The sequence below is a fragment of the Mesorhizobium sp. RCAM 06353 genome (assembly GCF_059683585.1).
Genome location: NZ_CM185031.1, coordinates 1,814,646 through 1,870,911, shown reverse-complemented (window position 1 = coordinate 1,870,911; position 56,266 = coordinate 1,814,646). Strand labels below are relative to the sequence as shown.

At 63.6% G+C, this 56,266-nt stretch carries 52 protein-coding genes, 1 pseudogene and 1 riboswitch (2 of these 54 only partly in view); of the genes and pseudogenes, 26 read left to right on the top strand and 27 right to left on the bottom strand.

The window, feature by feature from the left end; translation table 11 throughout:
* Positions 1–665 carry the 3' portion of a 5-(carboxyamino)imidazole ribonucleotide synthase gene (locus AC56QX_RS08740; protein ID WP_497115279.1) on the top strand. The gene continues 412 nt to the left of window position 1, outside the view, so the window shows 665 of its 1,077 coding nt (coding positions 413–1,077); its start codon lies beyond the left edge, outside the window; the stop codon is at positions 663–665.
* A 13-nt stretch (positions 666–678) separates the two neighbouring features.
* Here AC56QX_RS08740 and AC56QX_RS08735 read toward each other — a convergent pair whose 3' ends face one another.
* A complete protein-coding gene (locus tag AC56QX_RS08735) occupies positions 679–1,098 on the bottom strand; it encodes a lysozyme inhibitor LprI family protein (RefSeq protein ID WP_497115278.1) in 420 nt (139 codons plus the stop codon).
* A 230-nt stretch (positions 1,099–1,328) separates the two neighbouring features.
* On the opposite strand from AC56QX_RS08735, the gene ykgO reads away from it, so the two are divergent.
* The 4 genes from ykgO to AC56QX_RS08715 all read left to right on the top strand — a co-directional run bounded on the left by ykgO (position 1,329) and on the right by AC56QX_RS08715 (position 3,859).
* Positions 1,329–1,454, top strand: coding sequence for a type B 50S ribosomal protein L36 (ykgO, locus tag AC56QX_RS08730; protein WP_006327841.1), 126 nt, complete (start codon positions 1,329–1,331; stop codon positions 1,452–1,454).
* A gap of 109 nt (positions 1,455–1,563) precedes the next feature.
* Positions 1,564–2,172, top strand: a complete 609-nt coding sequence (locus AC56QX_RS08725; protein WP_497115276.1) for a tetratricopeptide repeat protein — start codon at positions 1,564–1,566, stop codon at positions 2,170–2,172.
* 118 nt (positions 2,173–2,290) lie between these two features.
* Positions 2,291–3,358 (top strand): alpha/beta fold hydrolase, encoded by a 1,068-nt coding sequence (locus AC56QX_RS08720; RefSeq protein WP_497115275.1) that lies wholly within the window; start codon positions 2,291–2,293, stop codon positions 3,356–3,358.
* A gap of 6 nt (positions 3,359–3,364) precedes the next feature.
* Entirely contained in the window at positions 3,365–3,859 is a 495-nt protein-coding gene (locus AC56QX_RS08715; protein ID WP_497115273.1) for a hypothetical protein, read from the top strand.
* A 41-nt stretch (positions 3,860–3,900) separates the two neighbouring features.
* Here the strand turns inward: AC56QX_RS08715 and pyk are convergent, their stop codons facing one another.
* Positions 3,901–5,337 (bottom strand): pyruvate kinase, encoded by a 1,437-nt coding sequence (gene pyk / locus AC56QX_RS08710; RefSeq protein ID WP_497115271.1) that lies wholly within the window; start codon positions 5,335–5,337, stop codon positions 3,901–3,903.
* Complete coding sequence (locus tag AC56QX_RS08705; protein WP_497115269.1) at positions 5,334–5,780, bottom strand: DUF1036 domain-containing protein; 447 nt, start codon at positions 5,778–5,780, stop codon at positions 5,334–5,336. Before AC56QX_RS08705 ends, pyk begins: the two co-directional genes overlap by 4 nt.
* A gap of 289 nt (positions 5,781–6,069) precedes the next feature.
* On the opposite strand from AC56QX_RS08705, the gene AC56QX_RS08700 reads away from it, so the two are divergent.
* The 3 genes from AC56QX_RS08700 to AC56QX_RS08690 all read left to right on the top strand — a co-directional run bounded on the left by AC56QX_RS08700 (position 6,070) and on the right by AC56QX_RS08690 (position 8,496).
* Positions 6,070–6,867, top strand: coding sequence for an N-formylglutamate amidohydrolase (locus AC56QX_RS08700; RefSeq protein ID WP_497115267.1), 798 nt, complete (start codon positions 6,070–6,072; stop codon positions 6,865–6,867).
* An 11-nt stretch (positions 6,868–6,878) separates the two neighbouring features.
* The gene (locus AC56QX_RS08695) at positions 6,879–7,187 is read left to right on the top strand and encodes a DUF1244 domain-containing protein (RefSeq protein ID WP_497115265.1); all 309 of its coding nucleotides are present in this window, start codon (positions 6,879–6,881) and stop codon (positions 7,185–7,187) included.
* A 133-nt stretch (positions 7,188–7,320) separates the two neighbouring features.
* Positions 7,321–8,496 (top strand): MFS transporter, encoded by a 1,176-nt coding sequence (locus tag AC56QX_RS08690; RefSeq protein ID WP_497115263.1) that lies wholly within the window; start codon positions 7,321–7,323, stop codon positions 8,494–8,496.
* On the opposite strand, the gene AC56QX_RS08685 is transcribed toward AC56QX_RS08690, so the two are convergent.
* Positions 8,460–9,368 (bottom strand): LysR family transcriptional regulator, encoded by a 909-nt coding sequence (locus tag AC56QX_RS08685; protein WP_497115261.1) that lies wholly within the window; start codon positions 9,366–9,368, stop codon positions 8,460–8,462. The genes AC56QX_RS08690 and AC56QX_RS08685 overlap by 37 nt on opposite strands.
* Positions 9,369–9,483: 115 nt before the next feature.
* Here AC56QX_RS08685 and AC56QX_RS08680 point away from each other — a divergent pair, with 115 nt between their 5' ends.
* Positions 9,484–10,440 (top strand): SDR family oxidoreductase, encoded by a 957-nt coding sequence (locus tag AC56QX_RS08680; protein WP_497115259.1) that lies wholly within the window; start codon positions 9,484–9,486, stop codon positions 10,438–10,440.
* A 43-nt stretch (positions 10,441–10,483) separates the two neighbouring features.
* Here the strand turns inward: AC56QX_RS08680 and AC56QX_RS08675 are convergent, their stop codons facing one another.
* From AC56QX_RS08675 to AC56QX_RS08655, 5 genes are all read right to left on the bottom strand, one after another.
* On the bottom strand, positions 10,484–10,642 hold the full coding sequence (locus AC56QX_RS08675; RefSeq protein WP_497115258.1) for a DUF3309 family protein: 159 nt from the start codon (positions 10,640–10,642) through the stop codon (positions 10,484–10,486).
* A gap of 114 nt (positions 10,643–10,756) precedes the next feature.
* A complete protein-coding gene (locus tag AC56QX_RS08670) occupies positions 10,757–13,933 on the bottom strand; it encodes an efflux RND transporter permease subunit (protein WP_497115256.1) in 3,177 nt (1,058 codons plus the stop codon).
* 73 nt (positions 13,934–14,006) lie between these two features.
* Positions 14,007–15,182 carry an efflux RND transporter periplasmic adaptor subunit gene (locus AC56QX_RS08665; RefSeq protein WP_497115254.1) on the bottom strand — a complete coding sequence of 392 codons (1,176 nt, stop codon included), beginning with the start codon at positions 15,180–15,182 and terminating at the stop codon, positions 14,007–14,009.
* Between the two features lie 890 nt (positions 15,183–16,072).
* Complete coding sequence (locus AC56QX_RS08660) at positions 16,073–17,203, bottom strand: patatin-like phospholipase family protein (RefSeq protein WP_497115252.1); 1,131 nt, start codon at positions 17,201–17,203, stop codon at positions 16,073–16,075.
* 207 nt (positions 17,204–17,410) lie between these two features.
* On the bottom strand, positions 17,411–18,499 hold the full coding sequence (locus tag AC56QX_RS08655; RefSeq protein WP_497115250.1) for a citrate synthase/methylcitrate synthase: 1,089 nt from the start codon (positions 18,497–18,499) through the stop codon (positions 17,411–17,413).
* Between the two features lie 93 nt (positions 18,500–18,592).
* Between AC56QX_RS08655 and AC56QX_RS08650 the strand changes: the two genes are divergently transcribed.
* A complete protein-coding gene (locus AC56QX_RS08650; protein ID WP_497115248.1) occupies positions 18,593–19,735 on the top strand; it encodes a citrate/2-methylcitrate synthase in 1,143 nt (380 codons plus the stop codon).
* 22 nt (positions 19,736–19,757) lie between these two features.
* Here the strand turns inward: AC56QX_RS08650 and ftrA are convergent, their stop codons facing one another.
* A complete protein-coding gene (ftrA, locus tag AC56QX_RS08645; RefSeq protein WP_497115246.1) occupies positions 19,758–20,750 on the bottom strand; it encodes a transcriptional regulator FtrA in 993 nt (330 codons plus the stop codon).
* An 86-nt stretch (positions 20,751–20,836) separates the two neighbouring features.
* On the opposite strand from ftrA, the gene AC56QX_RS08640 reads away from it, so the two are divergent.
* A complete protein-coding gene (locus AC56QX_RS08640) occupies positions 20,837–21,256 on the top strand; it encodes a rhodanese-like domain-containing protein (protein WP_497115244.1) in 420 nt (139 codons plus the stop codon).
* Positions 21,257–21,321: 65 nt separating this feature from the next.
* Positions 21,322–21,783, top strand: coding sequence for a GNAT family N-acetyltransferase (locus AC56QX_RS08635; RefSeq protein ID WP_497115243.1), 462 nt, complete (start codon positions 21,322–21,324; stop codon positions 21,781–21,783).
* A 43-nt stretch (positions 21,784–21,826) separates the two neighbouring features.
* Here AC56QX_RS08635 and phaR read toward each other — a convergent pair whose 3' ends face one another.
* Positions 21,827–22,435, bottom strand: a complete 609-nt coding sequence (gene phaR, locus AC56QX_RS08630) for a polyhydroxyalkanoate synthesis repressor PhaR (protein ID WP_497115242.1) — start codon at positions 22,433–22,435, stop codon at positions 21,827–21,829.
* 303 nt (positions 22,436–22,738) lie between these two features.
* Here phaR and AC56QX_RS08625 point away from each other — a divergent pair, with 303 nt between their 5' ends.
* The gene (locus tag AC56QX_RS08625) at positions 22,739–23,923 is read left to right on the top strand and encodes an acetyl-CoA C-acetyltransferase (protein ID WP_497115241.1); all 1,185 of its coding nucleotides are present in this window, start codon (positions 22,739–22,741) and stop codon (positions 23,921–23,923) included.
* An 88-nt stretch (positions 23,924–24,011) separates the two neighbouring features.
* A complete protein-coding gene (phbB, locus tag AC56QX_RS08620; RefSeq protein ID WP_497115239.1) occupies positions 24,012–24,737 on the top strand; it encodes an acetoacetyl-CoA reductase in 726 nt (241 codons plus the stop codon).
* Between the two features lie 48 nt (positions 24,738–24,785).
* Here the strand turns inward: phbB and AC56QX_RS08615 are convergent, their stop codons facing one another.
* Entirely contained in the window at positions 24,786–25,361 is a 576-nt protein-coding gene (locus AC56QX_RS08615) for an FAD-dependent oxidoreductase (protein ID WP_497115237.1), read from the bottom strand.
* Positions 25,354–26,037 (bottom strand): FAD-dependent oxidoreductase, encoded by a 684-nt coding sequence (locus AC56QX_RS08610; protein WP_497115235.1) that lies wholly within the window; start codon positions 26,035–26,037, stop codon positions 25,354–25,356. Before AC56QX_RS08610 ends, AC56QX_RS08615 begins: the two co-directional genes overlap by 8 nt.
* An 84-nt stretch (positions 26,038–26,121) precedes the next feature.
* Here AC56QX_RS08610 and AC56QX_RS08605 point away from each other — a divergent pair, with 84 nt between their 5' ends.
* The 5 genes and pseudogenes from AC56QX_RS08605 (at position 26,122) to AC56QX_RS08585 (ending at position 32,661) form a co-directional block, all read left to right on the top strand.
* On the top strand, positions 26,122–26,703 hold the full coding sequence (locus tag AC56QX_RS08605) for a TetR/AcrR family transcriptional regulator (RefSeq protein WP_497115233.1): 582 nt from the start codon (positions 26,122–26,124) through the stop codon (positions 26,701–26,703).
* 625 nt (positions 26,704–27,328) lie between these two features.
* Positions 27,329–30,715 carry a helicase-related protein gene (locus AC56QX_RS08600; RefSeq protein ID WP_497115231.1) on the top strand — a complete coding sequence of 1,129 codons (3,387 nt, stop codon included), beginning with the start codon at positions 27,329–27,331 and terminating at the stop codon, positions 30,713–30,715.
* A gap of 16 nt (positions 30,716–30,731) precedes the next feature.
* Positions 30,732–31,118, top strand: a complete 387-nt coding sequence (locus AC56QX_RS08595) for an RNA-binding S4 domain-containing protein (protein WP_497115229.1) — start codon at positions 30,732–30,734, stop codon at positions 31,116–31,118.
* A 250-nt stretch (positions 31,119–31,368) separates the two neighbouring features.
* Positions 31,369–31,708, top strand: a pseudogene (fdxA, locus tag AC56QX_RS08590) (ferredoxin FdxA).
* Between the two features lie 371 nt (positions 31,709–32,079).
* The gene (locus tag AC56QX_RS08585; RefSeq protein ID WP_010911999.1) at positions 32,080–32,661 is read left to right on the top strand and encodes a CarD family transcriptional regulator; all 582 of its coding nucleotides are present in this window, start codon (positions 32,080–32,082) and stop codon (positions 32,659–32,661) included.
* Between the two features lie 80 nt (positions 32,662–32,741).
* On the opposite strand, the gene AC56QX_RS08580 is transcribed toward AC56QX_RS08585, so the two are convergent.
* The 3 genes from AC56QX_RS08580 to AC56QX_RS08570 form a co-directional block, all read right to left on the bottom strand.
* Positions 32,742–33,515, bottom strand: coding sequence for an amino acid ABC transporter ATP-binding protein (locus tag AC56QX_RS08580; RefSeq protein WP_497115227.1), 774 nt, complete (start codon positions 33,513–33,515; stop codon positions 32,742–32,744).
* A complete protein-coding gene (locus tag AC56QX_RS08575; RefSeq protein WP_497115225.1) occupies positions 33,512–34,192 on the bottom strand; it encodes an amino acid ABC transporter permease in 681 nt (226 codons plus the stop codon). The genes AC56QX_RS08580 and AC56QX_RS08575 overlap by 4 nt, the downstream gene beginning before the upstream one ends.
* A 122-nt stretch (positions 34,193–34,314) precedes the next feature.
* Positions 34,315–35,088: an amino acid ABC transporter substrate-binding protein gene (locus tag AC56QX_RS08570; protein ID WP_497115224.1), complete on the bottom strand. Its 774-nt coding sequence runs from the start codon at positions 35,086–35,088 to the stop codon at positions 34,315–34,317.
* Between the two features lie 324 nt (positions 35,089–35,412).
* Here AC56QX_RS08570 and AC56QX_RS08565 point away from each other — a divergent pair, with 324 nt between their 5' ends.
* Positions 35,413–36,276, top strand: a complete 864-nt coding sequence (locus AC56QX_RS08565; RefSeq protein WP_172222882.1) for an RNA polymerase factor sigma-32 — start codon at positions 35,413–35,415, stop codon at positions 36,274–36,276.
* 17 nt (positions 36,277–36,293) lie between these two features.
* On the opposite strand, the gene AC56QX_RS08560 is transcribed toward AC56QX_RS08565, so the two are convergent.
* From AC56QX_RS08560 to thiB, 4 genes are all read right to left on the bottom strand, one after another.
* On the bottom strand, positions 36,294–37,763 hold the full coding sequence (locus AC56QX_RS08560) for a M48 family metalloprotease (RefSeq protein WP_497115222.1): 1,470 nt from the start codon (positions 37,761–37,763) through the stop codon (positions 36,294–36,296).
* 260 nt (positions 37,764–38,023) lie between these two features.
* Positions 38,024–38,800 (bottom strand): thiamine ABC transporter ATP-binding protein, encoded by a 777-nt coding sequence (gene thiQ, locus AC56QX_RS08555; RefSeq protein ID WP_497115220.1) that lies wholly within the window; start codon positions 38,798–38,800, stop codon positions 38,024–38,026.
* A complete protein-coding gene (thiP, locus tag AC56QX_RS08550; protein WP_497117713.1) occupies positions 38,793–40,418 on the bottom strand; it encodes a thiamine/thiamine pyrophosphate ABC transporter permease in 1,626 nt (541 codons plus the stop codon). The genes thiQ and thiP overlap by 8 nt, the downstream gene beginning before the upstream one ends.
* 8 nt (positions 40,419–40,426) lie before the next feature.
* Entirely contained in the window at positions 40,427–41,425 is a 999-nt protein-coding gene (gene thiB / locus AC56QX_RS08545; RefSeq protein WP_497115218.1) for a thiamine ABC transporter substrate binding subunit, read from the bottom strand.
* A 43-nt stretch (positions 41,426–41,468) separates the two neighbouring features.
* Positions 41,469–41,583, bottom strand: a riboswitch (TPP riboswitch).
* 88 nt (positions 41,584–41,671) lie between these two features.
* Between thiB and AC56QX_RS08540 the strand changes: the two genes are divergently transcribed.
* From AC56QX_RS08540 to AC56QX_RS08525, 4 genes are all read left to right on the top strand, one after another.
* Positions 41,672–42,331, top strand: coding sequence for a thiamine diphosphokinase (locus AC56QX_RS08540; protein WP_497115217.1), 660 nt, complete (start codon positions 41,672–41,674; stop codon positions 42,329–42,331).
* Position 42,332: 1 nt separating this feature from the next.
* On the top strand, positions 42,333–44,153 hold the full coding sequence (locus AC56QX_RS08535) for an ABC-F family ATP-binding cassette domain-containing protein (protein WP_497115215.1): 1,821 nt from the start codon (positions 42,333–42,335) through the stop codon (positions 44,151–44,153).
* Between the two features lie 117 nt (positions 44,154–44,270).
* Complete coding sequence (locus AC56QX_RS08530) at positions 44,271–44,453, top strand: type II toxin-antitoxin system CcdA family antitoxin (protein WP_497115213.1); 183 nt, start codon at positions 44,271–44,273, stop codon at positions 44,451–44,453.
* Positions 44,453–44,752: a CcdB family protein gene (locus AC56QX_RS08525; protein WP_497115211.1), complete on the top strand. Its 300-nt coding sequence runs from the start codon at positions 44,453–44,455 to the stop codon at positions 44,750–44,752. Before AC56QX_RS08530 ends, AC56QX_RS08525 begins: the two co-directional genes overlap by 1 nt.
* A gap of 28 nt (positions 44,753–44,780) precedes the next feature.
* Here AC56QX_RS08525 and AC56QX_RS08520 read toward each other — a convergent pair whose 3' ends face one another.
* Positions 44,781–46,478 carry a hypothetical protein gene (locus AC56QX_RS08520; RefSeq protein ID WP_497115209.1) on the bottom strand — a complete coding sequence of 566 codons (1,698 nt, stop codon included), beginning with the start codon at positions 46,476–46,478 and terminating at the stop codon, positions 44,781–44,783.
* Positions 46,479–46,554: 76 nt separating this feature from the next.
* A complete protein-coding gene (locus tag AC56QX_RS08515) occupies positions 46,555–47,853 on the bottom strand; it encodes an adenylosuccinate synthase (protein ID WP_497115207.1) in 1,299 nt (432 codons plus the stop codon).
* A gap of 213 nt (positions 47,854–48,066) precedes the next feature.
* On the opposite strand from AC56QX_RS08515, the gene AC56QX_RS08510 reads away from it, so the two are divergent.
* On the top strand, positions 48,067–48,978 hold the full coding sequence (locus AC56QX_RS08510; RefSeq protein WP_497115205.1) for a DMT family transporter: 912 nt from the start codon (positions 48,067–48,069) through the stop codon (positions 48,976–48,978).
* A gap of 55 nt (positions 48,979–49,033) precedes the next feature.
* On the opposite strand, the gene serA is transcribed toward AC56QX_RS08510, so the two are convergent.
* The 5 genes from serA to glmM all read right to left on the bottom strand — a co-directional run bounded on the left by serA (position 49,034) and on the right by glmM (position 55,539).
* Positions 49,034–50,635, bottom strand: coding sequence for a phosphoglycerate dehydrogenase (gene serA / locus AC56QX_RS08505; RefSeq protein WP_497115203.1), 1,602 nt, complete (start codon positions 50,633–50,635; stop codon positions 49,034–49,036).
* A gap of 60 nt (positions 50,636–50,695) precedes the next feature.
* Positions 50,696–51,871, bottom strand: coding sequence for a phosphoserine transaminase (locus AC56QX_RS08500; RefSeq protein ID WP_497115201.1), 1,176 nt, complete (start codon positions 51,869–51,871; stop codon positions 50,696–50,698).
* A 202-nt stretch (positions 51,872–52,073) separates the two neighbouring features.
* Complete coding sequence (locus AC56QX_RS08495; protein ID WP_497115199.1) at positions 52,074–52,856, bottom strand: outer membrane protein; 783 nt, start codon at positions 52,854–52,856, stop codon at positions 52,074–52,076.
* A gap of 240 nt (positions 52,857–53,096) precedes the next feature.
* Positions 53,097–53,933, bottom strand: coding sequence for an outer membrane protein (locus AC56QX_RS08490; RefSeq protein ID WP_497115197.1), 837 nt, complete (start codon positions 53,931–53,933; stop codon positions 53,097–53,099).
* Between the two features lie 253 nt (positions 53,934–54,186).
* Complete coding sequence (gene glmM, locus AC56QX_RS08485) at positions 54,187–55,539, bottom strand: phosphoglucosamine mutase (RefSeq protein WP_023777672.1); 1,353 nt, start codon at positions 55,537–55,539, stop codon at positions 54,187–54,189.
* 366 nt (positions 55,540–55,905) lie between these two features.
* Between glmM and AC56QX_RS08480 the strand changes: the two genes are divergently transcribed.
* Positions 55,906–56,266 carry the start of a hypothetical protein gene (locus AC56QX_RS08480; protein ID WP_497115195.1) on the top strand. The gene runs 479 nt beyond the window's last position, so 361 of the gene's 840 nt are visible here — the first part of the coding sequence; it begins with the start codon at positions 55,906–55,908; the stop codon falls past the right edge of the window.

Here is a 56,266-nt window from a genome sequence, read left to right as displayed (position 1 = left end):
TCGGCGGCAGCGGCATCCTGAAGACGCGGCGCATGGGCTATGACGGCAAGGGCCAGCGCGTCTTCCGCAACATGGAAGCGGGCGGCTTCGCCGGCACCTGCGAGGCGATGGGCAATGTGCCGCTGATCCTGGAAAGCTTCGTGCCTTTCGAGCGCGAGATCTCGGTGATTGCAGCGCGCGGCTTGGACGGCGCGGTCGCCGCCTACGACCCGGCCGAGAATGTCCACCGCCACGGCATTCTCCACACCTCGACCCTGCCGGCCAATGTCAAACCCGAGACGGCTGATGCAGCGCGTGCGGCAGCGGCAAAAATCCTGTCGGCGCTCGACTATGTCGGCGTCATCGGCGTCGAGTTCTTCGTGTTGTCCGACGGTTCGCTGTTGGCCAACGAGATCGCGCCGCGCGTGCACAATTCCGGCCACTGGACCGAAGCCGCCTGCATCGTTTCGCAGTTCGAGCAGCATATCCGCGCCGTCGCCGGCCTGCCGCTCGGCAGCCCGGACCGCCATTCCGACTGCGTGATGGAGAACCTGATCGGCGACGACGTGCTGCGCGTCCCGGCCCTGCTCGCCGAGCCTGATCTGATGCTGCACCTTTACGGCAAGGCCGAGGCGCGGCCCGGCCGCAAGATGGGCCACTTCACCCGCATCAGCCCGCGTACTTAATTCGCCTACGAGCCTATTGCACCTCGTCGCTGTCCTCGTCGGAATTGGCGCAGCTCGCATCGCCTTCCTCGCAATTGGCTGACGCGGCGAGCTGCTTGATGCGCTCATTGGTCAGCCTGGTCAGGCATTGTGAAACCTCCATCGCGTGGATGGAGCCGCCGGCGCTGGCGGCGGTGGTGTGCGCGCATTCGGCGTCACGGAAGGCGATCCAGGCACGCTGTGCCGCCTGCAGCAATCTCTTGGCATCGGCATCGTCGGAGCCGATCAGGTTCTGATAGGCCGCATTGAGCTTGGCGTCGGCGGCCTGGTAGTCCTCGCCGGCACAGATGTTCATCATCTGCTGGCTGTCGTCGGAGCGATCGCATTCCTGTGCGCGGGCAACCGAAGCTCCCGCCAACAGGACGAGGCAGGCAGACAGCAATATTCGGCGCATCGTCGTCCCCAAATCACTTGAAATACAAGGCATCATCCCAGCCGGCCCATGGCCGCGCAATGCCGCGCGGCCGACATGGCGGATATTTGATGATATGGGGTTGTGGAGCACGCTTGCGGTTGACAGGGACAAGGCTCCTCGTTTATGAGCCACCCCAGTTGAAAAGGCGCGTCTTCTGGCGCGCCTTAAAATTTCGACCCGGGACCGGGTCCACACCGACAGGCAAGACCATGAAGATCAAGAATTCGCTTAAGGCGCTGAAGGCGCGTCATCGCGACAACCAGCTGGTTCGCCGCAAGGGCCGCGTTTACATCATCAACAAGACCGCCCCGCGTTACAAGGCGCGCCAGGGCTGAGCTTTAGGCCGGAGGCTTTTTGCCTCCGCCCATTGATGTTTGTCGGCCTGCCGACCCTCTCACGCTAAAATCACTTTGCTGTTCCGCCGCCCGGGACTAGGATCGGGCGATGCGGATTCTTTTTGCATTTTTGACAGCTCTGCTTGTTTCCGGCGCCACAAGCTTGCCGGCCAGAGCCGCGGACGATCAGCCGGCAGCGCCGGCCACCCCGGACGCTCCAGCCGCGCCGATGACGAAACAGGCCCGGCTCGACAAGCTGTTCTCCGACCTCAAACGCGAACGCAACGAAAAGGCCGCCGAACGCATCGCCGGTAACATCTGGAGCGAATGGTTCCAGTCCGGCAGCGCGTCCATCGACCTGATGATGCTGTGGTCGCAAAAGGCGATGGACAACCAGAAATTCGACGTCGCGCTCGATTTCCTCGACCAGGTGGTGACCTTGCAGCCAGGCTACGCCGAGGGCTGGAACCGTCGCGCCACTGTGCATTTCATGATGAAGAACTACGGTAAGTCGATGTCCGACATCGACCGCACGCTGCAGCTCGAGCCGCGCCATTTCGGTGCGCTGTCGGGTCTGGCGCAGATCATGGCACTGACCGGCCACAAGCAGTCGGCGCTCGAGGCCTGGCAAAAGGTGCTGGCCATCTATCCGATGATGCGCAGCGCCCAGGACCAGGTCGCCACGCTGTCGGAAGAGCTTGCCGGCGAAGGAATTTGATCCCTGAAGGCAGTAAGGCAGCAGGGGTATTGAGGAACACATCTCCTACTGCCCTACTGCCCTACTGCCCTACTGCCCTCCCCCAAAACTAATCCCGTCCCACCCCGTATCTCCCCGCATGAACCTGATCTACGCCGCGCTCGCCTTCCTTTTCGCACTTGTCTTCACCCTGGTCGGCGTTACCCGCGTCGGCTCGTGGCTGATCGAGCGCCGCTATCAGCCTACCGGTGAATTCGCCGACATCGGCGGCGCGCACATCCACTATGTCCACATCCCCGCCCCGGCCAATGCGGACCTGCCGCCGATCGTCTTCATCCATGGCGCCAGCGCCAACCTCCGGGATCAGATGCTGCCGCTGCGGCCGCTGCTCGAAGGCCGCGCCGAAATGCTGTTCTTCGACCGGCCGGGCTTTGGCTGGTCCGGGCGCGGGCCTGGCAACAACGAGGACCCGTTGGCGCAGGCCAACACCATCGCCGCTCTGATGGACCGTCTCGGCATCAAGAAGGCGATCATCGTCGGCCATTCCTTCGGCGGCGTGGTGACGGCGGCGTTCGGCCGCGAGCATGCCGACAAGACGCTCGGTCTCGTCTTCCTGGCGCCGGCAACCCATCCCTGGCCGGGCGGCGCGACGTCCTGGTACTACGACCTGACCACCATTCCGGTGATCGGCCGGCTGTTTTCCGAGACACTGACCTATCCGGCCGGAACGCTGCAGATGGCCGATGCCACAACCTGCGTGTTCTCGCCCAACAAGGTGCCGGACAATTATCTCAACACGGCCGCGATCCCGCTGGTGCTGCGGCCGCCGGCCTTTCGCGCCAACGCCACCGACGTTGCCGGGCTCTATGCCTATGCGCTTGGCGCCGCATCGCACTACAACCAGATCACCGCGCCGACCGTCGTCATCTCCGGTGACCGCGACAAGGTCGTCTACGCGCATATCCATTCCGTTGGCCTGGTGCGCGACATAGCAGGCACCGAACTCGTCTGGGTGCACAATCTCGGCCACAAGCCGGACTGGATCGCCCCCGACCTCGTCGTCGGTGCCATCGAGAAGGTCGCCGGCAGGGATGTCGATCTGGAGGCGATGGCCAGGACAGTGGAAGCGCGGATCGCCGGCGACACCTATGGCGCCGGCAAATGCGCCGACCTCAAAGTCCCTGAAGCCGAACTCGCCCCGACCTGACAGGGCATGTATGTCCTGAAGCACGGCATCAAGAAAAACCCTGAAAAATTCTGGGTGCTGCCGGACCGCATCTTCTTCGGTTACGGCGCCTGTCCCATCCTCGCGGGTACCTTCCTCAAATACCCTCCCATGGACGGATTTTACGGCGAGCGGATCATTCCGGGCGGGGATTTTTCCGGAAACCATATCTTTGTGACGAACGGCGTGATCGCCTTCGACTACCACGGCTATTCCATCCGTGAGCGGCTTCTGGAACACCATCGAAGAGGATGGGCTTCGCACAGCGCCGGTTGGCACTGCACGCTGGAAAGGGTCGATTTCGATCTGCTCGATACCGCCGAACTCAATCGGAGAAAGATGCGAGGTCCGGATCAGTATCTATGGGACCCTGTCCCGCGCGCTGTTCGGTTCCTTGGGCGCATAGAGCACGCGAAAACCGCGGCAAGAGTGCTTGCAATTGCAACGGGTCCGAGCAGTTCGGCCCCTGACGCGCAGACTTGAAGCGCGACGCGCTTCAAGTCGATGTTTGGAGCAGACCGGGCTTAGTGGCCGGCCTGCGCTTCCGAGCCGATATAGGCGATGCGCAGCATGTTGGTCGAGCCGGGCGTCCTCAGCGGCACACCGGCAGTGATGATAACGCGGTCACCCGGCTTGCCGAAGCCTTCTTCCAGCGCGATGCGGCACGCGCGATTGACCATGTCGTCGAGGTCGATGGCATCGGGCGAGACGACGCAATGCGTGCCCCACAAAAGCGACAGCCGCCGCGCCGTGTTGAGGATCGGCGACAGCGCGATGATGGGCACCTGCGGCCGTTCGCGCGCGGCGCGCAGGCCGGTGGTGCCGGACGCCGTGTAGGTGATGATCGCCGCCAGCTTCAGGGTTTCGGCGATCTCGCGGGCAGCCAGTGAAATGGCGTCGGCGCCGGTCGCCTCTGGTTCGGAGCGCTGCGCGTTGATGATGCCGGCATAGGTCGGGTCGGTTTCGACCTTGGCGGCGATGCGGTTCATCATCGCCACGGCCTCGACCGGATAGGCACCGGCAGCCGATTCCGCTGACAGCATGATGGCGTCGGCGCCCTCGAAGACGGCGATCGAGACGTCGGAGACTTCAGCGCGCGTCGGCACCGGTGCGGTGATCATCGATTCCAGCATCTGCGTGGCGACCACCACCGGCTTGCCGGCGCGGCGCGCGGCGCGCGTGATCTGCTTCTGAATGCCGGGAACGGCTTCGAGCGGCATTTCGACACCGAGATCGCCGCGGGCGACCATCAGCGCATCGGACAGTTCGATGATCTCGGCCAGCCGGGCAACGGCCTGCGGCTTTTCGATCTTGGCCATGATCAGCGCCCGGCCGCGCGCGATCTTGCGCGCCTCGGCCAGATCTTCCGGCCGCTGCACGAAGGACAGCGCGACCCAGTCGACGCCCGTGGCGAGCACCGCGTCAAGGTCCTTGCGGTCCTTCTCGGTCAGCGCGCCGACTGGCAGATCGGTATCGGGCAGGCTGACGCCCTTCTTGTCGGAAATCGTGGTGCCGGCGACAACCGTGCAGACGATCGACTTGCCGTCGCTCTTGACCGCCTTCAGTTCGAGCTTGCCGTCATCGATCAAAAGACGGTGACCAGGCTCGACCGAACTCAGGATTTCCGGATGCGGCAGATAGACCCTGGCCGACGTGCCGGGCTCCGGATTGTCGTCGAGCGTAAAGGTCTGGCCTTGTGTCAGCACTTCCTTGCCATTGGCGAACTTGCCGACGCGCAGCTTGGGGCCCTGCAGGTCGGCGAGAATGCCGATAGGCCGGCCAACCTTTTCCTCGACGGCGCGGATGCGGCCGACCAGCGTGCGCATCAGTTCGTGATCGGTATGGCTCATATTGATGCGGAACACATCGGCGCCCGCTTCGAACAATTTCTTCAGCATCTCCTCGGAAGAGGAGGCCGGACCGATTGTGGCTAGAATCTTGACCTTGCGGCTGCGTCTCATTGACTGTTGGTTCCCGGGGCGGCTGGAGCGCCTCCCGTTGCGGGCTCGTCGGTCAGCTGGACCATCCAGCTTGCCTGTTCGCCCGTGTCATATTCCTGAAATCCGGCGCGCTGAAAGCCCCGGGCGACGCAGTCGTTTACGCCGGCGATCTTGAACTCTTTTTCAGCCACGCACATGTTGATCGGGCCGTCCCAGCGTCCACCGCGCTCAGCGTCTTCTGCATAAAGATAGTAAAACCTTGATGACAGCGGTCCTTCGATCAACGTCTTGCAGCTCGATCCTTCGATGTGCCACCAGCCTTCGGTGATCCAGCCGGCCTTGGCCCGATAGCCGATGCCGACGCCGACCAGGTTCTGCGTGGCGTTGCAGACGCGGAAATCGGCGCGCGCCGGCGAGGCCATGACCATCGCCGAAAGGCCGACGGTCAAGGTCAGGAACGGCATGGCAAAGGCAGAGCGCATGCGCTGCCTGCCAGCGGACCTCATCCCAAAACCCCTCAACAACCACATCAGCATCTCTCTGCGCCCCTTTTCGGAAAAGTCCGGGCGCATGTCAACGCGCCGTTTTGTCCAATTCCAATCGATTTAGGAAGGCTCCCGGGCGCACTATCCGTCGCCCTGCGCCAGATTTCCCGGGAAACCTTGGCCAAACAACGGCATTGCACACGCGTCGTCTTCGTGGAATGACGATAGCACCCTCCCCGGAAGCCAGCGAACAGGCCATTTCCCGCCAATGACCCGATCCACAGTTTTCGCGCCTTTCGACATTGTCGAGGGCGACCGCAAGCGGGGCATCGTGCTTCTGGCCGATCATGCCCGCCGCGACCTGCCCGACGACTATGGCAGCCTCGGCCTGCCCGCAGCGGAGTTCGACCGCCACATCGCCTATGATATCGGCGTCGAAGCGGTGACGCGCGAACTCGCCGCCTCTCTCGGCGTGCCGGCGCTGATCGCCAATTTTTCACGACTGTTGATCGATCCCAATCGCGGCGAGGACGATCCGACGCTCATTCGCCAGCTCTATGACGGCACCGTCGTGCCGGGAAACTATCCCATGGCGCCGGAGGAACGCGAAAGGCGGCTCGACCGCTTCTACCGGCCCTATCACGACGCCGTCGGCGCCATGATCGCTTCCGTCGCGCAGGCTTCCGGCCAGGCGCCCTTCATCTTCTCGGTGCATTCCTTCACACCGGTCATGCAGGGCAGGCAGCGCCCGTGGCATGTCGGCATTCTCTGGGATCTGGACGACCGGGTAGCGCGGCCGCTGATCGATATGCTGGCCGAGGACAAGAAACTCATCGTCGGCGACAATGAGCCCTATGACGGCGCACTGCGCGGCGACACCATGTTCAAACACGCTATCGTCAATGGCTATGCCCACGCGCTGATCGAGATCCGCCAGGATTTGATTTCGGACCAGAAGGGCGCACTCGACTGGGCCGAGCGTCTGGCGCCGATCGTTGACGCGATCGACCGCCGTCCCGATATACATGTCGTGAAGATGTTCGGCTCGCGCACCGGGCCGTTATGACGGAGGTTTCGATGACCGAACTCAGCGACGAGCAGAAGCGCGACTTCGAAGCAGCCGCCTTTCGCCGGCTCGTCGAGCATCTCAGGGAACGCAACGACGTGCAGAACATCGACCTGATGAACCTCGCCGGCTTCTGCCGCAACTGCCTGTCGAACTGGTATCGCGATGCGGCCAATGCCGAGGGCGTCGATCTCTCCAAAGACCAGTCGCGCGAGATCGTCTACGGCATGCCTTATGCTGAATGGCAGGCGCTCAACCAGACCGAGGCGTCGGATGCCAAGAAGGCGGAATTCGAGGCAAGACGGCCGAAGGACCACTAGGTCCTCCATCGGCCCACCGTCGATCGCTTCAAGCCTGTGTTTGGTCCAAGCACTTCCTCGAGCGCGGTTCTTGACTACAAATTGAATCGATCTAATTTGCCGCGCAAAGCCACTTTCGGACCGGATTCGCCTTATGAACGCGCAAAGCGCCATTCAGACTGCCATTCGCGGGCGATGGGCCGTGGCGGCCATTTTCCTCGCCAATGGCTTCCTGACCGGCAGCTGGGCGCCGCAGATTCCGGTGTTCCTGACCCGGCTCGACATTTCGAAATTCACGCTCGGCCTGTTGATCCTTTTGTTCGGCGCCGGCGCGGTCACCGCCATGACCTGGTGCGGCCACCTGATCTCGAGGCACGGCTCGCGCACCGTGCTGCGCTGGTTCGGCCTATGCGGCAGCCTCGGCCTGCTGGTCGTGGCGCTGGCGCCCAACGTGCCGCTGGCCGCCATCGCCATGTTCATCTTCGGCGGCTCGATCGGCGGCATGGATGTCGCCATGAATGCCAATGCGGTGGTGGTTGAGCGAAAATTGTCCCGCGCGATCATGTCGTCCTCGCACGGCTTCTGGAGCCTCGGCGGTTTCGCCGGCGGCGCGCTTGGCGGCTTCGCCATCCAGCACTACGGCCACCTCGCCCACGCCGCGGTGGTGACCGTGCTTGCCTTCGCCGCGATCGCGATGGCGGTCGGGTATCTTGTCGCCGAGGACAGGCCGCAGGCGGCCGAGCATCATAAATTCACGCTGCCGGCAAACCCGCTGGTCTACCTGATCGGCCTGATGGCGCTGCTGACGATGATCTCCGAAGGCGCGGTGCTCGACTGGGCGGCACTGTATCTCAGGCAGGAACTTGGCGCCGACCTTGCCGTCGCCGGTCTTGCCTACGCCGCCTTTTCCGGCGTCATGGCGATCATGCGCTTTTTCGGCGACGGCGTGCGCAACCGTTTTGGCGCGGTGACGACCCTGCGCGGCTCGGCCATTGTCGCCGCCGCCGGCATGCTGGTCGCCGGCCTGTCGCCATCACCCTGGCTCGCCATCGCGGCCTTTGCGCTTTGCGGCTTCGGCATCGCCAACATGGTGCCGATCCTGTTTTCGGCCGGGGGCAACCAGGAAGGCATGTCGTCGGGCACCGGCATGAGCGTCGTCACCACCATGGGCTATTCCGGCATTCTGGTCGCGCCGTCGGCGATCGGCTTCGTCGCTGAACATTCCAGCTTTGGGCCGATCTTCATCGCCATGTCGGTGCTGCTGATCGTCGTCTTGCTGATGGCGGGCCTCGCTCACCGCGCCGAATTCGCCGCCGCCCCCGCCGAATAGCGTTTCAGTTCCTCGTGGAGAAAATCCGCCACGCGGCGGATGCGCACGCTGCTGCGCACGTCGCGATGCATGGCCAGCCACACCGGCAGGCTTGGCAGCGGCAGGCCGGGCAGCACCTTCTCCACCAGCGGATCGCGGTCGGCCAGCGGCTCCTGGCCAAGGCCAATGCCGTTTCCCGTCCGCACCGCCTCCCACAGAACGATCTGGTTGTCGGCCCTGAAGCGGAAACTGCTTCGGGTGACCGGGAGGCCGAATTGCGTAAAACCCCGGATCATCTCGTCGCTGCGATCGAAGCCGATCAGCGGGTGATCGACGAGGTCGGCCGGCCCGAGCGGGCGGCCGCGCCGATCAAGGTAGGAAATGGCCGCGCAGGCGCAGAGCGAGATGTCGCAGACCTTGCGCGCCACCAGTTCGTTCTGTCCTGGCTTGACCATGCGGATGGCGATGTCGGCGTCCCGGCGCAGCAGGTTCTCGACCTGGTTCGAGGCAACGATCTCGACCTCGATGCCGGGTTCCTCGATGCCGAGCCGCGCCATCATGTCGGGCAGCACATAGGCCGCCACCACTTCGCTGGCAGCGATACGCACCGTACCTTCAATTGCTTCGACCGAACCCAGCGCCAGCCGTGAAAAAGCACTCGCCTGCTCGCTGACCGCCTTGCCGCGCTCAAACAGCGTGGCGCCGGCTTCGGTCAGCGCATAGCCGCTCCGCCCACGCCGGAACAGCGTGACGCCGAGCGCCTGTTCCAGCTCGCCGATGTGACGGCCAAGCGTCGGCTGGCTGGCCGACAGCTTTCGCGCCGCAGCCGACAGGCTGCCGGTTTCCGCCACCGTGACGAAGCTCTTGATCAGGTTCCAGTCGATGTCAGTCATTCAATAATGAATATCAAACCTGCATTTGTGGTCAATTTCAATTCATCGATGAGGCAATCATATTCGCCCGGCAAACACCGACACGGACTGCAACCACCAACCAGGAGAACCCAAAATGACCAAGATCGCAATTCTCGGCGCCAATGGCCGGCTCGGCCGCGTGGTTGCCAAAGCCTTCATCGACGCCGGCTTCGACGTCCGCGCCGTCACCCGCAACGGCAAGGTGCCGGCCGAACTCGAAGGCGCCACCGCGGTTGCCGGAGATGCGCTGGACCGCCAGTCCCTGATCCGCGCCACCGAAGGTGTCGACATCATCTTCAATGGCCTCAACCCGATCTACACCGACTGGGGCAAATGCCTGCCGATGGCCGAAAACGTCATGGCTGCCTGCCATGCCAATGACGCGCTGCATCTCTTCCCCGGCACCGTCTACAATTACGGCTCGCCGATGCCGGCGGTGATCACGGAGGACACGCCATTCCGCCCAACGACCGAGAAGGGCCGCATCCGCTGCGCCATGGAGGATCTGTTCCGCCGCGAGGCCGACGCGGGTCGGGTGCGCACCATTGTGCTGCGCGCCGGCGATTTCTTCGGCGGCACCGGCAGCGGCTCCTGGTTCGACCTGGTCGTCGCCGCCAAGATGAGCAAGGGCATCTACACCGCGCCTGGCCCGGCCGATCTGGTGCATGAATGGGCCTACCTGCCGGACTTCGCGGTGGGCTTCGTCGCGCTGGTCAGGAATCTCGACAAGCTCGGCTCCTATGAGGCGCTGAACTTTCCGGGTCATGCGGCCACAGACCTGCAGATCAAGGCCGCTGCCGAGAAGGCGCTCGGTCAGCCACTCAAGATGACTTCGATGCCCTGGTGGGTGCTGCGTGCCGGCAGCCCGTTCGTGGCGATGTGGCGCGAGATCGTCTCGATGTCCTATCTGCGCTTCGAGCCGCACCAACTGGCCTCGACACGGCTGGAAGGCATCATCGGCGAGATCCCGCACACGCCGCTCGATCAGGCTGTCGCCCAAGCCCTCGAGGACATCGGTATCGCCACCGTGAAGGGTAAGAAAGCTGCCTGAGTCAAGCCGGCGGGCCATGCCCGCCACGCACCGAGAAGGCGGCTCAGAGCCGCCCCACCAAAAGCAACACCACGATCCCTACCAGCACCACGCCGACAATGCCCGAAGGTCCATAACCCCACGAGCGTGAATGCGGCCAGGCCGGCACAGCACCGATGAGGACAAGGATCAGGACGACGATGACGAGAGTGCTGACCGGCATGAGACATTCCCCGCGTTTTGCCGAGACAATGCTTCGCATTGCTCGTGCAGGGACAATGCAAAAGGCCGCCCGGTTGTTCCGGACGGCCTTTGCCAGTCAGATTGGCAAGCCGGCCTACTCGGCGGCTTTTGGAAAGGCGATGGCGGGTTCCGCACCGGCATCCACCGTCGACGCATCCGATGAGATCTCGCCCTTGCCACGCCGGAACAGCCGGCTGAACAGACCGCGTCGTGCGCCGGGCTTGACCTTGGCACGGGTGAACACCATCAGCATCGACGGCGTCACCACGAGCGTCAGCACGGTGGCGAAGGACAGGCCGAAGACGATCGCCGAGGACAGCGAAATCCACCACTGCGTTGATGGCGCGTTGATCGTCGTCTCGTGATGGAAGATTTCCAGCCCCAGGCCGAAGGCGATCGGCAGCACGCCGAGAATGGCCGACACCGCCGTCAGCACCACCGGTCGCGCGCGCTCGCGGCAGGTCTGCAGCACGGCCTCCATCTTGTCCCAGCCCTCTTCGCGCAGCCGGTCATAGGTGTCGATCAGCACGATGTTGTTGTTCACCACCACACCGGCCAGCGCGATGACGCCAATGCCTGACATGACGATGCCGAACGTCTCGCCTGTTATCAGCAGCCCGAGGAACACGCCGATCGTCGCCATGACGACGCAGGACAGCACCAGCCAGACGCTGGTGAACTTGTTGAACTGCGCCAGCAGCACCAGGAAGATCAGGAAGATCGCCGCACCGAAGGCCTTGCTGAGGAAGGCGCTGGCCTCGGCGCTGTCCTCGTTCGAGCCGGCCAGCTTCCAGCGGATGCCGCTGCCGAGATTCATGTCGGTGACGGCCTGGGTGACCTCCTGCTGAACGGCGGCGACCTGGGCACCGGCAGCGACGTTGGCCTGCACCACCACGGTGCGGGCGCCGTCGATGCGGTTGAGGATGCCGACGCTCGGCTTGGCCTTGCGGACGACGAAGTTGGAGATCGGCACCGATCCTTGCGAGGTCTGCACCCTGAGCTCGTCGAGCGTCGACAGCGTGCGCCGGTCCTCCGGCAAACGCAGGCGGATGTCGACGGCCTTGTCGGCGCCGGCGGGCCGGTATTCCGAGAGTTTCAGACCGTTGGTGACGAGCTGCACCACCGTTCCAACCGAAGTCGGGCTGATGCCATATTGCGCTGCCTTGGCGCGGTCGACCTCGAGTGCCCAGTCGACGCCGGGCGGCGGCAAGCCATCGGAAATGTCGATGACGCCGGGCACCTTGGCGATGCGCGCCGCCACCGCACGCGCCTTCTCGTCCAATCCCTTGGGATCGATGGCCGAAAGCCTGATCTGGATCGGCTTGCCTGTCGGCGGACCAGCCTCCGGCACGCGGACCTCGACGTCGACGCCGGGAATCCCGGCCATGACGCCACGCAGATCGTTGAGGATATCGTTCGCCGATTTGCGCTCGCGCCAGTCGATGAACTCGTACTGGATGACGCCGACGACGTCTTCGGGCACATCCTGGCCGCCGCCGTCGGATTTGCCGACGCGGGTATAGACCGACTTCACGCCTGGCCAGCCAAGCAGCCGGTTTTCGGCAATCTTGGTCGCCGTGTCCATTTCGGCCAGCGAAAGGTTGCCGCGGGCGTGCACATAGAGCAGGCCGTAGTCGGGCTCGACACTCGGGAAGAACTCGACGCCGGCGCCATACTTCGAATAGCCAACGAAGATGCCGGCCAGCAAGACGACGGTAAGCACCATCACGGTGATGGGGAAGCGCACCGCCTGCTTGACGACCGCCATGTACCAGCCGTCGCGATTGTCATCCTCGTGATGCTCCGGCGCCTTGGCGAAGATCGCGCCCAGCGTCGGCGCGAAGACCAGCGCGTAGAGCATCGAGGCCGACAGCGTGACGATCAGCGTGATCGGCATGTACTTCATGAAGTCGCCGATGATGCCGGGCCAGAACAGCAGCGGCGAGAAGGCGGCGATGCGCGTCATCGTCGCCGCGATGACGGGACCGGCCATGCGCTTGGCGGCAAGCGCGAAGGCTTCCTGCTTCGGCATGCCCTCGCTCATCCGTCGTTCGGCGAATTCGGTGACGATGATGGCGTCGTCGACCAGCATGCCGACCGCCAGAATGAGGCTGAACAGCACGATCATGTTGATCGTGTAGCCCATCATGGCGAGCAACAGGATGCCGATCAGGAAGGACGACGGGATGGCGAGACCAATGAGCAGCGAGGCGCGGCCCGACAGCGCGTACAGAATGACGATGAACACCAGGATGACGGCGATCATAACGTGGTTCTGCAGGTCGCCGAGCAACTGGTTGACGAAGACCGACTTGTCCTGCGTGTAGGTGACGTGCATCCCTTCTGGCATCGTCTTGACGAAGGTATCGGACACCTCCCTGACCTTCGTCAGCGTGTCGATCAGATTGGCGCCGATGCGCTTCTTGACTTCGATGGCGATGGCCGGCTTGCCGTTGAGGCGCGTGATCGTCGTGGCGTCGGCGAAGGTCGAGCGGATCGTCGCGATGTCCTTGGCCTGCACCACGGCATTGGGGCCGGCGACCACGGGGAGTGCCGCCACATCTTCGGGCGTCTCGATCAGTGACGGCACCTTGACGGCGTATTTGCCTTCCGAACCCTCGATGTTGCCGGCAGCGACAAGGCTGTTGGAAGCGCCGACGGCACCGATCAGCTGGTCGAGCTGCAAGCCGTAGGACGACAGCTTCATCGGATCGATGACGACTTCGACGAGATCGTCGCGCGAGCCCTGCAGCGAGCCTTCGAGAACGCCGGGCACCTCTTCGATGCGGTCACGCAGTTCGCGTGCGGCGGCGGCCAGCACGCGTTCGGGCAATTCGCCGGACAAGGTGACGACGAGCACCGGGAATTCGGAAATATTGACCTCGGTGACGACAGGCTCTTCGGCCGCCTGCGGCAGGTCGGCCTTGCCGTCCTGCACCTTGGAGCGCGTATCCTGCAGCGCGGTGGCCAGGTTTGTCTGCGGCTGGAACTCGACCAGTACGTAGCCGCCGCCCTGGAAGGCCGCAGAGCGCATTTCCTTGAGGCCCTTCAGGCTTTTCAGCTTGCTTTCCATCGGCCGCAGCAGAAGACGCTCGGAATCCTCCGGCGAAATGCCTTGATAGATCAGGCTGACATACATCATCGGAATCGGAACGTCGGGTTCCGCTTCCTTCGGCGTCGACTGATAGGCGACCCAGCCTGCAATCAGCAGGAAGACCAGAACCGAGATGGTCAGGCGGGCATTGTTGATTGCGAGTCTGACGATATCCATGACTTGTGCCTGCTGTTGATTTCGGCGAACGGACTGACGTCGCCGGGCAAGGCCCGGCGCCGGCGCCCCTGCGCTACTGCGTGCCGGCGGTGGCTTCGCCGATCAGCTTGTTGATGGTCGCCTGGTCGGCCTCGACCGGCTTGACCTCATCGCCTTCCTTCACCAGTTCCTGGCCGGCAACGATGATGCGCGCATCGGCCGGGATGCCGCCAAGCACGAGGCCGGTCGGCGTGTCATCGACAAGATCGATCGGGAAGAACGCCACCTTGTTGTCCTTGCCGACGGCGCGGATACCGAGATCGCCCTTGTCGCCGAGCGTCACCACTGAACGCGGCAGCAGGACCGCATCGGTCGGCAGCGCGCTGAGCTGGATTTCCGCCGTCATGCCGGCCGGCACCGAGCCGTCGGCATTGGGGATGGCAACCTCGACACGGAAGGTGCGGGTCGCCGACGACGCGTCGCGGCTGATATAGCGCACGGTGCCTTGGACGGTCTGGCCGCTGACCAGCCGAACGCTGGCCTTGTCACCGATCTTGAGATAGCCGAGGTCGCGCTCGCTAATCTCGCCGCGCGCGATCACCGGATCGAGCTTGAGGATGGTCGCCACCTCGCCGCCCTGCATGACGGAGCTGCCGAGTTCCACCGGGACCCGGTCAATGACGCCGTCGAAAGGCGCCTTGACCTCATTGCGGTCGAGCTCGGCCTGCGCGGTATCCAGCTGTGACTGCGCCAGGGTCAGATTGGAGCGGGCGGTATCGAGCTGCAGCTTGGGCAAATTGCCTGATTTCATCAGCCGCAGCGACGCGTCCAGCTCGGCCTGGCGCTGCGCGACAAGCTGCTTGGCATTGTCGACCATCGAGATCTTTTCCTCGGCGGCCAGCATCAACACCAGATCGCCGGTCTTGACGTGATCGCCTTGCTTGACCGGCAGCTTATCGATGACGCCGGCGACGCGGGTTGCGAGCACGGCGCGCTTGTCGGCCTCGGTCAGCCCGGAAATGCGGATGGCGCGCGCATAGGTCTTGCGTGGCGGCGTCACCACCGCGACGGTGCGCAGCGGCGCCTTCGGTTCGGCTTCCACAGTCTTCGGCTTGCTCGCGTCCGGCGCCTTGCCTTGCTCGACTTCGGCTGCCTTGGCCTTGTTGGCCGCTACGCTGCCGACCGACGAGAATTCGCCTGTCGCCATCCACGCCCCGAAACCAATGAGCACAACAATGGCTGCAAGCTTGTGAAACCTGATTTTAGGCATCGTCGTTTTTCCACTGCGGGTTCGGCCAGCACCGCGCCTTCATGACGCGGGCGCGTCGCCGATATGGGTGCGCGCCTGACCGTGTTCAATTTGCCGTGATCGGCGTGCGCGCTTCTACATCAAAGTTGCACCGCAATATAGTCCGAAAGTTGCAGCAGCATTGCGTAGCCGGGCAAGGTGTGGCCGCCGCGAAACTCTTTTCGATTTGCTAAAATACCGGTTCAGCGGACTTACAGCCGGCTGATGATCTGCCCTCCCAAGACCAGTCCCGAAACGACCGATCCGTCATTGCTGACAGGCAGCGTGTTGCTCGTCGATCCAGCCACCATCGACCGCCGGATTGCTTACCCGGATGCGGATTTTGACCGACGGGCCAGATCATTTTCGGTCAACGAATGACATCAAGTCCCGGCGACGTGACGATTGACCAATGCATTGGGATTGCTCGGGAAATGGCAAGATGCGCCAATCAGGCGAGGATTGCCCGAGGCCGCTTTGTTGACATGGAACCCGGCGCCGGGAGCGTTGGTACCCACGGCACTGGGACGTCTGGGATCGACGTGGCCCGCCGGTTCGCGAGGTGACGCGAGCACGGTGCGGCTGCGGAAACCCAGGCCATTTTCCCTGTCAATTCGCAGGACAGGCGTCGATCGTTCCGCTCGTGATTTTCCAGCAACACCGTGCGACAGCGCTCGGCATCGCGGGAATGTTGGTGGCAGCAGGCGTCAGCATGATGAAGCATCCTCCACACGCGAAGGTTGTCACCTTGCCGGATCGCCCTATCCGCTATTCCGATTTCCGGAAGACCTCGCTGATGGTCTTGATCGATCCGAGCATAGCCGGGCAGTGCCGGACGCAAATCGGCTATCGCTCCTTCTGCACCCGACGGCTCAGGCCCGGCGGCGCTCCGCCTCCGGGTTCTTGCGTGCTGCAAGAAACTCCTTGACCCGGCGGCCGGGTGCCGGCCCTCGCACCGGCTTGAAACCGTCGTCGAGTTCACCGGAGAGATCGAGCGTCGGCCGCTTGCCGACGGCGTCGTAATTCTCTTCCAGCCAGTCGCTGGCGGCGGTGCGGCCGAGATCTTTGAGATAGGTCAGGAACGCCCATTCGGCATTGACCTTCGATGATGCCGACAGGTCCTTGAACGCCTCGTCGGCATCGATGCGGTGCATACGGATGTCGCGGTATTCGCCATGCGGCAGCCGGCCGGCGGCGATCAGTTCCTTGACGAAGGCGATCGAGCGGAATTCGCGCAGCAGCCCGGCATTGAAGGTGATCTCGTCGATGCGGTTCTGGATCTCGTTGGCGCTCCTGGGCGTGCCTTCGCGCACCACCGGATTGATCTGCACCAAAAGCACATCCTCCGTTGCCGCCGTCTTGAAGAACGGGAACAGCGCCGGATTGCCGCCATAGCCGCCATCCCAATAGGGCACGCCCTTGATCTCGACGGCGCGGAACAGTTGCGGCAGGCAGGCCGAGGCCATCACAGTGTCGAGGTCGATCTCACCATCGGAAAACACCCGCAGCTGCCCGGTCTCGACATTGGTGGCGGAAATGAACAGTTCCATCGACTTGCAGGCGCGAACATTCTTGAAATCGATCTCCTGCGCAACGACGTCGCGCAGCGGATTGAGGCCGAGCGGATTGGCGACATAGGGCGAGAACACCCGTGACATGGTGTCGAAGAAGACGTAGCCCGGCGTGTTCTCGATCGACCAGTTGCCCCAGGCGACATCCCACGGCATGCGCTGCACCGGGCTGAACCGGCCCTTCGCCGCTACCGCGCGCCAGAAATCGTCGAGCTTCTTGCGTGCGCCCTCGACGCCGCCGCGCACAAAACCATCGGCCAGCGCAACCGCGTTCATGGCGCCAGCGCTGGTGCCGGACACCGCCGATATCTCCAGCCGTCCGTCCTCCAGCAGCCGATCGAGCACGCCCCAGGAAAAGGCGCCATGCGAGCCGCCGCCCTGAAGCGCGATGTTGATCTTCTTGTTTTCCTCCGCCTTGCCGTTCTTCGTCATGGCGTTCCTGTCATCCTGATGCGCCGGCCTGCCCCAACGTCATTGGAAGAAGCAGCTATCGCCGACCTATGTTGCAGTGCAGCATATAAGGGCGGACCAAGGCAAGAACACGAACACGGTCGCGTGATCACATGAAATTTCGGTCATGCTCAAAAGCCCCTCCGGTTCAGCGGAGGGGAGCCCAGTCTTTCGAAACAGGCAGGAAGCCTAGGCGACGAGGTCCGGCACCGGGCCGACATAACGCGATTGCGGACGGATCAGCCGTCCGGTCGTCTGCTGCTCGCGCGCATGCGCGATCCAGCCGGCAACGCGCCCGGCGGCGAAGACATTGCTGAAGGCTTGCGGCGGAAAACCCGCCGCTTCCAGCACCAGCGCGGTGTAGAACTCGACATTGGTCTGCAGCGCGCGCTGCGGCTTGGCGATCCGCAGCACCTCGAGCGCCGTCTGTTCGACCTTTTCGGCGAAGGCCAGCCGGCGGCCGGTTTCGCCTTCGCTGCCGAGCTGCCGCACCACCGCCTTCAGCACATCGGCGCGCGGATCACGCACGCGGTAGATGCGATGGCCGAAGCCCATGATGCGCCTGCCCTCAGCGATCTCGTCGCGCAGCCAGGCAGCGGCATCGCCATGCGCCTGGATGGCATCCAACATCTCAATCACCGGGCCGGGTGCGCCGCCATGCAGCGGCCCCTTGAGCGCACCGAGGCCTGCCAGCACCGACGATGTCAGGCCGGACAATGTCGAAGCCACAACACGGGTGGCGAAAGTCGAGGCGTTGAGGCCGTGGTCACAGACCGTCACCAGATAGGTGTCGAGCGCCTTTGCCAGTGCCGGCGACGGAACGGAACCCTTGAGCATCCGCAACATGTCGGCGGCATGACCCGCCTTGCCGTCCGGCGCGATCGGCTGCTCGCCACGCTGCAGGCGCAGCAAGGCGGGCGTCAGCACCGCCGGCGCCGCGATCAGCCGCAAGGCGTCCGTCAGCGTCTCGCCGTCCGGCAACAGGGCCATGCCGGCGCGCATGGCGCTGTAGATTTCGAGCGGCGCCAGCAAGGACAGCGAAGGCTGGAGCCGCTCGAACACCTCGACGCGCGCCTCACCCAGTTTCGCCGCCAGTTTGGCATCGCCAGGCAAATCCTCGAAGAAGCCATCCAGCAACAGGCGAACCACTTGCGGATAACTCCACAGTCCGGCCAACTCGGGCAGCGAATGACCGCGGATCGTCAGGCGGCCTCCCAGACCATCCACGTCGGACAGCACGGTTTCAGCCGCCACAACATCATCGAGCCCATTCGCCATAGTCTTGTCTCCTTGAAGCTTTTCCGGATCGGAGATAAGGCTGGGCGACACAAGCATCAATCTTGATCAATAGAATCAATATCAGAGCCAAAAATGTCCGAATGGCTGTCACGGGAAGAAGCGCTGGAGAGGCTCAAGGTCAGGCCGCAGACGCTCTACGCGTATGTCAGCCGCGGACGCATCGGCATGCGCCCGGACCGGGCCGATCCGCGCCGCAGCGAATATCGCGCCGACGATATCGCAGCACTCGCAACCCGCCGGGCGCGCGGACGCAGCCCCTCGGCGATCGCCGAAAGCGCCATTGCCTGGGGCGAGCCGTCGATCGTCACGGCGGTTTCGACCGTCTGGCACGGTCACCTCATCTATCGAGGTCGGGACGCCGCTGCGCTGTCCGACCATGCCACGCTGGAAGAAACCGCCGCTCTGCTTTGGGCCTTGTCTGAACCGGTGCGTTTCGAAGCGCCGCAGCCGGATGCGCCGCGCCAGACCGGCCGTGCCCCGGCCTTTGCGCAGCTTGCTTTGCTGGCCGGCCAGGGCCGGCCTTCGCTCGGCCGCAACGCCGCCTCGCTGTGCGCCGACGCCGCATGCGCGATCGGTGTGCTGGCCAGTGCCCTCGGTGCCGAGGCGGGGCCGGATCCGGTGCATCGGCGATTGGCGCGGGGCTGGTCGGTCGAAGATGGCGGCGCGGACGCGATCCGGCGTGCGCTTGTGCTGCTCGCCGATCACGAGCTCAACGCATCGACCTTCGCGGCCCGCGTCGCGGCCTCGACTGGAGCCTCACCCGCCGCTTGCCTGCTGGCGGGCCTGGCGACACTGTCCGGCCCACGCCATGGCGGCGCCGGCGAAGCCGTGATGCAGCTCGCCGAGGACGCGGCGCGGCACGGCGCCGATGCCGCGATCCGGCGCTGGCTCGGCCACGACCGGCCTTTGCCGGGCTTCGGCCACCAGCTCTATCCCGAGGGCGATCCCCGCGCCACGGCGCTTCTCGCAGCCATCGGCAACCCCGACGAAACCTTGCGGTCGCTGGAAACTGCAGCCATTGCCGCGACCGGCGCCCAGCCGAACATCGATTTTGCCCTGGCCGTGCTGACGCGCAGTCTTGGCTTGCCGCGCGATGCACCGTTCCATCTGTTCGCACTTGGACGCAGCGTCGGCTGGGCCGCGCATATGGTCGAACAGATCGTGAGCGGCAGCATCATCCGGCCGCGCGGCCGCTATGAGGGACTGTTGCCCTGACAGCGTATGAAGTCGCCAGCCATCAGGCGGGGTTGGTCCCGAACCGCGCCCGGTACGCGGCGGGCGTCGTGGCGAACTGCTGGCGGAAGTGATGCCGCAACGTCGCCGCCGCGCCAAATCCGGCGGTCTCGGCAATCCGCTCGATCGGCATATCAGTGTCTTCCAGAAGCGTGCGCGCCCGCGAAAGCCGTTCCGACAGCAGCCAGCGTGCCGGTGTGACGCCGGTTGCGGCCGCGAACCGGCGCAGAAATGTCCGCTCGCTCATCCCGGCCAGGCCGGCCAGGATGGCAACGGGATAGTCGGCGGAAATATCCGCGCGCATTCTGTCGATCAACGGCCCGAGCCGGCTGCGTTCGTGTGGCTCGGGAACGGAACTCTCGACATACTGCGCCTGGCCGCCGTCGCGATGCGGCGGCACGACCAGGCGGCGCGCCACCAAATTGGCCGCCTTGGTGCCGAAGTCGCGCCGCACCAGGTGCAGGCAAAGATCGATGCCCGCCGCGCTGCCGGCCGATGTCAGGACGTTTCCCTCATCGATGTACAAGACATCCGGGACCACCGTGATGTCGGGATACAGCTCCCTCAATCTCTCACTGTAGCGCCAATGCGTGGTTGCCTTTTTGCCTGAGAGCAGGCCGGCCGCGGCAAGCACGAAAACGCCCGAGCAGATGGACAGAATGCGTGCGCCCCGCGCGTTGGCCTTCCGAAGCGCCTCGATCAGCAAAGGCGGCACCGGAGCCTCTGCTCCGCGCCATCCAGGTACGATCACCGTGTCAGCCTGGCCGATCAGGTCCGTCCCGCCGTCGGCAATGATACGAACACCTCCCAAGGCGCGCATTTCACCGGCATCGATCCCGGCAACTGCAAAACGGTACCAATCTTCACCCATTTCCGGTCTGGGCAAGGCAAAGACTTCAACCACCACGCCAAACTCGAAGGTGCATAAGCCGTCATAGGCAATTGCAACGACAAGCGGATTGGCAGTGCGTGGATTGGCGGGCAACACATTTGGCATGATCTTGACGATATATGGCAAAGCTGCCAGCTGCAATCACCCTGCTTCGTGCTTTATCTCCGTCGCATCAGCATGGAGATACGAGAATGAGCTACGTGACAGACACTCCGGTGGCATCACCGGAAATCGCTCAGGACCACTTTTTGCGCCGGCTTTCCGTCGAGACCGACTGTTCCGACGTTGCCGCGACACTGCGCAGCGGCGAGTCGGATTTTGTCCTTCTGCATGTGGTCGGTTCGCCGGAAGCCTATGAACGCCGCCATGTACCCGGCGCGCTGCATCTGCCGCACCGCGAGATATCAGCGGAGCGGATGGCACAATGGCCGGCAGGGACGCTGTTCGTCGCCTATTGCGCCGGGCCGCATTGCAATGGCGCGGATCGGGCGGCTTTGAAACTGGCCAGCCTCGGCCTGCCGGTGAAGATCATGATCGGCGGCATAACCGGTTGGCAGGACGAAGAGCTTCCTTTCGCCTCGGGCAAGGAGCCTGGTGTTTTGCACGCCTGATCGTTGGCTGGCGCGCAAGCGTTTACGCGATATGGTCGACATTGAAGACACGGGAAAGCATGCAGATGGCGGCGATCACGGTTCGGCAGTTCGAGCAGCAAGATGTCGCCGCGGTGCTCGCGCTTATGCGGGCGCTGGCCGTCTTCGAGGGCTATGATGACAAGTTCCACCTCACCGAGGCAGACCTCATCACGCATGGGTTGGGACCATCGCCCCGGTTCGGCGTGTTCGTTGCGGAGCTGGAGGGCGTGGTCGTCGGCATCGCCGTCCACTACCTCATCCCGTGGACCTACGACCTGAAGCCGGTTGTGTGGCTGAAGGAACTCTACGTGGCCGAGACGGCGCGCGGCATGTCGGTCGGCCATGCCCTTGTGAAACGGCTCCGCGACCATGCCATCGGCATCGGCGCATCCGCCATCAAGTGGACGGTGCTGCACTCCAACATGCCGGCCAAGGCTTTCTATCGCTCGCTTGGCGGGCGGGCTGACGAAATCTGGGAATTGTGGCAGATGCCGATCGACGGATAAGGCACGGCCGGGTTGGCCTGAGCACGCCTGACCGCTGCCCAGCTTACGACATCGTGTCGAGCTTGCGCTGCATGGCCGCGATCTGGCTCTTCAGCTCCTGAAGGTCGTCGGATTTTTCCGGCGTTTCCTTCTTGGCTGGCTCAGCCGGAGCCGCGGCCGGCGCGGAGCCAGCTGGCGGGAACGGCGTGAACAGCCGCATCGCGTTCTGGAACATTTCCATGTTTCGGCGCGTCTGTTCTTCCAGCGCCTTGATCGGCGTCGCGATCTTCATCACGTCCAGCGGCGACTTGCCGATGGCGCCCTTCATCTGCTCGCGGAAGCGCTCCTGCTCCTTGGAGAAGGCGATCATCGACTGTTCGAGGAAGCTCGGCACGATCATTTGCATCTGGTCGCCGTAGAAAGCGATCAGCTGGCGCAGGAACGGGATCGGCAGCATGTTCTGCCCATCCTTGTTCTCCAGTTCGAAAATGATCTGGGTCAGCACCGGATGCGTGATGTCGTCGCCGGTCTTGGCGTCCTGGACAGTGAACTCCTCGCCCTTCTTGACCATCTCGGCCAGATCCTCGAGCGTCACATAGGTGCTCGTCCCCGTATTATAGAGGCGGCGATTGGCGTATTTCTTGATAATGATCGGATCGTCTTTTGCGGCCATCTGCATCCTCCCCGGACACCGGCACGCCTGAGTAAGCAGCCGGTAACGATTGCGCCCTTTTTTGAGGATATGCGCAAAAGCCTCATAATTCCAAGCAGTTTGTGCAGTGCGGGATCACATAATGCTGCATAGCAGGCAAAATATGCTGCGCAGCAGCGGCCAGTCCGCGGGCGCAGCAATGCGCGACCTGCTTGCGGCGCATGGGCGCCATGCCGATTTCCGGTTTGACTTGGATCATGGAAAGGGCAAGAAAAGTCGCCAACAATGCCCAAAAACACGACAGCTCGAAGTCTGGAGAAGAAAATGTCCTCTGCCAATTCCATCGTTGTCGCCAGTGCCGCGCGCACGGCCGTCGGCTCCTTCAACGGTGCTTTCGCGGCCACCCCGGCGCATGAACTCGGCGCCGTCGTCATCAGGGAGCTTTTGTCGCGCGCCGGTGTCGAGGCCGCCGAGGTCGACGAGGTCATCCTCGGTCAGGTGCTGACCGCCGCTCAAGGGCAGAACCCGGCCCGCCAGGCCTCGATCATCGCCGGACTGCCCAAGGAAACCACCGCCTGGGGCCTCAACCAGGTTTGCGGCTCGGGCCTGCGCGCCATCGCGCTCGGCATGCAGCAGATCGCCACCGGTGACGCCAAGGTAATCATCGCCGGCGGCCAGGAATCGATGTCGCTGTCGCCGCACGCCGAGCATCTGCGCGCCGGGGTCAAGATGGGCGACTACAAGATGATCGACACCATGATCAAGGACGGGCTGTGGGATGCCTTCAACGGCTATCACATGGGCAACACAGCTGAAAATGTCGCCCGCCAGTTCCAGATCACCCGTGACGACCAGGACCAGTTCGCGCTTGCCTCGCAAAACAAGGCCGAGGCCGCGCAGAAAGCCGGCAAGTTCAAGGACGAGATCGTTGCCTTCACCATCAAGGGCAAGAAGGGCGACACCATTGTCGACCAGGACGAGTACATCCGCCACGGCGCCACCATCGATGCCATGACCAAGCTGAGGCCGGCCTTCGACAAGGACGGCACGGTGACCGCCGCCAACGCATCCGGCATCAATGATGGCGCCGCCGGTGCGCTGCTGATGAGCGAAGCGGAAGCCGCAAGGCGCGGCATCACCCCGCTGGCGCGCATCGCGTCCTGGGCAACCGCCGGCGTCGATCCGGCGATCATGGGCACCGGACCCATTCCCGCCTCGCGCAAGGCGTTGGAAAAGGCCGGCTGGTCGGTCGGAGATCTCGACCTGGTCGAAGCCAACGAGGCTTTCGCGGCGCAGGCCTGCGCCGTCAACAAGGACATGGGCTGGGATCCGTCGATCGTCAACGTCAATGGCGGCGCCATCGCCATCGGCCACCCGATCGGCGCCTCGGGCGCCCGCATCTTCAACACGCTGGTCTACGAGATGCGCCGTCGCGGCGCCAAGAAGGGCCTCGCCACCCTGTGCATCGGCGGCGGCATGGGCGTCGCCCTGTGCATCGAAGCACTCTGAAAAACATGAAGATGGGCGGCGCGAGCCGCCCGTTTCCTATCCAGTGCCTGCCAAGCCCGACAACAGGGTGATATCAAAGGGGAAATGCATGACCAAGGTTGCAATCGTCACGGGTGGATCGCGTGGCATCGGTGCGGCGATCTCGATCGCTTTGAAGAACGCCGGCTATTCGGTTGCCGCGAACTATGCCGGCAATGACGAGGCGGCGGCGAAGTTCAAGGCCGAAACCGGCATTCCGGTCTACAAATGGTCGGTTGCCGACTATGACGCTTGCGCCGCCGGCATCAAACAGGTCGAAGCCGACCTCGGCCCGGTCTCGGTTCTGGTCAACAATGCCGGCATCACCCGTGATGCCATGTTCCACAAGATCACCCGCGAGCAGTGGAAAGAGGTCATCGACACCAATTTGTCCGGTGTTTTCAACATGACGCACCCGCTGTGGAACGGCCTGCGCGAGCGCAAGTTCGGCCGCGTCATCACCATCTCCTCGATCAACGGCCAGAAGGGCCAGGCCGGCCAGGTCAACTACTCCGCCGCCAAGGCCGGCGACATCGGCTTCAGCAAAGCTCTCGCGCAAGAGGGGGCTCGCGTGGGCATCACCGTCAACGTTATCTGCCCCGGCTACATCGCCACCGAAATGGTCAAGGCGATCGACGAGAAGGTACTCAACGAGCGCATCATCCCGCAGATCCCGGTTGGCCGCCTTGGCGAACCGGAAGAGATCGCGCGCTGCGTCGTCTTCCTCGCTTCGGAGGATGCCGGCTTCATCACCGGCTCGACCATCACGGCCAATGGTGGCCAGTACTTCGCCTGAGGCTTCGCGACGCTCGGCAACCGCCTGGCCGCCTGACAATCGCGATTGTCAGGCGGCCAGTTTCAGCTGGGGTCCGGCTTCAGACTTGCTGGGCGCGACTGATCCCGGCCTGCCCGAAGGCGCCGGAAGCCGGGCCAGCGACGCCCGGCTTAGTCCTGACAGTTTCAGCGCGATGCGACGCTTCAGGAGCGGGCTGAGGTTCACCACGGACAGAGCCAGATTGCGCAGGAACCGCTTCACCGGATTGCGAGCAAGCGCCATGTCGGTCATCCTGCCCGCGAGGTCGAGGACCTCCTGAGCAGCCGGGCGGCGCAGCGTTTCATAAAGGTCGAGTTCCGACTCGGAACGAACGCCGTTCACCACATCGCCAAGCAATTGGCCAAGCACGACCGCATCGATGATGCCTGTGTTCATGCCTTGCCCACCCGCCGGGCTGTGGACATGGGCGGCATCGCCCATCAGGAACAGCCGGTCCTTGCGATAGGACCGGACCAGGCGATGATGAACGCGGAATCGCGAACTCCAGGTGATGCCAAGCACCCGGGCTCTCTTTGTTGTCGGTCCACGGCTGTCGAGCAGCGCCTGGATGTCGGCGACATCAGGTTTCTCCGGCGCCTCATCCATTGTCGCGACGACACGATAAGATCCGTCCGGAAGTGGCGCCACAACCACCAGTCCGGCCGGGGCAAAGAACAGCGACACCTTCTGTCGGCCCCACCGGCCAGTCGAGACGGACGTCTGCCAGCACAAACGAGCCGTCATAGGCCTCGCCGTCGAACTCGATGCCTGTCGACTTGCGTACCAAGCTCTGCATGCCGTCGGCACCGACGACGTAGCGGGCCGATATGATTTTCTCTTGGCCGTTTTCGACCACTGTCACCCGCGCGCCGTCACTGTCTTGAGCAAACGCCACAGCCTCGACTTCGCGATGAATGGTGCCGCCAAGTGCGGAGATCCGTTCGGCGAACACCTGCTCGGTCAGATTCTGCGGCAGCATCATCAAGTAAGGATATCTTGATGGGAGCTTGCCGAAATCGAGCTTGAGCAGCGCCCTGTTTCGGTCGCGTATGGCAAAATCTTTCAGCTTCACCGAAAGCTCGCTCAGCCGCTGCGTGACGCCGAGCGGTTCGAGCGATTCCAGTGTTTGCGCATGGATGACACCGGCGCGCGACGTCTGCAGGCCCTGCGCAAGCTTCTCGATGAGCACGTGATCGACACCGGCCTGGTGCAGTGCAATGGACAGCGCCATGCCGGTCGGACCAGCACCGATGATCAGGACTTCAGTTTTTTCGGGCAGCATTTTCCCACCTCCATTTATCAACAATCGTTGACTTTTTAGCGAACCGCATTGCATTTGTCAACAGGTGTTGGCATATGCATTTTCATGACCGAGAATCAGCCGAAAAAAATAACCAAGTCAGACCGTACACGGGCTCAAATCCTCGAAGCCGCGCGCCGACTTTTCGCCGAGCGCGGCTATGACGGCGCCTCCATCCGAGACGTTGCAGCACAGGCCTCGATCGATCCGGCGATGGTGATCCGTTATTTCCACAGCAAGGACGAGTTGTTCGCCAGGGCGGCAGTCGTGAACCTGCAACTGCCCGATCAGCGGATCGATCCAGCCGCTATCGGCGAAACGCTGATCAGGCGCTTTCTCGTGAACTGGGAAGGTCCGGCCAACGGGCCCGGCATGATAATCCTGCTGCGCTCGGCGGCTTCGAACGAGCACGCAGCCGACAAGGTCCGCGATGTCTTCGCCAACCAGGTGAGGCCCATGGTCGCTTCGATCGGTGACCCGGCGGATGCCGGCCGACGCGCCGGGCTGGTTGCCAGCCAGTTGCTGGGTCTCGCCACGTGCCGATACCTGCTACGGCTTGAGCCGGTGGTCGCGCTATCCCATGAAGACATCATCCGAAACATCGGCCCCGTATTGCAACGCTACGCTATGGGTCACGACGCGCATTGACTTTGGGGATGTGCCCCAATCCGGCACGCAAAGGTTAATGGCGGCAGCGCCGCCTGTGTGAACCATGTGGGCAAGCCTGTGAATTCTCGGTGGATAAGCTGTTCACAACACCAGATATTGGCGGAACAAAACGGGAAAATACCGCCGGCGCTGTTTTGTCTCCTATTCGTTCTGGCTTTGAGCGGAAGTTAACGCTAATGGCCCGGAATCGCCTGTAATCCTTTAACGCCCGGTTCAGAAAGATTAACAATTTCATTATCTTGGGCGACCAGCATCGCGCCGTCTCCCTCGTTTCCCGGCAAAGGTTAAGGGCTAAGCTCGCCCTGCATAAAACGGGCCAGTTCAGGGATTCAGCATCTGGTGAGACTCAGGGTCACGAAATCCACATCTAGCCGTGAACAAAAGCTGAATCTGTCGGAGTCACTGATTCGTCGCCGATTCGTTCCAGACTCGTTCCAACTCTTAATCAGCAGCCGCTTAAGGGCTTGGCACAGAGGCCTTCGAGCCGACGGCGGAACATTCCGCTTTCGCTTCGCGCCCGAAATCCCTATGTGTCGCCTGTCATACGCGCCAGTTGAGGTGCGCTCCCGACAACCAGAGGCCAGAAAGCCTTATTTCCAGGTCGATGAACATCCAGCCGAAACACACAGAGCCGCTGATCCTGTCGGGCCGTGACGTGACCGCGGTGCTTGGCCCGACCAACACCGGCAAGACCCACCTCGCCATCGAGCGCATGGTGGCGCACGAAACCGGTGTCATCGGCCTGCCGCTCCGGCTGCTGGCCAGGGAGGTCTACAGCCGCGTCTGCGAAAAGGTCGGCGCCCACAAGGTCGCGCTGATCACCGGCGAGGAGAAGATCCAGCCGCCGGGCGCGAAATATTCGGTCTGCACCGTCGAGGCCATGCCGCGCGAGACCGACGCCGCCTTCGTCGCCATCGACGAGGTGCAGCTGGCCGGCGACCTCGAACGCGGCCACATCTTCACAGACCGCATCCTGCATCTGCGTGGCCGCCAGGAAACGCTGCTGCTTGGCGCGGCCACCATGCACGGTATCCTCCAGCGCCTGCTGAAAGGCGTCTCGGTGGTGACGCGGCCAAGGCTGTCGCATCTGGCCTATGCCGGTTCGAAGAAACTGACCCGCCTGCCACGCCGCACGGCGATCGTCGCCTTCTCCGCTGACGAGGTCTACGCCATCGCCGAGCTGATCCGCCGCCAGCAGGGTGGAGCGGCCGTCGTGCTCGGGGCGCTCTCGCCCCGCACCCGCAACGCCCAGGTGGCCTTGTTCCAGTCGGGCGATGTCGACTATCTCATCGCCACCGACGCCATCGGCATGGGCCTCAACCTCGATCTCGACCATGTCGCCTTCGCCCAGAACCGCAAATTCGACGGCTACCAGTACCGCAATCTGACGGCGGCCGAGCTCGGCCAGATCGCCGGCCGTGCCGGCCGGCATCTGCGCGACGGCACCTTTGGCGTTACCGGCCAGGTCGACCCGCTCGACGAAGACCTGGTCAAGAAGATCGAAGGCCATGATTTCGAGCCGGTGAAGGTGCTGCAGTGGCGCACCGCCCATTTCGACTTCGCCAGTCTGGATGCATTGAAACGCTCGATCGAGACCAACGCGCCGGTCGAGGGCCTGACGCGGGCGCTGCCGGCGGTGGACGCGCAGGCGCTCGAATACCTCTCCCGCGACGAGGACATCCGTGCGCTCGCCACCGATGCCAAGCGCGTGGCGCTGCTGTGGGAAGCCTGCGCGCTGCCCGACTACCGCAAGATCGCGCCCGCCCAGCATGCCGACCTCATCGCCTCGATCTATATGGACCTTGCCCGCCATGGCCATGTCGACGAAAACTACATGGCCGAGCAGGTGCGCCGCGCCGACACCACCGAGGGCGACATCGACACACTGTCGCACCGCATTGCCCAGATCCGCACCTGGACATTCGTGTCGAACCGGCCCGGCTGGCTGGCCGATCAGGCACACTGGCAGGAAAAGACGCGCGAAATCGAAGACAGATTGTCGGATGCGTTGCATGAGCGGTTGACGAAACGCTTCGTAGACCGCAGGACTTCCGTCCTCATGCGGCGCCTTAGAGAAAATACCATGCCTGAAGCCGAAATTAGTCCTACCGGAACCGTTCTTGTCGAAGGCCACCATGTCGGCGAGTTGCAAGGGTTCCGCTTCACCGCCGACCAGACCGCCGGCGGCGAAGACGCCAAGGCCGTGCGCACGGCCGCGCAAAAAGCGCTGGCCGCCGAATTCGAGGCGCGCGCCGAACGTTTTGGCGCCTGCGCCAATGGCGACCTCGCACTTGGCTCGGACGGCACACTGCGCTGGATCGGTGCACCGATCGGGACGCTGGTTTCCGGCGAAGACGCGCTGAAGCCGCGCCTGGTTCTGCTGGCCGACGAACAGTTGACCGGCCCGGCGCGCGACAAGGTCGCCGCGCGCGCCGAACGTTTCGTCAATTTCCAGATTGAAAGTCTATTGAAGCCGCTGGTCGACCTGAAGAACGCCGACCAGATTTCCGGCATCGGTCGTGGCATCGCCTTCCAGCTGGTCGAGAATTTCGGCCTCATCAACCGCCGCGATATCGCCGAGGAGATGAAGTCGCTCGATCAGGAGGGTCGTGCAGCGCTACGCCGGCTTGGCGTACGCTTCGGCGCTTATCATGTCTTCGTGCCGGCGCTGATCAAGCCGGCGCCCGCCGGACTGGTGACCTTGCTGTGGGCGCTGACGAATGACGGCAAGGACAAGCCTGGTTTCGGCGACGTGGTCCACGCGCTGGCGTCCGGCCGCACGTCCGTGGTCATCGATCCGACCTTCGACAAGGCCTTCTACAAGCTTGCCGGCTACCGCAACCTCGGCCGCCGGGCCGTGCGCATCGACATATTGGAACGGCTGGCGGATCTCATCCGTCCGGCGACCAACTGGAAACCCGGCCTCGGCCAGCGTCCGGACGGCGCCTATGATGGCCAGTCCTTCATGGTGACGCCGCCGATGATGTCGATCCTCGGCGCCACAGCCGACGACATGGAAGAGATCCTGAAAGGCCTGGGCTACCGCGCCGAGCCGAAGCCGCCGGCAGAAGTCAAGGCGCGGCTCGAGGCGCAGGACACTGCCGCACGCGAAGCCGTGGCTGCGAAACGCGCCGCGGAAGAGGCTGCGCGCGCCGAGCAGGCCAGAGCTGCGGAGGCTGCCGCAACAGATGCGGCCGCGGAGACAGCAGTCGAGGGTTCGGAACCAGTTGCCGCCGAGGCCTCCCTCGAAGCGCCGGCCGAGGTCATCGCCGAAACGGCAGCACAGCCCGTCGCTGTCGCTGAAGAGCCAACCGAAGCTCCTGCCGAAGTCACGGAAGAGCCCGCAACAGAGGCTGTCGCCGAAGCGGCTGCTGAACCTGCTGCCGAGCCAGAAGCGGAAGCCGAAACTGTCGAGGCCGAAGCAGCGGAGCCAGTTTTCGAAGCCGCGCCGGCGACGGAAGCGGTTTCGGGCGAACCCGCCGTGGTGGCTGAGGCGGCCGCCGGCGCGCCTGCCGAAGCCGAAGCGCCCAAGCCGATCCTGTTGTGGCGCCAGGGCCGTTTCGAACAGCGCCCGCGCCATCACGAAGGCCGAAACAACCGCCAGCGCAACGGACAAGCGCGCGGCCGAAACAATGCGCCGGCCGATGCCGCCGGTGCACCTGCTGCGGCCACGCCGGGCGAACGCCCGGCCCATGAAGGGCGGCGCGACGGCGCCGGCAAGCCGCGCTTCGACCGCTCGAAATTCAAGCCCAAGCCGCAGGCCGAAGGCGAACAGCGCCGCGATGGTCGCCCGCAAGGCGAGCGTCCCGAGCGCCGTGACGGCCGTCCCGACTGGAAGGGCGGCAGGCCCGAAGGCAAGGGCGGTCGCCCCGACCAGGGCGGCGCAAAGCAGGCCTTCCAGCCGAAGCCGCGCGAGGAACGTCCGGTGCGCTTCGATCCGGACTCGCCCTTCGCCAAGCTCGCCGCCTTGCGCGACCAGTTGAAGAAGTAGGCTCGGCTCGGGTTCGATGGTTGCTGAAGGCCGCCAGCGTATCGACAAATGGCTGTTCTTCTCGCGCGCGGTGAAATCGCGCTCGCTGGCGGCGAAGCTGGTCGTCGCCGGACGGGTGCGCATCAATCGCGACAAAGCAGCGCAGGCCTCCGATCTGGTCAAGCCGGGCGACGTCCTGACCATCACGCTCGACCGGCGCATCTTCGTCTGGAAGGTGCTCGCCGCCGGTGTCCGGCGCGGCCCGGCGGAAGAAGCCCGCACCCTCTATGAGGACATGTCGCCGCCGCCCGCACCCAAGGGCGAGGCGCTTCCCGATGCTATTCCGGCGCTGCGCGAGGCCGGCAGCGGCCGCCCGACCAAAAGAGAGCGCCGCCAGACCGACCGCTTGCATGGCGAAGATTGAGGCTTGCCGACCGGAACAGGGGCCGCGATCTCCAGGCCAACGGCGGACGCCCGACGGAACCGAACCCGGCAAACAAGACGCTCAACGCGACATCGCACGCCCCTGGCGCGCTTGCTGCCTGGAATTCCATTCCGGAAACGCCGAAGCCGTCGGGCATGGCAACCCTTGCAAGCGACGGGCAAAGGCGTTACCTCACGGAAAAAGCCCAAGAAAACTGGCCCATTAAGCTGGGACGTCCCGGAGCCGATCGATGACCTATGTCGTGACCGACAATTGCATCAAATGCAAATATATGGACTGCATTGAGGTCTGTCCGGTCGACTGTTTCTATGAAGGCGAGAACATGCTCGTCATCCATCCCGACGAGTGCATCGACTGCGGCGTCTGCGAGCCCGAATGCCCCGCCGACGCGATCAAGCCCGACACCGAGCCCGGCCTCGACAAATGGCTACAGATCAACACCGAATATGCCGACAAATGGCCCAACATCACCGCCAAGAAGGAGCCGCCGGCGAGACGCTAAGACCTTCGACGGCGAGGCCGGCAAGTTCGAGAAATACTTCTCCGCCGAGCCCGGCGAAGGCGATTGACAACAAGGCGGCAAAAGCCGGTATTACGCTAGGTAAGAGCCTTGCCGCATCAACCGCCTTGACAGGCGGCGCGGACCTGTGGCCTTCGCGAATGCAGCAAAACCTTGATTCTTCCGACTTTTTGTGTTACATCAGCGAAACATGCCGGTGACACAACGTCGATTTATGGCGCAGACGCCCCAAATCACTGAAAGGTGAAAATCCCACTCCGGACCAGAGCGATCTGGGCCAGGCGGTCGCAGTTCGTGCGGTTTGCCGGTCCCGGCCTTTCCGGTGGGGTTCATCTGTTGTGCGGCTAACGATCGGTTTCCCCGGTCGCACGAGTTCGGGCCGGCAGGACGCCGGTACCACAACAAGGAGTTCAGGGCGTAATGGCAACGATCACCCCCCAGAAGAAGTCCACTGGTGCGCGTCATGGTTTCAAGACCGGCGAGTACATCGTCTACCCGGCGCACGGCGTTGGCCAGATCGTGTCGATCGACGAGCAGGAAGTGGCTGGCCACAAGCTTGAACTGTTCGTCATTGACTTCCAGAAGGACAAGATGCGCCTGAAGGTTCCGGTCGCCAAGGCGACCTCCATCGGCATGCGCAAGCTGTCGGAAGAGGATTATGTCGAGCGCGCGCTGAAGGTCGTGCAGGGCCGTGCCCGCGTCAAGCGCACCATGTGGTCGCGCCGCGCCCAGGAATATGATGCCAAGATCAATTCGGGCGACCTGATCTCGATCTCGGAAGTCGTGCGTGACCTCTATCGCGCCGACAACCAGCCGGAGCAGTCCTATTCCGAGCGCCAGCTCTATGAGGCGGCACTCGACCGCATGGCCCGCGAAATCGCGGCCGTCAACCGCATGTCGGAAACCGAAGCCGTGCGCCTGATCGAGGTCAACCTCAACAAGGGCCCTAAGCGCGGCGCCAAGGCCGACAATGAGGAAGCCGAGCAGGAAGAAGCTGCCTGATCTCTTTCGCCTCTGGATTTGAAAAACCCGGCCTCGCGCCGGGTTTTTTGTTTTTCGGACAGGCGAAGCAAGGGCCGCGCCTACGCCTGGCTGCCGCCCTCCTTCTCCGCCTCCTGCTTCAGCGTCGCGATGAAGCGTTTCGTCCGTTGCTGCTCCGGATTGCCGAACAGCACGGCGGACGGCCCCTTCTCGACGATGACGCCGGCATCGAGGAACACCGCTTCCTGCGCGATCTTGGAGGCGAGGCGCAGATCATGCGTCGCCATCACCATGGTCGTGCCCTCGCTGGCGAGCTTGCCAAGCACGTCGACCACTTCTTGTGCCAGTTCCGGGTCTAGCGCCGAAGTCGGCTCGTCGCAGAGCAGCACTTTTGGCGACGGCGCCAGCGCCCGGGCGATCGCGACGCGCTGCTGCTGGCCGCCTGACAGCGTCGCCGGCCAGGCATCGGCCTTGTGCGCCATGCCGACCTTTTCCAGCAGGGCGAGCGCCCGCTCGCGCGCCTTCTCAGGCGACCATTTCAGCACCGTCACCAGCCCTTCCATGACATTCTCGATCGCCGTGCGATGCGGGAACAGCTGGAAGTTCTGGAACACCATGCCGGTCTGCAGGCGCAGGCGCTGGATGTCGCGGGCCGAGACCTTGCCGCCTGGGCGGAACTCGAGCGTCTCGTCGCCAATGCGCACGGTTCCTGAGGTGGGTATCTCCAGCAGGTTGATGCAGCGCAGAAGCGTACTCTTGCCGCCGCCCGAGGGGCCGACGAGGGCCGTGACACTGCCTTCGGCGATGGTAACGGTGACACCCTTCAGCACGAGATTGTCGCCGAAGCGCTTTTCGATGTTGCTGAGGCCGATCACGAGCGTGCCTCCAGGAAGCCGCCATAGCGATTGAGCCGGGTTTCCAGCCGCGTCTGCAGGGCCGACAGCACCGAGCTCAGCGCCAGATAGAGGATCGCCGCCTCGACATAGAGGATCAGCGGCTCATAGGTGGTGGCGACGATGCGCTGCGCCGCCTGGAACATCTCCGGCACGGTGACGGCGGCGGCCAGCGACGTGTCCTTGACCAGCGAGATGAAGGTGTTGGAGAGCGGCGGCACCGCGACGCGGCCGGCTTGCGGCAGGATGGTGCGCCGCATCGCCTGGCTCCAGGTCATGCCGATCGAATAGGCGGCTTCCCACTGGCCTTTCGGCACCGAGCCGATCGCCGCGCGGATGATTTCCGACGTGTAGGCACCGATGTTCAGCGTGAAGCCGATCAATGCCGCCGTGAAGGCGTCGAGCAGGATGCCGACCGACGGCAGGCCATAGAAGATCAGGAACAGCTGCACCAAAAGCGGCGTGCCGCGGAAGATCCAGACATAGAAGCGCACCAGCGCGACCAGCGGCTTCGGTCCGAACAGCCGGCCGAGTGCTGCCCCCAGGCCAACCGTCAAGCCGAGGACAAAGGACAGCAGCGTCAACGGGACGGTGAAGATCAGAGCGGCCCAGAGCAGCGAAGGCAGCGACTCCAGCATCAGTTGCAGCCAGTGCGGCACGAAAGGCCTCCAGAATGAATGGTCGGATGCGGGCGCCATATCACGACAAACGCGGCGAGCCGTCAAAGACGCTCGCCGCTGGATACGCGGTAGGGCCGGCAACCGGCCCACCTCAAGAAAAATTACTTCGAAACGTCCTGGCCGAAATAGGTGTCGGCGATCTTCTTGTAGGTGCCGTCGGCCTTGATGTCGGCCAGCGCCTTGTTGATGGCGGCAACCAGTTCCGGATCGCCCTTGCGCACGATGACGCCGGAATAGTCGGCGTTTTCCTCTTGCGCCGCGATCTTCACATTGGCGTCGGGCTTGTGCTTCTTGAAGTCGAGGAACGATAGGCTGTCATTGATCGTAGCGTCGGCGCGGCCGGTCAAAAGCAGCTGGATCGACTGGTCGAAGCCATCGGTGCCGACCAGTTCGGCGCCGTTCGTCTCAGCCAGCTTACCAAAGTTCGAGGTCAACGACTGCGCCGACTTCTTGCCCTTGAGATCGGCGAAGGTCTTGATGTCGGTGTTGTCGCCGCGCACGATCAGCACAGCCTTTGAGGCGATGTAGGGATCGGAGAAATCATACTTGGCCTTGCGGGCATCGGTGATGCCGACTTCGTTGATGACGGCGTCATAACGGCTGACATCGAGACCGGCGATCAGCCCGTCCCACTTGCCTTCGAGGAACTCGACCTTGACGCCGAGCTTGTCGCCGATTGCCTTGGCGATCTCGACATCGAAGCCGACCAGCGTGCCGGAAGCGTCATGAAAGGTGAAGGGCGCGTAGGTGCCCTCGGTGCCCACCTTGAGGGTGCCTGCCTGCTTGATCTGATCGAGATTCGCGCCGGCGTGGCCCGATGTGACCGCCAGGGCCTGCAGCGTTCCGGCGACGATAAGCGATTTGAGCCATTTCATTTTTTTGTGATCCCGTCCTTAGCCTATGTCAGGCCTGTTGTGAGGGCTGGAAAATGACAGATGCGGGCCGAAAGAATAAGGAACCAGATTTCAAAAACAAAGAGTTTCTGAAACCAAATTCTCTGAAAGGGATTTCTCGCAGCGTCTGAAGCCCCGGGGAACGATTTCAAAATCGCCCGGCCAGCACCGCTCGCCGCCGCGCGCCAGCGGAACCTTTCTCGCGCATGGCAGTTTTGGCTGTTCTAGGGCGCGACGCCGCGATTTCAACCGGTGCCCTGCCAAGTTCGTAACGTCAGTCATATCGCCTGAGCCAGGGAGCGCCTCATGATGGAAGACACGGCAGGACGGATCATGGTCCGCGCGGCGATGAAGGCGCCCTACCTCGAACGGGACGAGGAACATCGGCTGGCCTTGCTCTGGAAGGAAGACAACGACCAGAACGCGCTGCACTGCATCACCGTCGCCCATATGCGGCTGGTCATTTCCATGGCCTCCAAATTCCGCCACTACGGCCTGCCGCTCGGCGACCTGATCCAGGAAGGCCATGTCGGCCTGCTCGAGGCCGCCGCCCGCTTCGAGCCCGAGCGCGAAGTGCGGTTTTCGACCTATGCAACCTGGTGGATCCGCGCCTCGATGCAGGATTACATCCTGCGCAACTGGTCGATCGTGCGCGGTGGCACCAGTTCGGCGCAGAAAGCCCTGTTCTTCAATCTGCGACGGTTGCGTGCCCGGCTGGCGAACGGCGCGGAGCCGCTTTCCAACACAACCCTCTACCGCGAGGTGTCGGTCGCGCTTGGCGTCTCCGAGGCTGACGTGGCGATGATGGATTCACGGCTGTCGGCGCCTGACTCCTCACTCAACATGCCGCTTGGCGACGATGCCGGCGCCACCGAGCGGATGGACTTCCTGGTCTCGGACGATCCCCTTCCCGACGAGATTGTCGGCGACAAGATCGATGTCGCACGTCGCTCGCTGTGGCTGAAAGAGGCCCTTCACGCGCTCAACGCGCGGGAACTCAGGATCATCGAGGAACGCCGGCTGAACGATGAGGGCGCAACGCTTGAAGCGCTCGGCGAGACGCTCGGCATTTCCAAGGAACGCGTCCGCCAGATCGAGGCCCGCGCCATGGAAAAGCTGAAGGTCGCGCTGGTGAAACAGAACCCGGAATTCCTGGCGACAGCCGCCTGATTCGGCCGCGACGGACGCTATTTATCCGTAACGATCTTGACCTTGTCGCCGGCCGAAACCGCAGCACCCGGTGACAGCGCATTGAGCACCCGGAACAGGTCGAGCTTGCGGTCGACGCCGACCATCTGCGCGGCGAGCGTGCCCATGGTCTGGCCCGGCTGCACGGTAAGCACGCGGATATGCAGCGGCTTCAAGGCCGCCTTTTCGGCGGGGCTCAGAATACGGAATGATCCGCTTACCGAGCGCGCCACCGTCTCCAGCGACGTGCTGGCCGAAGGGGCCGCGGTCAGCAGCCGGTAGACCTGGCCGCCGGCACGGATCACCGCGATGTCGAACTGCCAGCCTTCGGCACCGGCATGCGCGGTCGCGGCCTCGTTGCCGTTGATCGTTTCCTGCTTGACGGTGCTGTCGTCGAGACCAGCCACCCAACCGCTTCTGATATAGTCGGTCAAGGCGCGGTTCTTGTCGATCGAAACGCCGTCGAAGCGGATCGCAATGTCGCCCGGCCCGGTCGCCGTCACTGCTGCCGCCGAATTGTCGATGATGAAACCGTCCGGCACCGTGAACGACACGCCGAGGCCCGGATGCAGGAAGGTCTCGCCGCGCACATAGCCTTCTTCCGGCGTGTCGCCGTAGAGCAGGCCGTCAATGCCGGCGAGGAAAGAATCGCGGTCGCGCGTGCCGACGCCGGGCGCGCCGAACTGGCGGGCATGGCGCTGCGCCAGATCGATGCGCTGCGGCGTGTTGGGATGCGTCGCCAGGAAGTCGAGGCTGGCGTCGGTGGCGCCGCTGATCGAACGGAAATCGGTGTAGGCCGACATCGACTGCAGGAAGCGTCCGGCAGCGTATGGGTCGTAGCCGGCTTCGCCGATCGACTTGATGCCGATGGCGTCTGCCTCCAGCTCCTGGTTGCGCGAGAACTGCGCCAGCCTGAGCTTGCCTCGGATCAGCGCCGCCTTGGCGGTCGGGCTGTCGCCCAACACGTCGGAGACCACCTTGGTCGCCAGGCCTTCCTCGGCCTCCAGCTGCTGACGCTGCAAACCGTGGTTGGCGGTGACGTGGCCCATCTCATGCGCGATGACGGCGGCGAGCTCGGACGAATCATTGGCCAGCGCCAGCAGGCCGCGCGTGATGTAGAGATAGCCGCCCGGCAGCGCGAAGGCGTTGACGTTGGGCGAATTGAGAATGGTGATGCGATAGGTCTGGGTCGGGTTGGCCGACACCACCGTCAAATTGCCGACGACTTTGGCGACCATGCGCTCGAGCTTGGGATCGGAATATTCGCCGCCATAGGTGGCCAGGATGCGCGGATGCTGCGCCTTTGCCAGCTCCGCAAGCTTGTTGTTGGCGCCGACATTGTCGACCGTGATCGGCTTGTCGGAAGGCTGGAAGCCGGATTCCTGCACGTCCGGAGGCGTGAACATCTGGCAGCTTGCCAAGGCCACGGCAAAGCCGGCCAGCGCCAGAAAGCGCGCCAGCGGATTCATTCTTAGCCTGTCAACGCCGATCGCCAGAACGGCTTCCTTTCGGGTCCCGGCGCATGACGACGACGATCGGGGGCGATCTTCGAAGAGTGTCACGCGCTACTTCAAACTGCTACAGCATCCGTCGCACGTCCCTCAGGGCGGACGGCGGATGCTGTAGGCAAATCACGGCGTGTGCCGGACCGGTATCGAGCGGACCTAGCCACACTACTCCAGTCATGGCAAGCAAGCGCCATATCGCCTCGAACCGGTTTGGGCGTAAATTATGTCCGCTTCCGGGCAATATCTCGTGATCCAGCCGTCTGGAAGTTTGTGCCAACATAGCGCCGGAACGCCTCGGGACCAGCCCCGGCAAAAAAATCGTCCGCCGTGCCGGTGGCAGCGACGGCGCCATTGTCCAGGAACACCACATTCTGGCCGATGCGGCGGGCATCCTCCGGTTGATGCGTGACGAACAACACCGTCATGCCGCGCTCGGCATGGAGACCGGCAACCAGGTCGAGCATGTCGTCGCGCAAGGCGGGACCTAGCGAAGCAAAGGGCTCGTCGAGCAGAAGCACCGGGCGATCGCGCACCAGCACGCGCGCCAGGGCAACGCGCTGGCGCTCGCCGCCGGACAGTTCGCGCGGCAGGCGTTTCTCCTTGCCGGCAAGGCCGGTGCGCGCCAGCGCCTCGGCGATGGCGATACGATCGGTCTCGGCCAGCCGCAGCGATGGCGAGCGGCCGAGGCCGACATTCTGCTCGACGGAAAGATGGGCGAAAAGGTTGTTTTCCTGGAACACCATCGACACGGGCCGCGCGGCCGGCGGCGCGGCGCCGACATCGGCCCCGCCGATCAGCACGCGGCCGGATTGTGGTGTCTCGAAGCCGGCGACCAGGTTGAGCAGCGTCGACTTCCCCGAACCGCTCGGCCCCATGATGGCGGTGACTTCCGCTGCGGCGAAGTCGACATCGAAGGCGAACGATGCCTCGCCATAGCTGAACGAGACCTTGTCCAGCCGCACCGGAACGCCCTTCCTGCCCATCGCCCCGTCAGACATTGCGGACCTTTTCCCTTCCCAGCCGGTCCGCTGCCAGCACCAAGGCGAAGCAGACCAGGCCAAGTAGCAGCGCCAGGCCGGCGGCGTCCTCGGTGCGGTAACTGCCCATGCGCGAAAGCAGAAGGTAGGGCAAGGTCTGCACGGAATCACTGCCGAACAGCGCGATGACGCCGAGATCGCCGAGCGACAGCGCCATGGCGAAGGCGAAAGCGGTGGCGAGCGGACGGCGCAGAGATGGCCAGTCGACCAGCCGCAGCCTGGCCCAGCCGGAGATACCCAGCTGCGCGCATAGCCGTTCATGACGCTCGCTCGCCGCGTCATAGGCGGGGCGGACGGCGCGCAGCGCGAACGGCATGGCCATGACCGCATTGACGGTCACGACCATGACCGGGGCGACGGCAAAGACGTCGCCGACGTGGCGTAGCAACAGGAACCAGCCGGCGCCGATGACGATCGGCGGCACGACCAGGACAAAGCCTGCGCCGGTATCGGTGACATGTTCAAGCAGTGTCTTTGGGCCAGCGCGGCGGCCCAGCGCCAGCGCCCGGCGGGCCATGGTCAGCGCCAGTGACAGCATCACCGAAAGCAGCGCCGACAGGAAGGCGAGCACGGCGCTGGTCAGCGTCGCCTGCCGCACGGCCGCTTCGCCGCCGAGCCGGCCGAGATCGGCACCCAAGCCTGCCACTAAGGTCGCCGCCATCGGTCCGACAACGAACAGCAACGCCAGCACGATGAGCGCGGCGTTCAGCGATGCTTCGGTCCCGTTGACGGAGAGATAGCGGCGCGGCGCCACCGGCAGGTTGGTGTCGCCGACGACATTGGCGCCGAGCCGCGTCAGCGCCAGCACGGCGACAAAGGTCAGCGCGATCTGCAGCAATGTCAGCGTCACCGCACGCGCGGGATCGAAGTCGAAGCGCAGCGCCTGATAGATGCCGACCTCGAGCGTCGTTGCGGCCGGCCCACCGCCAAGCGTCAAAACGATGGTGAAGGAGGTGATGCAGAGCATGAAGACCAGCCCGGCGACCCCGGGCAAGGCGGCGCGCAGCGTCGGCCATTCGATCAGCCGGAACGCCGGCCGCGCCCCCATGCCAAGCTGGCTCGCCAGTCGCCATTGGTCGGCGGGAATGGTCTGCAGCGCCTCGAGGAACAGCCGGACGCTGAGCGGCAGGTTGAAGAAGACATGGGCGACGAGAATGCCGGACAGGCCGTAAATGCCTGGCCAGCCCTGACCGCCGACCGTGCTCAAAATGCCGGCGAAATAGCCGGCGCGGCCGTAGAGCGCCAGGATACCAAGCGCCGCGACGATCGCCGGCAGCGCCAAGGGCACGGCGAAAAGCTGCAGGATGAAAGCGCGGCCGAAAAAGCGCGGATGCCGCGACAGGGCACGCGCCACGAACAGGGCTGGGCCGACAGAAAGCAGCGTCGAAAGGATTGCCTGCCAGAGAGTGAAGCGCACGACGCGCAGGAGATAGGGATCGAAAGCTGCCCAGGCGCCCGAGAGGTCATGAGCGCCTTCGATAAGCAGTCCGGCGAACGCGCCGCCGATCAACAGCGCGATGGCGGCAAGCGCGATGATGCCGGCGCCGACACGATGATCCGTGGGATGCGCCGGCGCCATCGCGTTGCCTACTTGCTCATCACCGCCAGCCACTCATCGACCCAGGCCTTGCGGTTGGCCGCAACCTCCTCAGGGCTGAACAGCAGCGTCTTGGTCGGCTTGACCAGTTTGGCGAAGGCCGGGTTGAGCGGCTTGTCTGTCTTGCCTGCCGGGAACATCCAGTTGGTCTCAGGGATGGCATCCTGGAATTTCGGTCCGGTCATGAAGGCCATGAACTTTTCCGCCAGTGGGTTCTTTGCTCCGGTCGTGGTGATCCCCGCGACTTCGATCTGCAGATACTCGCCTTCTTCGAAGGACGCCGCCTGGTAGCGCTCGGTATTCTCCGCGACCATGTGGTAGGCCGGCGACGTGGTGTAGGACAGCACCATCGGCGCCTCGCCCTTGGTGAACAGGCCATAGGCCTCGCTCCAACCCGGCGTCACGGTGAGCACCTTTGTCTTGAGCTTGGCCCAGGCTTCCGGCGCCTTGTCGCCATAGACCGACTTCACCCACAAAAGCAGGCCGAGGCCCGGTGTCGAGGTGCGCGGATCCTGGATGACGATCTTGTCGTCGGCACTGCCTTCGACCAGATCCTTCAGGCTCTTGGGCGGCGTCTTCAGCTTCTGCGTGTCATAGACGACGGCGAAATAGCCGTAGTCGAAGGGAACAAAAGTGTCGTCGCTCCAGCCGCCCGGCACGTTGATATCGCTCACCGCGCCATGCGCGGCAAACAACCCGCTAGCCTTGGCGTCGGCGGTCAGATTGGTGTCGAGGCCGAGCACGATATCGGCCTTGGTCGACGCGCCTTCGAGCTTGACGCGGTTGAGCAGGGCGACGCCATCGGCGACCGAGACGAACTCGACGTCGCAGCCGCATTCGGCCTCGAATTCCTTCTTCACCACCGGTCCTGGACCCCAGTCGGCGGTGAAGCTCTCATAAGTGTAGACGGTGAGCTTGTCCTTGGCCAAGGCCGGCCCGGACAGCGCCACGACCATGGAAGAAACAAGAGAGTATAAAAGCGTGCGCATCGGCGCCTCCTTCGTTCGAATTGAAAGGAATTGAGGCGTCGGACTGTCCGAAACGTCTAATCCCTCCGCCGGTACAAACCGGATCAGGTTCAGCGGGTTGGCGAGATTGCCTCTCAGCCGGTCCGCGAAGATCGCAGCCGGCACCCCGTTAGAGCGTTTCGACACATAGGCCCGGCCGAGGAACCGCGCAAGTGGCAGTTTGCCGGCCTTCCGTTTCCGCTGCCGGGCTGGTACAGGCCACCAGATATGAGCACATTCACCATCCTGCTTGGCGGCGATCTCATCCGCACGCCCCGGCTCGACCGCCAGGTCGAAGGCTCGCGCGTCATCGCCGCCGACGCCGGCATCGGCCATGCCCGGTTGCTCGGCCTTGTGCCTGAACTGTGGGTGGGCGATTTCGATTCCGTGCCGGCCAATCTGCCGGACGATCTCGCTGCCGTTCCCCGCCAGACCTTTCCGGCGGAAAAGGACAAGACCGACGGCGAACTGGCGATCGCTGCGGCCCTCGAGCGCGGCGCGACTCGCCTGGTGCTGGCGGGTGCTTTTGGCGGCAAGCGCGCCGACCACGCCTTCCTGCATCTGGCGCTCGCCCTGCGGCTGGCCGAGGCTGGAACGGACGTGCTGCTGACCAGTGGCGCCCAGGAAGGCGTGCCATTGCTGTTGGGAAAGGCCGGCTTCGACTATGCCGACGGCATGCTGTTTTCGATCCTCGGCTTTTCCGAGCTTGCCGGCCTGACCGTCACCGGCGCCAAATGGCCGCTCAACCAGGTCGAGGTGGCCTTCGGCTCGTCACTGACCATTTCCAACGAGGTCAAGCTCGAAAAGACCGGGGGCCGCCTCGAAATCGCACTCGGCCACGGCCGCGCGCTGCTGCTCGCTCATCCCTATCCCTTGCCCGAAAGCTGACATGGCCCCGCCCCTTCTCAACCTCGACGGGATAAAACTGACCTTCGGCGGCACGCCGCTGCTCGACGGCGCAGCCCTGACGGCTTCGGCCGGCGACAAGATCGCGCTGGTCGGCCGCAATGGATCGGGCAAGTCGACGCTGCTCAAGATCGCCGCCGGCCTGATCGAACCGCAGGACGGCGAGGTCTTCCGCCAGCCCTCGGCGACCGTCCGCTATCTGCCGCAGATGCCCGACATGGAAGGTTTTGCCACCGTACGCGCCTATGTCGAGGCCGGGCTTGGTCCCGCCGATGATCCCTACCGCGCCAGCTATCTGATGGAGCATCTCGGCCTCACAGGCGAGGAGCGGCCGACCGATCTGTCTGGCGGCGAGGCGAGGCGCGCAGCACTTGCCCGCGTCATGGCGCCCGAGCCCGACATCCTGCTGCTTGATGAGCCGACTAACCATCTCGATCTGTCCGTCATCGAATGGCTGGAAGAGGAACTCATCCGCACCTCCTCGGCGCTCATCGTCATCTCGCACGACCGCCGTTTCCTCGAGCGCGTGTCGCGCGCCACCGTATGGCTCGACCGTGGCCAGACCCGCAGACTGGACAAGGGTTTTGGCCATTTCGAGGAATGGCGCGACCTGGTGCTGGAAGAAGAAGAGCGCGAGCAGCACAAGCTCGGCCGCCAGATCGTGCGCGAGGAACACTGGTTGCGCTACGGCGTGACCGCGCGACGCAAGCGCAACATGCGCCGGCTCGGCGAGCTACAGACCATGCGCAAGAATTTTCGCGGTCATCGCGGCGCCGAAGGCAACGCCACCATGGTGGCGAGCGACGCCGCCGAATCCGGCAAGCTGGTGATCGAAGCGAAGAACATCGAGAAGAGCTTTGGCGATCTCACCGTGGTCAAGGGCTTCTCGACCCGCATCCAGCGCGGCGACCGCGTCGGCCTCGTCGGGCCGAACGGCGCCGGTAAGACCACGCTTTTGAAGATGCTGACCGGCGAGATGAAGCCGGATGCTGGCTCGGTGCGGCTCGGCACCAATCTGGAGATCGCCACGCTCGACCAGAAGCGCGAGGCGGTCGACCCGCAGGAGACACTGGCACAATACCTGACCGACGGGCGCGGCGAAAACCTCGTCATCAATGGCGAACAGCGCCATGTCGTCTCCTATATGAAGGACTTCCTGTTCAAGCCGGAACAGGCGCGCACCCCGGTGCGCGAGCTGTCCGGCGGCGAGCGGGCGCGGCTGATCCTGGCGCGCGTGCTGGCGCGGCCGGCGAACCTTCTGGTGCTCGATGAGCCGACCAACGATCTCGATATGGAGACGCTGGAACTGCTGCAGGAACTGGTCGCCGGTTTTGCCGGCACCGTCATCCTGGTCAGCCACGACCGCGACTTCCTCGACCGCACGGTGACCAGCCTGATCGCGCCGGACGGCGACGGGCGCTGGATCGAATATGCCGGCGGCTATTCCGACATGCTGGCGCAGCGCGGCGGCACCCGGCTCGACGACCGCAAGGCGCGCGCCAAGACCGAGGCCGGCGATGCGCCGGCGCCGGGCAAGAGCGAACCGGCGGCTCCCAAAGGCCCGGCCAAAAAACTGTCATTCAAGCAGAAGTTCGCACTGGAGTCGCTGCCGAAGAAGATCGAGGCGGTGACCGCTTCAATCTCGCGGCTGGAAAACAACATTGCCGACCCCGCCTATTACGAGCGCGATCCCGCCTCCTTCCAGAAAACCATCGCCGCCCTCGACAAGGAACGCGCGACACTGGCCGCGCTCGAGGAGGAATGGCTGGAGTTGGAGATGTTGCGCGAGGAGATGGAGGGGTGAACAATTGCATGCGGTCTTTTATGCGCGTATGTTATGCGCATAAAGAAAGGCATTTCCATGCTTCAATCCCCGCCAAAACCTCAGCGAACGTCCGTCAATACGTCCATTGACTCTCAGTTGATCAAGGACGCCAAAGCGCTGGGCATCAACATCTCCCGCGCTGCCGAGGCAGGTATCGCGAAAGCGATAGCGGCAGAAAAAACGCGGCGTTGGCAGGAAGAAAACAAGGAAGCCATCGAAAGCTCCAACGATTATGTCAGAAAGAACGGACTGCCGTTGGCCAAATACCGGCCGTTCTGATGGCACGCTACGATTTCTATCGGAATGATGAGAGCGACGGCTATCTTCTCGACGTGCAGTCAGACATTCTTGAAGGGCTGAGCACGAGGGTCGTCGTTCCTTTGATGCCGCCCAAGATTTCCCCGCTTCCCGCCCGGCGACTGAACCCGATCTTTGCCATAAACGGCAAAGATCATGTGATGGTCACACAGTTTGTCTCGGCCTTCAGCGCTTCCGAATTGCGGAACCCTGAGGGAAATCTTTCCAGGCACCACGACGACATCGTCGCCGCGCTCGACATGCTGTTTCAGGGCTTCTGAGCGAAGGCAGCCTCTACGGCGTGCCCTCTCAGCCCGCCGTCTTCGCCTGCCAGGCCTTGATCGCCTCGTCGAACACCTTCTCGCCGGGAATGCCCTTTTCCATGGTCAGCAATGCCCGCCGGCCGGTCTTGTAGACAACCGGCACGTCGATCCAGTCCTGGCCGCGCAACAAGGTCATGTTGGCGTCCTCGTCGGCCTTGGTGTCGTTGAGCGCGACGAGGAAGAAACCGTCGGCGATCTTGGCCGGAATGCCGATCAGCGGGCTGCCAGCATCCTGTTCGGAGCTTTTCATGGCGACGCGCAGGATGTTGTCGACACCGCCGCCCTCAAAACCGTCGGGCGTCAGGAAGATCATCTCGATGATATGGCTAGCCGGCAGCGTCTGGTCGGTGTTGCGGCGGATGGTCATGCGCAACTGGATGTCCTTGCCGGGGATGGTTGCTTCGGCGCGGATCGCCGGTTCGGGCGGCAGGTCGCCGCCGGGCGATTCCTGCACCAGCGACCAGACGATGCTGCCGGGCTCGGCCGAACCCTGTGCCGTGCTGGTGCGCTCCTCATAGAAGATCGCCTTCTGGCCGACCGGCACGGAGGTCGCCGTCGCCGGAGCGGCCGCCGGTGTCGCGGGCGTGGCACCCGCGGGTGCTGCCGGCGGCGTGGCGGCGGCATCGGCCGGCGCCGCTGGCGCGGTTCCGTTGGCAGGCGGGGTTGCGGCGGGCGCGGTGCCTGCCGCGGGTGCGGTCGCAGCAGGTGCCGCAGCAGCAGGCGTCGCCGCGGCGGGCGCGGCTGCAGCCGGAGGTGCCGAGACCGGCGCATTCGTGGCGGTGGGCGGCGTCGTCAGCGCGGCGACGGATTCACCCTCGCCTATGCCGGTTTGTCCACCGGCCGGGCCGGGGTCCGTTTCGCCACCTTCAGGCGTAAGCCGCTGCGTGAATTTCGTCCCTTCGGCACCTGCCGCGGGCGCCGGCGGCGTCGCCGCAACGTCGGTCGCCGGCTTGGCCGGCGCCGGCTTCACCGGTTCGGTCTTGGCAACAACCTTGCTGCCGTCCAGCCCCAGCATCTTGCTGAAGGCGTCCTTGTTCAGCCAGATGCCATAGCCGCCGCCGGCAACGACCAGCAGGGCAACGACGGCGGCAATCAGCCCGCCATAACTGCGCTTGCGCTCGGCCGGCCGCAGGCGTGGGAAAGCGTCAGCTTCCGCGACCGGCTCGTCGTCGTTCGGGAAGACGTCATCCTGACCATCGTCGCGATCCGCAAGCATGCCCGGCAGCGGCTGGTCCGCCGGCTTCGGGGCAGGCTGCACCGGTGCGGGCTGCCAGCTCGGCTCGACTTTCGCGGCGGGCGGCGGCGCAGGGCGGTAGGGTTCCGGCTTGTAGGGTTCCGGCTTGGCAACCGGCGGCGCCGGCCACGCCGGCTCCGCTTTCACCGGCTGGCGCGTGTGGCTTGGCTGGTTCTTGTTGCGGTCGATCGAGGAAAAGATGTGTTCCAGTTCGGCGAGCGGATCAGTTTCCGACACGCTCTTGGCATAGTCACGCTCGACGCTCGCAATGGCGTCTTCCAGGGAACGCTTCTGCTTGGCCACGACATCGGCCGACAGCGGCGGCGAAAATTCCGCAAGCTTCTTGACCAGCGCGGAACGCGCGCCGTCATAGGTCCGCGTGCGCGTCTCGGGCGTCGGCTCGCCATACTTGTCGAGCGCCTTTTTCAGAACAGCAACAAAATCTGCCATGCTTCAGTCGACCTGTATTTTTGCTTCCGCGCCGGCCCCCGCAAATCAGCCGCGATGCCCGGAAAGGCTTCAGAAACTAGTCTTGAAACGGATCGGTCACAAGTATCGTGTCGTCCCGTTCCGGGCTGGTGGAGAGGAGGGCGACCGGCGCACCGATCAGCTCCTCTATGTATCGGACATATTTGACCGCCTGGGCCGGGAGATCGTTCCAGCTGCGCGCGCCGGCAGTGGTGCCTTTCCACCCTTCCAGCGTCTCGTAGACCGGTTCGACACGGGCCTGCGCACCTTGGCTTGCCGGCAGGTAGTCGATCATCTCGCCGTCAAGGCGATAGCCGGTGCAGACCTTGATCTCGTCCAACCCGTCGAGCACGTCGAGCTTGGTCAGTGCGATGCCCTTGATGCCGTTGACGGCGACAGCCCGGCGCACCAGCACCGCGTCGAACCAGCCGCAGCGGCGCTTGCGCCCGGTGACGACGCCGAATTCATGGCCACGCGTACCGAGGAATTCGCCGATGTCGTTCTTCTGTTCGGTCGGGAACGGCCCTTCGCCGACGCGCGTCGTGTAGGCCTTGGTGATGCCCAGCACATAGCCGATGGCGCCCGGACCGACGCCGGAGCCGGCGGCGGCCTGCCCGGCCACGGTGTTCGACGAGGTGACGAACGGATAGGTGCCGTGGTCGATGTCGAGCAACGTGCCTTGCGCGCCCTCGAACAGGATGCGCTCGCCGGCACGGCGCTTGTCGTCGAGGATCTTCCAGACACGGTCCATATAGGGCAGGATCTCGTCGGCGACCGAGGTCAGTTCACTCATGATCGCGTCATGCGTGACTTCGGCATGGCCAAGCCCACGGCGCAGCGCATTGTGGTGCGTCAGCAGCCTGTCGACCTTCAAGGGCAGTGTTTCCAAATCCGCCAGATCCATCACCCGCACCGCGCGCCGACCCACCTTGTCCTCATAGGCCGGACCGATGCCCCGGCGGGTCGTGCCAATCTTCGTCCCGGAATTTGAAGCGGCGTCCTCGCGGAATCCGTCCAGCTCCCGGTGCAGTGACAGGATAAGCGCTGTGTTTTCGGCTATTTTCAGGCGATCCGGCGTCACTTCGACGCCCTGCGCCTTGAGCTTCGCCACTTCCGCCACGAAAGCATGCGGGTCGAAGACCACGCCATTGCCGATGATGGATAGCTTGCCCTGCCGCACGACACCGGACGGCAACAGCGACAGCTTGTAGACCTTGCCGTCGACGACCAGCGTGTGGCCGGCATTGTGGCCGCCCTGGAAACGCACCACGACATCGGCACGTTCCGATAGCCAGTCGACGATCTTGCCCTTGCCTTCGTCGCCCCACTGCGAGCCGACGACCACCACATTGGCCATGTTTCTTTTCCCTTGAGACGCCGCCAAGCGGCTTGGATATGGTTCGAAACGACAGGCCTCTATAGCGTCAAGACCTCGCGAGTGCGACCTTTCTTTGCCGCCGAAAATGCCCTGAGGCACAACAATTTTCGGCTTTGACATCATTTACTTGGGCTGACGGGGGCAATAGGCCGGCAAACACCGCAACGCATCCGTCGCGGCCGGAATCCCGCGATGCACCGAAGCGCCTATATATTCCTGCTGCTCACCACCTTGTTGTGGGGCGGCAATTCGGTGGCCGGCAAGCTTGCGGTCGATCACGTCTCGCCGATGACGCTGGTCTTCCTGCGCTGGGTGCTGGCGGTGGCGATCCTGCTGCCGATCGGCTGGCGCACGATCCAGGAGGACTGGCCCGTGGTACGCCGGCACTGGTTCGTCCTGGCTGCACTCGGCGCCAGTGGCTTCACCCTGTTCAACACCATCTTCTACACGGCGCTCAACTACACGACCGCGATCAACGTCTCGATCGAACAGGCGGCGATGCCGATCCTGATCATGACAGCCAATTTCATCTTCTTCCGCCTGCGCGTGAACTGGGCGCAGATTGCAGGCGTAGTGCTGACTATTGCCGGCGTCATCCTGACAGCTTGCCACGGCGACCCGCGCCGGTTGTTGACGCTGGAGCTCAACTTCGGCGACGGCATCATGCTGGTGGCGGTCATCCTTTACAGCGGCTATTCGGTCGGCTTGCGGCTGAAGCCGGCGATGCATTGGCAGAGCCTGATGCTGGCGATGTCGATCGCCGCACTCATCACCTCACTGCCCTTCTTGCTGTGGGAGGTCGCCGCCGGCAAGGTGATCGTGCCCGATGCACGCGGGTGGACGGTCATCGTCTACACCGCGATCGGCGCCTCGGTCATTTCGCAGATAACCTACATCAGGGGCAACGAGCTGATCGGCGCCAACCGCGCCGGCCTGTTCATCAATCTGGTGCCGATCTTCGGCACGCTGCTTTCGGTGCTGATCGTCGGCGAAACGTTCCAGCTCTATCAGGCGCTGGCGCTGGTCCTCGTGCTGGGCGGCATCGCGCTCGCCGAATACAGCGGGCGCAAGAAGGCGATGCTGGACCGCCCCAGGACGCGCTGAGCAGCAAGGAGGCGCGACCAAGGCCGCGCCTTCTGATCTCTGGGAAAGGCCGGGATCAGATCCCGCCGACGTCGAACTGCAGCCGCTTGGCCGAGTCGATCGACTTGTGCGCCCGCACCTGCTCCAGCACGTTTTCCGGGAACGGTGCATCGAGATAGAGCAGCGCGATGGCGTCGCCGCCCGGCCGGTTACGGCCAAGCTGGAAGTTGGCGATGTTGACGCCGTTCTCGCCGCACACCGTGCCGAGCAGGCCGATGATGCCGGGCGCATCGGCATTGGTGGTGTAGAGCATGTGCTGGCCGACCTCGGCATCGAGGTTGATGCCCTTGATCTGGATGAAACGCGGCTTGCCGTCGGAGAAACAGGTGCCGGCGATCGAGCGTGTCCTGTGCTCGGTCTTGACGGTCAGCTTGATGTAGCCGTCGAACACGCCCGACTTGTCGCGCTTGACCTCGGCGACGATGATGCCGCGCTCCTTCACCATGATCGGCGCCGACACCATGTTGACGTCGGCGACCTGCGGCCGGATCAGCCCGGCAAGTGCCGCACTGATCAGCGCGCGCGTGTTCATTGTGGCGGTCGAGCCGTCGAACAGGATCTCGACCTCCTTGATCGGATCCTCGGTGACCTGGCCGACAAAGGCGCCGAGCACTTCGGCGAGCTTGACGAACGGCTTCAGCCGCGGCGCTTCCTCCGCCGTGATCGACGGCATGTTGATGGCGTTGGAGACCGCGCCCTTGATCAGATAGTCCGACATCTGCTCGGCGACCTGCAGCGCGACATTCTCCTGCGCTTCCGCCGTCGAGGCGCCGAGATGCGGTGTCGCCACCACGTTCTCCATGCCGAACAGTTCGTTCTGTTCGGCCGGCTCGACCTCGAACACGTCGACGCCGGCGCCCGCCACCTTGCCGCTCTTCAGCGCCGCGATCAGATCGGCCTCGACGACCAGCCCGCCGCGCGCGCAATTGATGATGCGCACGCCCTTCTTCATCTTGGCGATTGCCGCGGCATCGATGATGTTGCGTGTCTTGTCGGTCAGCGGTGTGTGCAGCGTGATGAAGTCCGCGCGCGCGAACAGCTCGTCGAGTTCGACCTTGTCGACGCCAAGTTCCTCGGCACGCTTGTCCGACAAGAACGGGTCGAAGGCGATGACATGCATCTTCAGTCCAACGCCGCGTGTGGCGACGATCGAACCGATATTGCCGCAGCCGATCACGCCCAGCGTCTTGCCGGTGATCTCGACACCCATGAAGCGGTTCTTCTCCCACTTGCCGGCATGGGTCGAAGCGTTGGCTTCCGGGATCTGGCGCGCCAGCGCGAAGATCATCGCCACGGCATGTTCGGCCGTCGTGATCGAATTGCCGAAGGGCGTGTTCATCACGATGATACCCTTGCGGCTGGCCGCCGGTATATCGACATTGTCGACGCCGATACCGGCGCGGCCAATTACCTTGAGGTTCGTGGCGGCGCTGATCAGCTTCTCGGTGACCTTGGTCGCCGAGCGGATGGCGAGGCCGTCATACTGGCTGATCACTTCAAGCAGCTTTTCCTTGTCCTTGCCGAGGTCGGGCAGATAGTCGACCTCGACGCCGCGATCCTTGAAGATCTGCACGGCGGTGGGAGAGAGTTTGTCAGAGACGAGAACGCGGGGCGCCATGGCGGCCTCCTTGAAAATGGGATTGTCGGGGAAATGGCGGCCCGCAGGCCGCCATGAATCTCAGGCCGCCGCTTTCAGCGACGCCTTCTGCGCGGCGAAGGCCCAGTCGAGCCAGGGCAGTAGCGCTTCGAGATCTGACGTCTCGACCGTCGCACCGCACCAGATACGCAGGCCGGGAGGCGCGTCGCGATAAGAGCCGATGTCAAAGGCGACGCCTTCCTTGTCGAGCGCCGAAACCAGCCCCTTGGCAAAAGCCGCCTGCCCGTCAGCGTCGAGCGCCGCGATATCCGGATCGGTGAAGGACAGACATACGGACGTGTTCGACCGCGTCGCAGGCTCGACGGCGAGATGGCCGAGCCAGGATGATTTGCTGACAAAGCCGTCGAGGACAGCCGCATTGGCATCCGCCCTGGCGACCAGGGCATCGAGGCCACCGATCGACTTCGCCCAGTGGAGCGCGTCGAGATAGTCCTCGACGCACAGCATCGACGGCGTGTTGATGGTCTCGCCCTTGAAGATGCCCTCGATCAGCTTGCCGCCCGAGGTCAGGCGGAAGATTTTCGGCAGCGGCCATGAAGGCTTGTAGCTCTCCAGCCGCGCGACGGCGCGGGGCGACAGGATCAGCATGCCATGCGCGCCCTCGCCGCCCAGCACTTTCTGCCAGGAGAAGGTGACGACATCGAGCTTTTCGAAATCAAGCTTTTGCGCGAAGGCGGCCGAAGTCGCGTCGCAAATGGTCAGGCCCTTGCGATCGGCAGGGATGAAATCGCCGTTCGGCACGCGCACGCCGGACGTGGTCCCGTTCCAGGTGAAGACCACGTCGCGGTCGAAATCGATCTTGGCCAGATCCGGCAGGTCGCCATAGCCGGCTTCGAGCTTACGCACATCGGCGAGCTTCAACTGCTTGACCACATCGGTGACCCAGCCGGAGCCGAAGCTTTCCCAGGCGACCATGTCGACGCCGCGCTCGCCGAGCAGTGACCACAGCGCCATCTCGACCGCGCCGGTGTCCGACGCCGGCACGATGCCGATGCGGTAGCCTGCCGGGACCTGAAGGATTTCGCGCGTCAGCTCGATCGCCTGTTCGAGCTTGGTCTTGCCGATCTTGGCGCGATGGGAACGGCCGAGCGCGGCATTTTTGAGCGCCTCGACCGACCAGCCGGGACGTTTCGCGCAGGGACCTGAGGAGAAATTGGGGTTTGCCGGACGGAGTCCGGGCTTCGTATGCGTCGTCATCGTGGTCTATCCTTCCAGATAGTGGCCCCTCGTTGGGGAGGGGTGGCCCACGGACGACGATATGCGTTCAGGCTTCGGGCGTCAAGAGGAAAGTTTATGTCGCTGCCGGGATACCGGCGAATCCGTGATCAGGATCGCGTGATTTCAAACGCAAACGGCGGACCTGAGGGATCCGCCGCCAAAGTCCCGATTTGTCCCAAGCCTACCAGAGATCGTAGCGCAGCCCGACCTTGACCTGGTGATTGCTGATTCCCTTTTTGACCGGAAAGGAAGTCAGGCTTTCGGCCGTGACATACTTCGCGCTCGGGGCGGAAAAATACTGATAGCCCAGGTCAACGGAAACATTCTTCGTCACCTGGTAGGCAAGGCCCGCATTCAGCGTATAGGCGAGGGAGTATTGTGTCGCATTGTCCTCCAGCTTGAAACTGTTGGCCGGGACATTGTTGTCCGTGTAAGTCGCCGAAAGCTTCCGCGAACTGCGGACAAAACCGATGCCGGCGCCAACATAAGGCGTGATTCCGACATATGTCCCGAGATCGACATAGCCATTGAGTATCCCCGAGAACGCATAATTCTTCAGCGATCCCGATCCCTGGGTCGACAATGTCGGCAGTGCGACGACCGCTGAATCGTCATAGCCGAAGCTGGCCTTGTTACCCGGCAAATAGCCGAAGTTGAGATCGGCACGGAGGTAATCGTTGAAATGATATCCGAAGCCGACGCTCGCAAAAACTGCGTCTTCGCTCTCACTAAAGTTTTCGTTGTTGATGGTTGACGGGAAGGTGAAATCCCCATTTTTGAAGGTCTTCTGCACCAGATAGGAGACGTCGCCGCGCAGATACCAGCCCGAGCCGACCTCGACCGGCACATAGTCGGGCGCCTGGTCGGCATAGACCGGCGGGTCATAGTCGGCGGCGAATGCGGATGTCAGCGGCAAAAGCCCGAATCCGGCAAGCGCCAGCACAATACGCGATGTGAGTGTCATGGTCCCGACTCCCGGATTTGGCGACACCTGCAATGAACGCGGCAGCCATCGTTTCAAGGAGCATTGTTAACCATAGTGGTTAAGTCACGGTTAAGGCTAACAGAGCGTTAGCGAATTCATTCCAGCTAATGCATGTCGCCCTGAATTGACCTGCTTTCCACGCACTTCATTGGCGACAGCTCAAACGAAAACCGCCCGGTCATGCCGGGCGGTTCGCGTATATTCTGGGCAGTGAAGTTCTTACTTGGTGTAGACCGGCTCAGGTTCGGGCTGGTAGGCAACCACCGGCGCAGCGCATCCATTGTTGCCGCCGAACTGATAGCGCAGGCCGCCGCGCACCTCGTGGGTGTTGATGCCGCGGTCGAAGCCAGGACCCGCGCTGCTCGCATCCCATTCGAACATGCGGCCGCCCTGGATATGGGAGAAGCGATAGCCCGCATCGAGGATGATCTTGTCGGTCAGGCAGTAGGAGGCACCGGCCATCAGAGCGTAAGCGAAGCGCCAGTTGGATGCTCCCGGGTTGGTCTCGGCGGTGTTCGGGTCGTAGACGGTATCCCACTTCACCCGCGCGCCACCGATACCGGCGCCGACATAGGGTGTGATGCCATGCCAGGTGCCGATATCGACATAGGCGTTGGCGAGCAGCAACAGGGCGCTCATCTTCGACACTTCGGTCGAGGTCGAGACGAGATCCGAGGTACCGCCGTTGAAGTTCGACTTGAACCAGTAGTCGGCGGTCACGTCAGCGCGCAGATGATCGCTGATCTTGTAGCCGACGCCGCCGCCGAGCGAGAAGCCGCCCTTCAGCTTGGCATAATCGAAGCTTTTGCCACCGACCAGGATATTACCGCAATTGCAGGGATCGAGGCTGTAGGTCGAATAGTCGATGCCGCGAACATCGGACTTGTGGTAATCGATATCGCCACGGATATACCAGCCACCGATGTCAGCCGGCTGCTCGTAAACCGGCGGCGGTGCCTCTTCGACCTGCGGTTCGGGCAGGTCGGCTGCGAAAACTGGCCAGGCCAAGCCCGCGAACAGCAACGCGAACAGGGCCTTTCTTGCTGTATTGAACATGCTTGTCACCCCTAGGAACCCTCGGAACGGCGATCGTGTCCGAATGAGATTGGCTTTCAGGCGTGGATAATGAATTGGAAAAGTTAAAAGGCGTTTAACCCTGTCGATTAACCACGAATCTCTAAAATTCAAAGGATTCGCGGATGATTTCGACAGTCGAGAGGCCGTTTCCCGGCAAACAAAAAAGCCCGCCAGAAGGGCGGGCTTGGATGCAACCGGAGAGCAGCGTGACGCCCCTTGGGCGCGCCAGGGATCAGGCAGCGCTGCGGGTTTCCGAGATGACTTCGACGATGTCGTTGACGACGGCCTCGACCAGCTGCGGATCGTCGCCCTCGGCCATGACACGGATCAGCGGCTCGGTGCCGGACGGACGGATGACCAGCCGCCCGGCCTTGCCGAGACGGTGGCGCGCATCCTCGATGGCGGCCTTGACCGGCGCTTCCTCGAGCGGCTTGCCGCCGGCAATACGGACGTTCTTCAGGAGCTGCGGCACCGGCTCGAACTTCTTCGACAGTTCGCTGACGGGTCGGCCCTGCCGTTTGATGCAGGCCAGCACCTGCAGCGCCGACACGAGACCATCGCCGGTGGTCGAGAAATCCGACAGCACGATGTGGCCCGACTGCTCGCCGCCGACATTGAGCCCATGCGCGCGCATATGCTCCACGACATAGCGGTCGCCGACCTTGGTGCGGTGCAATTGCAACTTCATGTCGCCGAGGAAGCGTTCGAGACCGAGATTGGACATGACCGTCGAAACCACGCCGCCGCCGGCAAGCCGTCCGCTCTGGTGCCAGGACTCGGCGATCAGCGCCATGATCTGGTCGCCATCGACGATCGCGCCATTCTCGTCGACGATCACGACACGGTCGGCATCGCCATCGAGCGCGATACCGATGTCGGCGCGCACTTCGTGCACTTTCTTCTGCAGGCCGGCCGGATGGGTCGAGCCGCATTCCTTGTTGATGTTGAAGCCGTTGGGCTCGACATTGATGGCCACGACTTCGGCGCCGAGCTCCCACAGCGCCTCGGGCGCCACCTTGTAGGCGGCGCCATTGGCGCAATCGACGACGATCCTGAGGCCCGAGAGCGACATCGAGCGCGGCAAGGTGCGCTTGGCGAATTCGATGTAGCGGTCATGCACGCCGTCGACGCGCTTGGCACGGCCAAGCCCGTCGGAATCGGCGAGTGCCAGTTCGATATCCTTGTCGAGCATGCTCTCGATGCGCTCTTCGATCTCGTCGGAGAGCTTGTAGCCGTCCGGACCGAACAGCTTGATGCCATTGTCGTAATAGGGGTTGTGCGAAGCCGAGATCATGACGCCGATATCGGCGCGCAATGAACGCACCAGCATGGCGACGGCCGGCGTCGGGATCGGCCCGAGCAGGAACACATCCATGCCGGCGGCGCAAAGACCGGCCACCATCGCATTCTCGATCATGTAGCCGGAAAGCCTGGTGTCCTTGCCGAGAACGACACGATGGCGGTGGCTGCCACGCTGGAACGAAAGCCCTGCGGCCATACCGACCCGCATAGCGATTTCAGCGGTCATCGGAAACTTGTTGGCGCGCCCGCGGATGCCGTCGGTGCCGAAATAATTTCCTGCCATGCTAGTTAGAGTCCCTAGGGTTCTTTGCCGACATCTCATGCCACAATTGGCCGGTGCGCCATGATCACATTGTGTGATTATATGTTACCAATCCTTAGAAAATCATTGTCGTGCACTGCACACGATAAAGCCGCACTCCAACATGACGGTATGTGGCACTGCAATATACCAGTCCTGCGAGCTATTCGGCGCAGATGCACGCGGAAAATCTTGTTTTTAACCCGGTGAGCGACAACAATTTCATCACCTTATCGGGAGGAGCAAGCTTTGGGCGGTATATACGCCACTTAGCATCTGGCGCAACCGACCGTTGAGCGTTATTGATTCGCAGGGACGTATAATGGGCTGCTGCAACGGAGAAACGCTATGCTCATCCACCGACTTGCCACTTTGACCGGCCTTGCCGTGGCGACGTTGTTCCTGGCCGCGCCAGCCAACGCGTTGACGATGGCCGAGTGCAGCACGAAGTATAACGCCGCCAAGGATGCGGGGACACTTGCCGGGGCGACCTGGAACCAGTTCCGCAAGGCGCAGTGCGGCACCGATGCCGCTGCCACCACGGACACCAAGCCGGCCGACACGAAGAAGGCAGCTGAAACCAAGCCGGCCAAGACCACCAAGGCTGCGGCCGCGGCGGCTGACAGCACGGCCAAGGGCCTGACGGCCAAGGAATGCAGTGCCAAGTACCAAGCGGCGAAAGCTGCTGGCACGCTCAATGGCCAGAAGT

Excerpts from the sequence above, each read along its gene's own strand:
- AC56QX_RS08490 (WP_497115197.1), bottom strand. The coding sequence starts at position 53,933 with ATGTTCAATACAGCAAGAAAGGCCCTGTTCGCGTTGCTGTTCGCGGGC.
- AC56QX_RS08685 (WP_497115261.1), bottom strand. The coding sequence starts at position 9,368 with ATGACTGACATCGACTGGAACCTGATCAAGAGCTTCGTCACGGTGGCG.
- AC56QX_RS08560 (WP_497115222.1), bottom strand. The coding sequence starts at position 37,763 with ATGAATCCGCTGGCGCGCTTTCTGGCGCTGGCCGGCTTTGCCGTGGCC.
- AC56QX_RS08720 (WP_497115275.1), top strand. The coding sequence starts at position 2,291 with ATGAACCTGATCTACGCCGCGCTCGCCTTCCTTTTCGCACTTGTCTTC.
- pyk (WP_497115271.1), bottom strand. The coding sequence starts at position 5,337 with ATGAGACGCAGCCGCAAGGTCAAGATTCTAGCCACAATCGGTCCGGCC.
- AC56QX_RS08610 (WP_497115235.1), bottom strand. The coding sequence starts at position 26,037 with ATGCTGCCCGAAAAAACTGAAGTCCTGATCATCGGTGCTGGTCCGACC.
- ykgO (WP_006327841.1), top strand. The coding sequence starts at position 1,329 with ATGAAGATCAAGAATTCGCTTAAGGCGCTGAAGGCGCGTCATCGCGAC.
- AC56QX_RS08650 (WP_497115248.1), top strand. The coding sequence starts at position 18,593 with ATGTCCGAATGGCTGTCACGGGAAGAAGCGCTGGAGAGGCTCAAGGTC.
- thiP (WP_497117713.1), bottom strand. The coding sequence starts at position 40,418 with ATGGCGCCGGCGCATCCCACGGATCATCGTGTCGGCGCCGGCATCATC.
- AC56QX_RS08640 (WP_497115244.1), top strand. The coding sequence starts at position 20,837 with ATGAGCTACGTGACAGACACTCCGGTGGCATCACCGGAAATCGCTCAG.
- AC56QX_RS08595 (WP_497115229.1), top strand. The coding sequence starts at position 30,732 with ATGGTTGCTGAAGGCCGCCAGCGTATCGACAAATGGCTGTTCTTCTCG.
- phbB (WP_497115239.1), top strand. The coding sequence starts at position 24,012 with ATGACCAAGGTTGCAATCGTCACGGGTGGATCGCGTGGCATCGGTGCG.
- AC56QX_RS08635 (WP_497115243.1), top strand. The coding sequence starts at position 21,322 with ATGGCGGCGATCACGGTTCGGCAGTTCGAGCAGCAAGATGTCGCCGCG.
- AC56QX_RS08725 (WP_497115276.1), top strand. The coding sequence starts at position 1,564 with ATGCGGATTCTTTTTGCATTTTTGACAGCTCTGCTTGTTTCCGGCGCC.
- phaR (WP_497115242.1), bottom strand. The coding sequence starts at position 22,435 with ATGGCCGCAAAAGACGATCCGATCATTATCAAGAAATACGCCAATCGC.
- AC56QX_RS08600 (WP_497115231.1), top strand. The coding sequence starts at position 27,329 with ATGAACATCCAGCCGAAACACACAGAGCCGCTGATCCTGTCGGGCCGT.
- AC56QX_RS08735 (WP_497115278.1), bottom strand. The coding sequence starts at position 1,098 with ATGCGCCGAATATTGCTGTCTGCCTGCCTCGTCCTGTTGGCGGGAGCT.
- AC56QX_RS08680 (WP_497115259.1), top strand. The coding sequence starts at position 9,484 with ATGACCAAGATCGCAATTCTCGGCGCCAATGGCCGGCTCGGCCGCGTG.
- AC56QX_RS08605 (WP_497115233.1), top strand. The coding sequence starts at position 26,122 with ATGACCGAGAATCAGCCGAAAAAAATAACCAAGTCAGACCGTACACGG.
- AC56QX_RS08700 (WP_497115267.1), top strand. The coding sequence starts at position 6,070 with ATGACCCGATCCACAGTTTTCGCGCCTTTCGACATTGTCGAGGGCGAC.
- ftrA (WP_497115246.1), bottom strand. The coding sequence starts at position 20,750 with ATGCCAAATGTGTTGCCCGCCAATCCACGCACTGCCAATCCGCTTGTC.
- AC56QX_RS08705 (WP_497115269.1), bottom strand. The coding sequence starts at position 5,780 with ATGCCGTTCCTGACCTTGACCGTCGGCCTTTCGGCGATGGTCATGGCC.
- AC56QX_RS08665 (WP_497115254.1), bottom strand. The coding sequence starts at position 15,182 with ATGCCTAAAATCAGGTTTCACAAGCTTGCAGCCATTGTTGTGCTCATT.
- AC56QX_RS08655 (WP_497115250.1), bottom strand. The coding sequence starts at position 18,499 with ATGGCGAATGGGCTCGATGATGTTGTGGCGGCTGAAACCGTGCTGTCC.
- AC56QX_RS08495 (WP_497115199.1), bottom strand. The coding sequence starts at position 52,856 with ATGACACTCACATCGCGTATTGTGCTGGCGCTTGCCGGATTCGGGCTT.
- AC56QX_RS08715 (WP_497115273.1), top strand. The coding sequence starts at position 3,365 with ATGTATGTCCTGAAGCACGGCATCAAGAAAAACCCTGAAAAATTCTGG.
- AC56QX_RS08570 (WP_497115224.1), bottom strand. The coding sequence starts at position 35,088 with ATGAAATGGCTCAAATCGCTTATCGTCGCCGGAACGCTGCAGGCCCTG.
- AC56QX_RS08515 (WP_497115207.1), bottom strand. The coding sequence starts at position 47,853 with ATGGCCAATGTGGTGGTCGTCGGCTCGCAGTGGGGCGACGAAGGCAAG.
- AC56QX_RS08510 (WP_497115205.1), top strand. The coding sequence starts at position 48,067 with ATGCACCGAAGCGCCTATATATTCCTGCTGCTCACCACCTTGTTGTGG.
- thiQ (WP_497115220.1), bottom strand. The coding sequence starts at position 38,800 with ATGTCTGACGGGGCGATGGGCAGGAAGGGCGTTCCGGTGCGGCTGGAC.
- AC56QX_RS08540 (WP_497115217.1), top strand. The coding sequence starts at position 41,672 with ATGAGCACATTCACCATCCTGCTTGGCGGCGATCTCATCCGCACGCCC.
- serA (WP_497115203.1), bottom strand. The coding sequence starts at position 50,635 with ATGGCGCCCCGCGTTCTCGTCTCTGACAAACTCTCTCCCACCGCCGTG.
- AC56QX_RS08500 (WP_497115201.1), bottom strand. The coding sequence starts at position 51,871 with ATGACGACGCATACGAAGCCCGGACTCCGTCCGGCAAACCCCAATTTC.
- AC56QX_RS08565 (WP_172222882.1), top strand. The coding sequence starts at position 35,413 with ATGATGGAAGACACGGCAGGACGGATCATGGTCCGCGCGGCGATGAAG.
- glmM (WP_023777672.1), bottom strand. The coding sequence starts at position 55,539 with ATGGCAGGAAATTATTTCGGCACCGACGGCATCCGCGGGCGCGCCAAC.
- AC56QX_RS08690 (WP_497115263.1), top strand. The coding sequence starts at position 7,321 with ATGAACGCGCAAAGCGCCATTCAGACTGCCATTCGCGGGCGATGGGCC.
- AC56QX_RS08615 (WP_497115237.1), bottom strand. The coding sequence starts at position 25,361 with ATGGATGAGGCGCCGGAGAAACCTGATGTCGCCGACATCCAGGCGCTG.
- AC56QX_RS08695 (WP_497115265.1), top strand. The coding sequence starts at position 6,879 with ATGACCGAACTCAGCGACGAGCAGAAGCGCGACTTCGAAGCAGCCGCC.
- AC56QX_RS08625 (WP_497115241.1), top strand. The coding sequence starts at position 22,739 with ATGTCCTCTGCCAATTCCATCGTTGTCGCCAGTGCCGCGCGCACGGCC.
- AC56QX_RS08585 (WP_010911999.1), top strand. The coding sequence starts at position 32,080 with ATGGCAACGATCACCCCCCAGAAGAAGTCCACTGGTGCGCGTCATGGT.
- AC56QX_RS08670 (WP_497115256.1), bottom strand. The coding sequence starts at position 13,933 with ATGGATATCGTCAGACTCGCAATCAACAATGCCCGCCTGACCATCTCG.
- AC56QX_RS08535 (WP_497115215.1), top strand. The coding sequence starts at position 42,333 with ATGGCCCCGCCCCTTCTCAACCTCGACGGGATAAAACTGACCTTCGGC.
- AC56QX_RS08675 (WP_497115258.1), bottom strand. The coding sequence starts at position 10,642 with ATGCCGGTCAGCACTCTCGTCATCGTCGTCCTGATCCTTGTCCTCATC.
- AC56QX_RS08520 (WP_497115209.1), bottom strand. The coding sequence starts at position 46,478 with ATGGCAGATTTTGTTGCTGTTCTGAAAAAGGCGCTCGACAAGTATGGC.
- AC56QX_RS08660 (WP_497115252.1), bottom strand. The coding sequence starts at position 17,203 with ATGACGAAGAACGGCAAGGCGGAGGAAAACAAGAAGATCAACATCGCG.
- AC56QX_RS08525 (WP_497115211.1), top strand. The coding sequence starts at position 44,453 with ATGGCACGCTACGATTTCTATCGGAATGATGAGAGCGACGGCTATCTT.
- thiB (WP_497115218.1), bottom strand. The coding sequence starts at position 41,425 with ATGCGCACGCTTTTATACTCTCTTGTTTCTTCCATGGTCGTGGCGCTG.